Below are 57671 nucleotides of genomic sequence, written 5' to 3'. Positions count from 1 at the left end.
GAGTCGCGGTCTTGCCGGTGGGTGATGGGCTGGGGACGTTGACGAAGCGCGAGCGGCAGGTCGCCGAGCTGGTCGGGGAGGGGCTGACCAACCGGCAGGTGGCGCGGCAGCTGCGGATGGCGGAGAAGACCGTCGAGGGCCACCTGTCGCGGATCTTCGCGAAGCTGGAGGTGCGGTCCCGCGCCGGGGTGGCGCGGGTCCTCGCCTCGGTTGACCGGTGATCTACCGGTGGTTCGCGCGGACGTTGCGCTCGGCGAGCTCGACCGTCTGCGTGATCCTCTTCTGCCTGGTCTCCGGCTTCTTCGCGGTCGCGATCCACTCCAGGATCAGCCGCTTCGACGACGGCGGGAAGCGGTCGAAGTTCGAGCTCGCGGTGTTGTTGTTTGCGAGCAGGTCGCGTAGTTCCGCAGGCATGGTCGCGTCGACCTCCCAGGTGCCCTTCGCCTTGGCCAGGTCGATCGTGGCCTGACCGGCGTCGGTCATCAGCCCCTGCTCGGTCATCCGCCGCGCGCGTTCCCGGTTCACCGCGCTCCAGCTGCTGCGCGGGGTGCGCGGCGTGAACCGGAGCTGCGAGCTGTGCTCGTCGCGCTTCCGGTGGAGCCCGTCGATCCAGCCGAAGCACAGCGCGTGCTCGATGGCCTCGTGGTAGCGCGGGCTGGGCGTCGGGCTGTCGGCGTGGTGGATGATCAGCCAGATCTCCTCTGCCTCCTGGCCGTTCTGCTCCAGCCACGTTCGCCATTCGTCCGTTGTGCGTGCGTGGAACGTGATCACTTCCGGCCTCCGAGCACGTCGAGGTAGTGCTGGTTGAACATGACGCCGAGCACGTTGCCGAACGGGTCGACCACGGACGCGGTGGTGAAACCGGGCCCGCGCTCGGTCGGCTCGTCGTGGACGGTCGCACCGAGCCCGATCAGCCGGTCGAACTCGGCCTGGACGTCGTCGACGGCCCAGTAGACGACCGCGCCGCCCGTCGTGCCGGTGGGGTGCGGGCAGAACCGGTTGTCGAGGATGCCGAACTCGTGCTGGTAGTCGCCGACCCGGAACTCGACGTACGCGGGGGTGCCTTCGACGGGCCGCTGGAAGTAGGGCTCGGCGCCGAACACCTGCGTGTACCAGGCGACCGCGGCCGGGACGTCGTCGGCGAAGAAGGTGACGGTGGTGAGTCCTCGCAACATCGTGGGCTCCTCTGCTCTGTTGTTGTCTCCATCCTCCGGCCTAAAGTGCTCATCAACTGAGCACTTTTACGGAGAAACTTCCTGACATGCGCGCAGACCGTCTAGTCGCCGCCCTCCTGCTGATGCAGGCGCGCGGCCGGGTGACCGCCGCCGAGCTGGCGGACGAGCTGGAGGTGTCCGTCGCGACGGCCCGCCGCGACCTGGAGGCGCTGTCCGCGGCGGGCATCCCGGTGTACCCGCAGCCTGGGCGCGGCGGCGGGTGGTCGCTGGTCGGCGGTGCCCGGACCGACCTGAGCGGGTTGTCTTCCACCGAGGCGCAGGCGTTGTTCCTGCTGGTCGGCCCGGCCGCGGCCGTGCCCGGTGAGGCCAAGGCGGCTCTGCGCAAACTCGTGCGCGCTCTGCCGCAGACGCTGCGCGCGGACGCCGAGGCCGCCGCGGGCGCCACGATGATCGACCCGACCCGGTGGGGCGAACGCGATCGCCGGCGCCCCGAGATGGTCGACCTGCTGCAGGACGCGGTGATCCGCAGGCGCCAGGTCGAACTCGTCTACACCAGCGGCGCACGCGAACAGTCCACGCGGCTCGTCGACCCGTGGGGGCTCGTCGACAAGGACGACATCTGGTACCTGATCGCCGGGACCGCGCGCGGGCAGCGCACCTTTCGCGTGGACCGGATCGTGTCCGCCTCGGTTACTTCTGGGACGTTCTCGCGGCCGTCGTCTTTCGCGTTGAACGAGGCTTGGGAGACGGTTGTCGGCGAGGTCGAGGAGCGGCGGTCGCGGACGTGGGCTGTTGTGCTGCTGGATGCGCGGTTCGAGCGGGTGCTGCGTGATCAGTTCGGGCGGCATTGCTCTACTGAGGAGTCGCTGGCTGATGGGCGGGTGCGGGTGCGGGTCGGCGCGCCTACGCCGTTGGACATCGCGCGGCACCTCGCCGGGTGGGGTGGGATGGTCGAGGTGGTGGAGCCTGCCGCGGTTCAGGCGCAGTTGGGGCGGATCGGTGCTGAGCTTTCGGCGCGGTACGCGGAGTGAAGGCCGCGCGTCAGGGCTCGTGCCTGTGGACAACTGGCTCGTGAAGGCCCGAAATTGTCGGTGCTCGCTGGGAAAATGGAATCAGGGTGCCCCTGGGCGGGGACCCTTGCGTGAGCACGCCAGTCAGTCGGGACGACCGGACCCCGGTGCCAAGCCACCCAAGAATTCGGTACGAGTGACGCCGACGGAGGAGGCATCACTCGTGGTCCGGGCGAAGCCCGGCAACCCCGCACACCACAGTGAGCAGGGAAAGAGCCACAACGGCAACCAGGGTCCCGAGAAAGCAAGGCCAAGCCCAGCCACCGCCCGCCAACCACGGGCCCAACGCGACCAGAAAAACGAAAGATGACCGCCGGATCGGGACCCCGGCGCGAAGCCACCCAAGAATTCGGTACGAGTGACGCCGACGGAGGAGGCATCACTCGTGGTCCGAGCGAAGCCCGGCAACCCCGCACCCTCAGTCGGGCCGGAGCGCCCGCCGCAGCCGCGTCTCGGCAACCGGCTGCCTGGGGTCGCAAGCGGGCAGCACGCGGACCAGCCGCTCGAGCACCTCAGCATCCTCACCGGTCTGAGCCAACGACCACAACGCATCCACATCGCCACGGGTGAGCGCAGCACGCCGAACCCCGACGGCCAACTCCTCCCGCTCAGCCAGCACGACCGGCGCCTCGGACGCGGGCAGCAGCGGCCCCCGGTAAGCAAAGGCAGCGACGAGCGGGTCACCGGAACGGAGAGCGGACCGCACGGTCAGGAAGTCCGCACGCACGTCAGCCCCGAGCCGGTAGGGCTTGGTGAGCAGCACGTCACCGAGCTGAGCCCGCAGCCGGTGCAGCTCGGCGCGCACGGTCACCGGGTTGCCGCGCTCGCCGTAGAGCAGCAGCGCCAGCTGGTCGGCGGTCAGCCCGGACGGGTGCAACGCCAGCGCGGTCAACACCTCGGCATGCCGCAAGGTCAACGACAGCGGCCGACCGTCCACAGCAGCCGCAACGCCACCCAGGAAGCGCAGTGACACCACCGGCAACCCGCGCGCGGCCAGCCGCAGCAGGTAGCCGGACTCCAACGGCTCCAGCACGCCGCACGGCGCCAGCACGTCCACCCGGCTACCGATGTCCACAGTGGACGCCAGAACGCGCCCGGTCGGGCTGAGCAGAGCGCCTGGCGCGCCGCGCAACGCCGTCAGGTGGTGCATGTTCGCCGAGCGCAGACGTTCGTCGGCGGCCGCGAGCCGCGCGAACAGGAGGCCTTCCGCCAGCTGTGCGGAGGCCGACACCAGGCCGACCACGGCGGGGTGCAGTGCGGTGACCGGTCCGCTCACGTCGACGACGCCGATGATGCGGCCGGTGTCCGGGTCGCGCACGGGGCTCGCCGCGCACGTCCAGCCGTGGTAGGTCCGCACCAGGTGCTCGGCGGAGTGCACGGTGACCGGGCGGCCGGTGGCCAAGGCGGTGCCCATGGCGTTCGTGCCGATGGCGTCCTCGCTCCACCGCGAGCCCTCGGTGAGGTGCACGCGTTCGGCGCGGCCGCGGATCGGGGCGGCTCCCTCGCACCACAGGATGTGGCCGTCCGCGTCGGTGACGATCATGATGTGGGACGCCTCGTCGGCGATGCTGACCAGCGTCGAGCGCAGCGTGGGCATGGTCGCGGCGAGCGGGTGGGTTTCGCGGCGGAACGCGACCTCGTCCGGTGCGAACACGACCGGCGCCTCGTGGCCGTCGGGGTTGACGCGGGCGGCGAGCGAGCGTCGCCACGACTCGACGATCAGCGGGCGTGCGCCCGGCGTGCCGTCGACCACCGCCTCGCGCGGATCCATCTGGACAGGGTGACCGCATCTCGTTGCTTTGGCAACTAGTGCCGTGACCGCCAGCCTTCGCCGCGTCTTCGACGCTCAGCAGGGCGCCTCGCGGCACCGGCCCCACGCCCACAGCCAAACAGGATGAGGACGCGGGGCCGGCACCGCGACGCACCCGTCTGACGGCCGAATACGGGGCGAAGGCTGACGGCCACGGCACTAGTCCGATCGCGTGCAACGTCGGTGAAACCCGCAGGTATCTACGTTGCGGTCCATCCAAAGCGGGAGGTTAGACATGGCGAAGTACGCGGCGCCCGGACAGCCCGGCAGCCTGGTGACGTACCGCGATCGGTACGACCACTTCATCGGCGGCGACTACGTCCGACCGGCCAAGGGCGAGTACTTCGCCAACCCGACCCCGGTCACCGGCGAGGTGTTCACCGAGGTCGCGCGCGGCACGGCGGAGGACGTCGAGCGGGCGCTGGACGCGGCGCACGGCGCGTCCGCGGCGTGGGGGCGGACGCCGGTCGCGCAGCGCGCGAACGTGCTGAACGAGATCGCGGACCGCATCGAGGACAACCTCGAGCTGCTGGCCGTCGCGGAGACGTGGGAGAACGGCAAGCCGATCCGCGAGACGCTCGCCGCCGACCTGCCGCTCGCGGTCGACCACTTCCGCTACTTCGCGGGCGTGATCCGGGCGCAGGAGGGCGGCATCTCGCAGATCAGCGACGACCTCGTCGCCTACCACTTCCAGGAGCCGCTGGGCGTGGTCGCCCAGATCATCCCGTGGAACTTCCCGCTGCTCATGGCGACGTGGAAGCTCGCGCCGGCGCTGGCCGCAGGCAACGCGGTCGTGCTCAAGCCCGCCGAGCAGACGCCCGCGTCGATCCACGTGCTGATGGAGCTCATCGCGGACCTGCTGCCGCCCGGCGTGGTCAACGTCGTGAACGGCTTCGGCGTGGAGGCGGGCAAGCCGCTGGCGTCGAGCAGCCGGGTCGCGAAGGTCGCGTTCACCGGTGAGACGACCACCGGCAGACTGATCATGCAGTACGCCAGCGAGAACATCATCCCGGTGACGCTGGAGCTGGGCGGCAAGAGCCCGAACGTCTTCTTCAGCGACGTCGCCGCGCACCAGGACGCCTTCTACGACAAGGCGTTGGAGGGCTTCACGATGTTCGCTCTCAACCAGGGCGAGGTGTGCACGTGCCCGTCCCGCGCGTTGATCCAGAGCGGCATCTACGACCGCTTCCTGAGCGACGCGACCGAGCGCACCAAGGCGATCCGGCAGGGTCATCCGCTCGACACCGACACGATGATCGGCGCGCAGGCCAGCAACGACCAGCTGGAGAAGATCCTGGCGTACATCGACATCGGCAAGCGGGAAGGTGCCCGCCTCGTCACCGGTGGCGAACGCGCCGACCTCGGCGGCGAGTTGTCCGGCGGCTACTACGTCACGCCGACGATCTTCGAGGGCGACAACAAGATGCGGATCTTCCAGGAGGAGATCTTCGGGCCGGTCGTGTCGGTGACCAGGTTCGACTCGTACGACGACGCCATGAAGATCGCGAACGACACGCTCTACGGGCTCGGCGCCGGCGTGTGGTCGAGGGACGGTGGCGTGGCGTACCGGGCGGGCCGCGACATCCAGGCCGGGCGGGTGTGGGTGAACAACTACCACGCCTATCCCGCGCACGCCGCGTTCGGCGGGTACAAGAACTCCGGCATCGGGCGCGAGAACCACCGCATGATGCTCGACCACTACCAGCAGACGAAGAACCTGCTCGTCAGCTACGGGCAGGACGCGCAGGGCTTCTTCTGATGGAGCGGGTCGCACTGACGGACGAGGCGGCGGACCTGATCCGCCGCCTCGTCGCCGACCACGGACCGCTGATGTTCCACCAGTCCGGCGGCTGCTGCGACGGCAGCGCGCCGATGTGCTTCCCCGCAGGGGAGTTCCGCACCGGAGCGTCCGACGTCCACCTCGGGGACCTGGTCGTCGACGACCTCGCGGTGCCGGTGTGGATGTCGGCGGCGCAGTTCGAGTACTGGCGGCACACGCACCTGACGATCGACGTGGTGCTGGGGCGGGGGAGCGGGTTCTCCCTGGAGGCACCGCTGGGTGTGCGGTTCCTCGTGCGGTCGCGGCTGCTCTAGTGCGGTGATCACTAACCCTTGCCGTGCCATTTCGTGTCCAGGCCCCCTGGGCGCGGAATTGCCGGTGAGGATTGTGGTCACCGCACTGGGTCCGCTGGCCGGAATCCCGGTGCGGGTGCCCGGCCGTTCTCGGCTGTAGTGGTGGGATGCGCGTTCTGTTCACCGCACTGCCCATCCGGTCCCACGTCGTACCCGCACTGGTGCCCGCGGCGCTGGCGTTGCAACGCGCTGGGCACAGGGTCGTTCTCGCCACCGGGCCCGCGGTGGCCGACGAGGTGTCGCGGCTCGGGCTGCCGGTGCTGGTGCTGCCCGACGTGCCGTCGCCGGGAGACATGTCGGCCATGGGGTGGCGGCCCGAGGTGACGGGGCAGCTGCCTCTCCCGCTCTTCGTCGGTGCGTTCACCGGCGGGTTCGCGGACGCCCTGCTGCACGTGGCTCGTGCCTGGCAGCCGGACCTGATCGTGCGGGAGAACAACGAGTACGGCGGCCAGCTCGTGGCCGAGGCCCTTGGCGTGCCGCACGGCGTGCTCGACATCGCGCCGTTGCTCACGCCGCTGATACCGGACTTGGCGGCGCAGCTGGATGTGCTGCGCTCCGGGGCGGCTTCCGCGCCGGTGTTCACGGCCGGGTTGCTGCCCGAGCGGTGGTATCCGCCGGAGCTGCGCACCCCCGCGCACCACTACTTCCGCGTGGGGGTTCCTCCGGCCGGTGGGTCCGACGTGCCGCTGGTGCTGGCCTCGTTCGGATCGAACGTGCACGCCATGCTGGCTACGTCGTCCCGCCTGCTGCACATCACTGTCGAGGCGTTGGGGTCGTTGCCCGTGCGCGCGGTGGTCGTGGTGGGCGACGTCGCTTCGTGGGACGGCCCGCGTCCGTCCACTGTGGAGCTCGTTGCCACTGTGCCGCAACAGGAGTTGCTGGGAGCTTGTTCGGTGTTCGTGACCCATGCCGGGTACAGCGGGGTGCGCGAGTCGCTGTCGGCCGGTGTGCCGGTGGTGGCCGTTCCGCTGTTCGCCGACCAGCCGCCGAACGCGGATCGCGTGGCGGAGCTCGGGCTGGGGGTTCAGGTCGAGGTGGCCGGGCTGACGGCGGAGGCGCTCGCCGCTGCCGTCTCACGCGTACTCGCTGGCAAGTCCTTCCGTTGCGCCGCAACGGACTTCCGGCAGGACGTGCTGGACCTCCCGCCGCTGTCCGCGCTGGCGGAGGTCATCTGAGCTCGGTCGGCACGGCGAACACGTCGACCATCGCACCGTGCCGCAGCACGGTCACCGGCAGTGGGACGCCGATCGCCTCGGCGAGCATCTGCCGCTGGATGCCCTGCGCGTCGGTGACCTGCCTGCGTCCGACGGTGAGGACGAGGTCGTGCGCGTGCAGCCCGGCCCGGTCCGCGGGACCGCCGGGAATCACCTCGACGAGCCGCACCCCGGCGCGCTGACCGGTGCGGTCGGCGACCTGGTCCGGCAACGGCGCGGGCACGCCGACGATGCCGAGGTACGCCCAGCGCACCCGGCCCTCGGTGTGCAACGCCTCGATGATCTGCCGCGTCGTGCTGTTGACCGGCACCGCGAGCCCGACCCCGATCCCCGCGACGGCCGTGTTGATCCCGACGACCCGGCCGGCCGAGTCCGCGAGTGCGCCGCCGGAGTTGCCGGGGTTGAGCGCGGCGTCGGTCTGGATGACGTCCTCGATCATCCTGGTCGCCCGGCCCCGCCCGGCGGGCAACGCCCGGCCCAGCGCGCTGATGACACCCGCGGTGACCGTGCCCGCGAGCCCGAGCGGACTTCCGACGGCGACGACGAGCTGCCCGACGACGAGCTTGTCCGCGTCGCCGAGCTCGGCGGGGTCGGGTGTGGTCTGCGCTGCGAGCACGGCCAGGTCCGACAGCGGGTCCGAGCCCTTGACCTCGAACGACGCGTCCGAGCCGTCGGAGTACGTCAGCCTGCCGCTGCGCGCCTCGCCGACCACGTGCGCGTTCGTGAGGAGCAGTCCTGCTTCGAACACCACGGCCGACCCACCGCCCGTCAGCGTGCGCACGCTCGCCACGTGTGGCGTGACCGTGCGCGCCACCGTGCTGACGACACGCGAGTACGCGTCGAGCGGTTCCTCCGGCACATCAGTAGAAGGCCTAGGCCGACGGCGGTATTCCGGTCTTGAACTTGTCGAGCACCCGCCGCTCCCGCTTGGTCGGCCTGCCCGCTCCTCGGTCCCGCCGGGCCACCGGGATCGCGGCGTCGGGCGGCGGCTTGGGCGTCCGGTCGATGAAGCACGTCGCGGCGTCCGGCGCACCCACCCGCTTCTGGATGACCCGGACGACCTCGACGGTCTTCGTGGTGTCACCGACCCTGGCCCGCACCTGGTCGCCGGGCACCACCGTGGTGGCGGGCTTGGCAGGCCGGTCGTTGACGCGCACGTGCCCGCCCCGGCACGCCGCGGCGGCGTCCGAGCGGGTCTTGGTCAGCCGGACCGCCCACAGCCAGCGGTCCACACGGGTGGACTCCACCCCTACATCATGCACGGTGCCGTCCGGGCCACATCAACGGTCGTTGATGTGGCCCGGACGGGTTTCTCAGTTGATGCGGATCAGCCCTGCCTTGCCGCTGGACGCCAGGTAACGACCGTCCTCAGTGGACGTCACCTTGTACCCGAGCGACAGCAGCGCGGGCAGCGAGGTGATCACGCCGCGGCACACCGCGACACCGTTGGCGTCGGTCTTGCTGACGCACAACCGCTGCCCGTTGTTGGCGGTGAACGTCAGGTCCCGCCCCACCACCGGCTTGCCGGTGTCCGTGCGCGTCAGCGTCGCGGACAGCTCACCGATGTACACGTGCACTCCGAGGTCCGGCCCGATCCGCACGGTCGCGGTGGCAGGCCTGGCCGCGATGGCCGTCGGTGCCTTGATGACGGCTGTCGTCACCGCCGCCGCGTTGTTCTCCGCCACCGGGTCCGTTCCGTCGAACGTGACGGAGGCGCGGTCGGTCAGCGAAGGCGCCACGCCGGTGTCCGTGACCACGGTCGTCACGGTGGCGGTGCGCGTCTCGCCGGGAGCCAGCGCACCCGGCCACGTGCAGCCGAGATCGCCGGACGGGGTGAGCGCGCAGGTGCCGCCGTCGGACGCGGTCGCGCCGGTGAACGCGCCCTCGGCCGGGTCGGGCAGGTCGTCGGTGACGGCGACCTCGCCCGCCACCGACGGACCCGTGCTGCCGACGGTGATCGTGTACTTCACCGCGTCACCCGCGGTGCCGGACGGCCGGTCGGCCGTCTTGGTCACCGAGAGGTCGGCGATCGCGATCACCCGCGTCGACGCCGACGCGGTGTCGTTGGCGGGAACCAGGTCCGGGCCGTCGTGCCCGACCTTCGCCGACGACGTGATGTCGAGCGGCCCGCCGTTGTCACTGACGAGCGACGCGGGGACGTTGACGGTGACCGTGCGGGACACCGACTGCCCCGGCGCCAGCTCACCGAGCTGGCAGGTCACGGTGCCGCCCGCCGACGAGCACCCGGCGGACGCCGATGCGAACGTCACCTGCGACGGCAACGTCTGCGTCAGCACCGTCTTGTGCGCGGAGTTGATCGGCGCGTGGTTGGTGACCGAGAGCATGTAGGTGAGCTGCGTGCCCGCGCCGACCGGGTCGGGCGAGTCCGTCACACCGACGCTCAGGTCCGCGACGCTCATCGCGGCACGCACCTGCTTGGTGACGTAGTCGGCGTTCTCCTTCGTCGTCTCGTGGTCCGACGGAACGCCCGCGCTCGGCGGCAGCAGCGGGCCCTTGAACTTCAGGTTCGCCCAGTCGTGGTGACCGGTGAGCGCCTGACCGGGTGACGCGTTCGGACATCCCTGGTCACCGCTGATGCTCATCGCGTTGATGTCGGCCGAGATCCCGGTCTGCTCGATGGTTCCGTTGTCGTTCCAGTCGATGGGAGTGCCGCCCCTCGCACGCTTCCACGGCGTCGCGGAGTTGTTGTCGCCGTCCCAGAAGAACTCCTCGCCGTGCCCGGCGACGCCGATGCTCTCGTGCAGGTCGTTCTCGTTGAGCGTGAAGTCCTGGTTGCGGGAGTAGTCCAGCCGCAGCTTGTCCCGGTTGTCGACGAGGCCGTCCCCGTTCAGGTCGACGGTCGGGGCGGGCAGGAAGTCGTCCGGCAGACCGGTGGTCTGGTAGACGTAGCTCATCACCGAGCGGTAGTTCGGCTTGCAGTTGATGCCCTGGTCACCGCCGTGCCCGAGGCCGAGCGCGTGGCCGAGCTCGTGCGCGAAGGTGCCGGACTGCTCGCGGGTCGTGCCGACGCCGCCCGTCCACGAGCCGAGGCTCACCAGCACGTCCTTGCCGCTGTTCGAGCAGCAGAACCCGGAGCTCGTGTTGACCCCGGTCGCGGTGTTCGGCTGGTTGTGGTTCCACAGCGAGTAGTGGAAGTACGGCCGCAGCTTCGCGTCGAAGTTCGCGTTGCGGATCGCCTCGCCGGTCATCGGACCCGAGTCCCAGTCCACTCCGTCGGTCAACGGAAGCAGGTCGTCCCTGACCATGATCAGCTGCGCGCCGGTGCGCGTGTCGCCGCCGAGGTAGGGGCAGCGCGGTGCGTCCGCTCCCAGCTCGCCGTTGTCGAACATGGTGGTCAGCTCGGCGACCGCCGCGTCGGACGGGCGGTGGTTGTAGTCCGGGTTGCCGTCACCGTTGGCGTCCGGGCCGTTCATGAAGTCGACCTCGACCAGGATCGTGGGGCGGCAGGGGTTGCTGCCCAACGCGCGCAGGTCGCCGAACTGCGGGAAGTTGCCCGCCTTGTCGATGGCGACGCCGGACCGTTCGAGCCCGTCGTGCAGCCCGTCGCGGTCGAAGTCGGTGGTCTCGCCGAACGTCACGGTGAAGAAGATCGCCGCCGAGTCGTCGCCGCTGCCCGTGGCGTAGCCGATGTTCGGCCTCGGCACGTCACCGGAGAAGTCGCCGTTGCGCGGGTTGAGGTTGATGTCCAGGTTCGAGTCACCCGGCGCGATGTCGATCAGGTCGTCGCCGCTCGTGCTGTCGTGGTCCCACAGCTGGATGCGGATCGGCACCGTCGCGAGGTCGCGGTCGATGTTCGCCGACAGCTGCCAGTTCGGCTCGACATCGGTCCGGTCGTCGGGTGCCCGCGGGGACACCTGCTCGGAGCCGGGGAAGAAGACCTTGGCGTAGTAGTCGTTGCCGCAGCTGTCGCCGAGAACGCCGTCGTTGTCGTCGCAGTTCACCTCCCAGATGTTGTGGATCGTCACGGTCGCCTTGACCAGGACGACGGCGTGCGCGGGTGCTACCACGGCCAGAGCCGCGGCCAGAGCCGTGAGCAGGGACAACGCGAGCACGCGTCTCATGCCCCGTGTACTTGATCGTCGTTTCAACATGGCGGCGCCTCCGGTGCCGTTCGTGGTTCGGCAAACAAGAAGCGCGAACTGTCGCGACAGATACAGGTTCGTCGGGAAACGTCCTAGAATCCGTTCGTGCGTGGCCGCGTGATCGCAGAGCGTTATGAGCTCGAGGAACGGGTCGGCGCCGGGGGGATGGGCGTGGTGTGGCGCGCTCTTGATCGTGACCTCGGCAGGCCGGTCGCTCTCAAACAGTCGCACGCGGGGGACAACGGGCAGATCAGGCGGGAGGCGCGGATCGGTGCCGGCCTGCACCACCCGAACATCGTGACCGTGTTCGACGTGGTCGTCGACGCCGACGAGCGGTGGCTGGTGATGGAGTACCTGCCGTCGCGCAGCCTGTCCGAGGTCGTGGCGGCCGACGGGCCGGTGCACCCGCGGCTGGCCGCGCGGATCGGGGTGCAGCTCGCGAGCGCGCTGGCGGCCATGCACGCGAAGGGCATGGTGCACCGGGACGTCAAGCCGGGCAACGTGCTGGTGACCGACGACGGCACGGCGAAGCTCAGCGACCTCGGCATCGCCAGGTGGTCCGAGGTGACGCGCACCGGCGGCGGCGAGATCGCGGGCACGCCCGGCTACCTCGCGCCCGAGGTCGCCGACGGCCGGGAGGCGCTCGCCGCCGCAGACGTGTTCGCGCTCGGCGCCACCCTGTTCGCCGCGACCACCGGCGGCTCGCCGTGGGGCTCGTCAGGGCCTTCGGTCCAGTTCCGCCGGGCCCTCGCGTTCGAGCTGGAGCAGGTCGAGGGTGAGCTGGCGCCGGTGCTCGGCGAGCTGATGCGACGGCAGCCTGCCGCCCGGCCGGCGGCACAGCGCGCGGCCGAGCTGCTCGGCGAGATCATCGGCGAGACCCCGCCCGTGGCCGTGCGCCGCCGTTCGCGCCGGGGACTCGTGATCGGTGCGGCCGCCGCGGTCGCGCTGCTGGTCGCCGGCGCCGCGGTGTACGCCGTCGCGTCACGGCCGGACTACATCGGCGACGCGGCCACGATGGACCCGTGCGCGCTGCTCGACCCGGCCGCGCTCCGCCGCTACACCGAGCTCCCCGTGGAGATCGTCCGCGACCACGAGTTCTTCAACCGGTGCGACCTCTGGGTGCCGCTCGGCGCCGGCGAGAACGACGCGGTGCGGGTGGAGCTGAAGGTCCAGCAGCCGGCCCTGTTCGGTGAGCTGCCACCGAGGCCGGACGACGTCGAGACCAAGCGCTACCCGCTCGGCGACGGCAAGTGCTCGACCGACCTGCTCCTCCCGGACGGCAACTTCGTTCAGATCACGTCGAGCCACGTCGACGCCAAGCCCGTCGACCTGTGCGGGATGACGTCGGACGTGAGCAACGAGGCCCAGCGCGTGCTGATGAAGAACCACGAGATCCCGCGGCGCCAGCAGCCCTACCCATCGCAGTCCCTCGCGCACGTCGACGCCTGCGCCCTGCTGCGGGGTCCGGACATCTTCAAGGCCGTCGGCGCCGAGGTGCCCGCGTACCCGGAGATGGGTGGCTGGGGCTGCTCGTGGGACACCGGCAGGCGGGAGGTGACCATCGAGTTCATGCGGGAGCCGCCACTGGATCCGGCCCGCAACGGACGCCGGATCACCGCGGGGGACCGCGAGGCGTACGTCAAGGCGGGCATCGAGAACTGGCCGGACGCGTGTTCGGCGCGCATCGTGCACCGCCGGTACCAGGACACCCCGCCCATGATCGAGTCGCTGCGGGTGTACCTCGAGGAGGACAAGATCGCCGATCCGGGCACCCTGTGCGACGGTGCCGCCGCACTAGCGCAGGCGGTCGCGGGCAGGCTGCCCGCGCCCTAGCGTGTCGCCGTGGACATCACGTTGCGCCCGGCCGCTCCCGCCGACGACGAGTGGTGCTTCCAGCTGCACAAGGCCGCGCTGGGGGACGTCGTCGCCGCCACGTGGGGCTGGGACGACGACGTCCAGCGGGACCACCACGCGAAGTCGTTCCGCCCAGGCGCCTGGCAGATCATCGTCGTCGACGGGCAGGACGCAGGCGTGCTGATCGTCGAACGCCGTCCGGCCGAGGTGTGCCTCGCGCGCATCGAGATCCACCCCGGCCACCAGGGACGCGGCGTCGGCACCCGGCTCGTGGAGGACCTGCTCGCCGAGGCGCGACACCGCGACCAGCCGCTCGTGCTGGAGGTGATCGAGGCGAACCACCGCGCCCAGGCTCTCTACGAGCGGCTCGGATTCGTCGAGACCGGCAGGCGCGGCGTCAAGGTGCTCATGAGCGCAGGAAGGCCAGCAGCTCCGCGTTGAACGTCTCCGCGTGCGTGACGTTGAACCCGTGCGGCGCGTCCTGCACCAGCACCAGCTTGCTGTCCGGGATCGCCTCCGCGGTGCGCTTCCCGCTGACCTCGAACGGCACGATCGCGTCGGAGTCGCCGTGGATGACCAGCGTCGGGATGTCGAACGCCTTGAGGTCGTCGCGGAAGTCCGTGGTGGAGAAGGCGGTCGTGCAGTCGAGCGTGCCCTTCGGTGACGCCGCGGTGGCGATCGCGACGTTGTAGTGCCGTTGTGCGTCGCTGATCAGGTCCGTGCGGCCGCGCACGGAGAAGAAGTTCGTCAGGAACTGGTCGACGAACGCGACGCGGTCGGCGCGGAGGCCGTCGTGGAAACCGTTCACCGCGGCCTGGTCCAACCCGCCTTCGGGGTTGTCGTGCGCCTTGAACAGGTACGGCGGCACGGCGCCCGCGAAGACGGCGCGCCGCACCCGGTCCGTGCCGTAGCGGCCGACGTACCTGGCGACCTCGCCACCGCCCATCGAGAAGCCGGCGAGCGTGACGTCGGTCAGGTCGAGCTCCTGGAGCAGGGCGTGCAGGTCGGCGGCGAACGTGTCGTAGTCGTAGCCGCTCCACGGCTGGGACGAGGCACCGAAGCCGCGGCGGTCGTAGGTGATCACCCGGTAACCGTCGTCGACCAGTGCGGGCACCTGCTTCTCCCACGAGCGGCCGGACAGCGGCCAGCCGTGGATCAGCACGACGGGACGGCCGGAACCGAAGTCCTCGAAGTGAATCTCGACGGGGTACCCGTTCTCCTCGCCGACGGTGACGCGTGGCATGGCATGGGTCCTTTCCTCGATTCGTCCCCCTCAGCCATCCTCGTCCCGCCCCGCGGGGTGGACCATCACGCCGAGAGTTGAATCGACACCGCCGGTTGCGCCTTCCGTCGTTACCCGTCCGGGCCGCTGCCCATGCGCATCAGGGCGAGGCCGATGTCGGGGAGGATGTCGAACACGGCGTCCAGTCCGGTGATCGACATCGGTAGCAGAACCGGGCGGGCGCGTGCGACCAGGCACACCCTGAGTCCCGCCGCCAGCGCCGCGTCCCTGACGGTGACGAGGACGGTGAGGCCTGCCGCGCCGAGGAAGGTGACCGCGGTGAGATCGATGACCAGGTGCGGACCGCCGGACCGCACGTGTTCGAGGAGGCGATCGCGCAGCGGCCTGCCGGTGCACGTGTCCACCTCACCGCGCACCGCCAGCACGACCACATCTGGCTGGAGCGGGTGCGCCGTGACGATCGGGGCGGGTTGGGCGGCGGCCGCGCGTGCGGGATGGTTCGGCAACACGCGGTGGAGGATGGCGGTCATGGGGTCTTGTTCTCCTTGGTAGGGGCGGCGTGTTGTGCCGCTCAGAGTCGCTGGCAGTCCTATTCGGACTGATTGTGAACGCCTCTGGAGCGCGGTCGCTCCTGGACAGTCCACTCAGGACTCTTGTCGAATGGTTGACAGGCGCGTGGCGCTGACAGAAACCGTTCGCGAGAACATGACTACGGCCTCCTTGACGCGTCTGCGGATCTACGCGTGCGCCGCCAAGGTCCGGGGCGATGCCCGACCCACCACGATCCCCGTCCGCCGAACCTGCGCAGGCTCAACGGAGCAGTGCGACCGGGTAGTGCTCCCTCAATGTAGCCCTCCGCGGGGGTGCCGGACAGGGCTGATGCGAGACCGGTACCGCTGGGTCGGCACCCGGCGGTGAGCGTCGACGGCCGGGCTCGGGGCGCGGTGGCTCCAGATGTCGCGCAGAACGACCTGGATGATGCCCGCGGCGGGTATGGCGAGCAGTGCGCCGAGTACGCCGGCGAGCTCGGTCGCCAGCAGCAGCGCGACCAGCACGGTCAACGGGTTGAGCCGGACCGTCCGGGAGAAGATCACCGGCTGCAGCAGGTGGTTCTCCAGCTGCTGGTAGACCACGAAGAAGATGACCACGGTGATGGCCGCTGGCACGGAGTGGATGAGCGCGGCGACACTCGCGACCACCGCGCCGATGGTGGCGCCCACGAGCGGGATCAGGTCGGCGATGGCGACGAAGACCGCGATCAGCTCGGCGAACTGCACCCCGAAGATCTTCAGCACGATGTAGGTGAGCACACCGCAGATCGCGCTGATGAGCAGGTTGCCCGAGATGTAGCCGGTGATGGTCTTCGTGCACTCGCGGCCAACCCGGCGGATGCGGTCCGCGCGGCGGGGCGGGAACAGCGCGAGCGTCCCCTCGACCACCTTGGGGCCCTGCAACACCGCGAGGTAGGACAGCACGAAGATGGAGATGGTCGCGATGATCCCGGTGACCGCGCTGCGGAGCAGGTTCAGCGCGGGAGTGCCGAGTCCGGTCGCGAACTGCCGGATGCGCTCCTCGTTGTCGCGGGCGAACTCCAGCGCGTTGGTGCGGTCCAGCAGGGTGCCGACCGGGCCTCGGCCGCCGCGTGCGTCCGCGATCATCTCCGGCAGCCGCGTCGCCAGCTGCGTGCCCTGGTCGGCGAGGGGCACGGCGAAGAGCGTGAGCACGCCGCCGACCACCAGCACGACCGCGAGGAACACGACCAGCGTCGCCAGGGCACGGCGGCACCACCGGACGTGGTCCTCCAGCCAGTCCACCGCCGGGTAGAGCGCGACGGTGAAGACGACCGCGATGAGCATCCACACCAGCACGCGCTGGACGTGCATCACGAACACCACGGCCACGACCGTGGCCAGCGTCAGCCCGATGGCCGCCAGGATGGTCCGCACGGGGACCGCGTGAGAGCGTTTGCCCGACATCACGCCGGACCTCCCGTCCGGCCGTCGGACGACCGTTCTCAGGGAAAGCCGAGGACGGCGCCGGTTCTGCTTCCGGCGCACGAAATGCTCTCGGCACCATCGAAGTTACGCCGCCGGGCCGGGTGGCGCCTCTCTACGGACGCGACCGCGGCCGTTGGACCCTCGTCAGCTCGGCGACCTCCGGTGATCGCGCGATCACCTGTTGTGCGACGTCCGACAGGAACTGGTTGGTGTTGCGGGCGTAGTTCCGCATCAGCGTGAACGCGTCGGCGATCCCGATCTGCATGCGTTCGGTCAGAATGCCCTTCGCCTGCTCGATCATGATGCGGCTGTTGAGCGCGTTCTGGAGTTGTTCCGCGACCATCTCGCTGTGCCGCAGCGCGCGAACCTGCAGGATGCTGATCGTCGCGACGTTGGCGAAGGACTGCGCCAGCGCGATCGCGTCCGCGGGGATGACGCCGGGGGAGGTCCGGAAGAGGTTCAGCGCGCCGACGACCTGCTCGCGCAGCCGCATCGGCACCGCGTGGACGGCGGCGAACCCCTGTTCGCGCGCCGCGACCGTGAACGCCGGCCAGCGCTGCGGCTCCTCGGCCAGGTCAGCGCACCCCACGGGCTGGCCGGTGTTGAAGCAGTCCAGGCACGGTCCCTCCTCGGCCTGCAGCTGGAACAGCTCCAGCAGTCGTGCCTGCTCGGTGGACGCGGCCACCAGGTTCAGCGCTCCCCGCTGGTCGGCCAGCAGGATCCCGACCGCGTCGACGTCCATCAGCTCGACGCAGCGCTCGGTCAGGGTGTGCAGGAAGTCGATGGCGTCGAACCCCAGCACGAGCGTGTCCGCCAGGTCGACGAAGGTCTGAGCGATCCGCCGGTCCAACACGTGGCTCACCTCTACTTCTCATGGTTGGTATCCGGGGCGAATCTCAGTGTGCGCGCGACCACGTCCGTCGCCACATCCGAGAGGCGCCGACCGGTCAGGTAGGAGTGCGCGCGCAGCCGGAGGAACGCCTCACCGAGGTCTGCGCCCAGCTGCACCGACACCATGCCGGTCGCCTGGTGCACCACGCCCCAGCGTCGTTCCGGCTCGGTGCGCGACAGGTCGCCGCTGTCCGGCACCGTCGACGTCGCGGCCCGGTGGAGCAACAGCGTTGTCGCCGCGTCCGCGAACAGCAGTGCGTCCGCGAGCTCGTCCGGGGACAGAACTCCGTCGACGTCCCGGCAGATCTCCAGTGCGCCCAACGTGATTCCTCCCAGCGCCAGCGGGATCACGAACACCGCGGCCACACCCGCCGCGATCGCGGCGGACGCGAAAACGGGCCAGCGCCTGGCGTTCCAGTCGTCCGCCAGGTCGGCCGCGAACACCGGCCTGTTCTGCCGCAACGACTCCGAGACCGGTCCCTCGCCCACCATGACCTGGAGCTCGGCGAACTCGTCCCCGGCTGCTCCGACGACCTCGAGCGGCTGGGCCGTCCCGGCCAGGTACACCCCGACGCTGATCGCGTTCAGCCCGATCCGGCAGGCGAGGCAGACGTGACGGACACCGACGGGCTCGCGGTCGGCCCTGGCGGTCTCGTTGATCAGCTGCGCCACGTCCAAGTGCCGATTCGTGCCCATGTCGGTCACTCCTCGCCGCTGTGCTCTCGTGAACCGACCCTAGCCCCAGGCTTCACCGCTGTCCGGCGCGGCGACGTAGGCCGCGATTCGCGCGGTGAGTTCCCGTGCGCCCGCGTGGGAACGGTGTCGCTCCGCGTACCGGCCGAGCGGGCGGATGCGGTCGCGGACGCGCGCCGATGCCAGGCACTCGGCGGATGCCAGCGCGCGGAACCCGACGTCGACGCCGTGGTCGAGGTCCTGCTCGATCAGGTGGTCGATCGACAGCAGGATGAGGCTGAACGCGCGGCTGCGGGCCATGTCGTTGTCGTAGTGGTCGGTCGCGTCGACGAGCAGTGGAATCGCGGTCTTGGCGTGCCGCGGATCCGCGGTGCGGGCCAGATCCGTGTGGATGGCGCCGATCGCGGCCGACAGGTCCGTGTCGGTGAAGAACCTCGCCCAGTCGGGCACATGGGTGCGGTCGGCAGCCGCGAACAGGTCTTTGCCGCGCTCGATCTCGGCGTGCGCGAGTGCCGCGTCCCCGCGCTTGGCGTGGGTCCACGCCGAGTTCACGGTGAGGATGCTGGCCGCGATCTCGTTGCCCGGCAGGGTCGCGGCGAGCAGGCCGAGCTGGAAGTGGTCATCGGCTTCGCCGAGTTCCTCGTGGTGCAGACCCATGCGGCCGAGCCGGTAGCAGATGTTGGCGACCAGCCCGTCGTGGTGGCCGAGCCGGGCCAGTTCGAGCGCCTGGGTGAAGTGCGCGCGGGCGGGACCGGGCTGCCCGGCGTCGAAGCACACCCAGCCGGCGAGGTTGTGCAGGTCGGCCAGCGCGACGTGCAACTGCTGCCGCACCGATTCGGAGGCCGACGCCTCGAGCATCAGCTGCCCGGTCCGCAACCTGGTGCGAACGGCGTCGAGACAGGCGTCCCCGCCCAGCCGGTAGTCCAAGGCGCGCAAAGAGTGTGTGTCGGCCTCCAGTCGAACGACGTCGGAGACGCCGATCGATCTCGGTGGACGGTCAGCGGCGGAAAAGGAATCGGGGGCGGCCATGACGGCACTCCTGACAGCGGGACTGGAGAAGTGGCCGCCGGGGTCCGGGGCGAGCCGATGAGCACGTCGAGCTGGCTCGACTGCTGGTGACGTTAGCCGAGCCCCGCCAGTGACGGTGCCGCGAACAGGGTGTCAGTCGCCGCTGATGTTGAGCGGCTGGAGCGCCTTCGGCGCCGCCTGGTCGAGGTCGGCCACCCGGAGGCGGAACACCTGCAGTTCGATGCCGTAGTACTTGGTGGTCTCGCCGACCCAGTGCATGCCGTTGTTCCGGACGGTCGCCGCGGCGCGGCCGTTGCCGGGCCGGATGACGGCGAAGACCTCGTCGACGTTCTGGCTGAACGCCCAGCCGGCGATGGCGTGGGCGGTCTCGGTGGCGTAGCCGTTGCCCCAGACGTCGGGGCGCAGCTGCCAGCCGATCTCCAGGTCCTCGTCGCCGGGCGGCAGCGGGAGCAGGATCGCGCCGCCGATCACCTGGTCGTCGGTGTTCCGCTGGATCGCCCATCGGCCCGCCGGTGCCCGCAGCCGGGCGCATTCCGCGATCCACTGCTGCAGCCACAACCGCATGGCCGCCAGGTCCGGCACCCGGTCCATGTCGGGGCTGAGCCAGCGCGTCACCTCGGCTTGGCCGTAGACGTCCAGCGCGGCCTGTGCGTCGTCGATCCGCCATGGCCGCAGGGTCAGTCGCTCGGTGGTCAACACTCGGGCCGTGGGGGGCGACGTGCTCACATCGTGCTCCGTTTCCTCCAGGTCGTTTCGAAAAGGCTGATGTGTTCAGGCTACGCGCCAACTCAATATTTGCGTTGATTCAGGTGACGTCTGAGAATTGGCTGTGAGTATTTGCACGTGACATTTTCTGATACCTTTTCGGTCGATCATGCCTGAATGCGTGTAGGGTTCGAGCTCTCCAGGACACCTGCGCAAATGGGCGATCAAGCTGATTTCTCCGGCCTGTGCGGAAATCTTCTGCGCCCGTGTCCTGACGATCACGCGCGAACGATCGCCGGCCCGCCCTTCAGTCGACCCGAAAGGGCCCTGCTTCATGGTTCGCACTTACGGTTTTCTGAGCACGTATCCGCCCACGCACTGCGGGCTCGCCACCTTCACGGCCTCTCTCCTGCGCCACCTCACCGAGGTCACGCCGGGCAGCTGGGGCTGTGTCGTCCGCGTCCTCGAGGATGAGGACCGCGACACGGCCGTCGCCGCGGGATCGCCCGTGGTGCACCAGATGGCTCCCGGCGAGGTCGAGGCCGCGGCCGCGGCGCTCAACCGCTGCGACGTGGTCGTCGTGCAGCACGAGTACGGCATCTACGCCGGCCGGGACGGCGCCGACGTGCTCGGCGTGCTCGCCCGGCTCCGGGTCCCGGTGATCGTCGTCCTGCACACGGTGCTCACCGCGCCCACGCCCGGTCAGCGCCAGGTGCTCGAGGAAGTCGTCGGGTACGCCGACGCCGTGGTGACCATGTCCGAGGCCGCTCGGCGCCGGCTCGTGGCCGGTTACACCATCGGGCGACCCGATGAGGTCGTCGTGATCCCGCACGGTGCGCTTCCCGTCGAGCCGCCCGCCCACGGTCCGTCCACCGGCAGGCCGGTGATCCTGACGTGGGGCTTGCTGGGACGAGGTAAGGGCATCGAGTGGGGCATCTCGGCGCTGGGCGCGTTGCGCGACCTGAAGCCGCGCTACCTGGTGGCCGGCCAGACCCATCCCAAGGTGCTGGCGCACGAGGGCGAGATCTACCGCAGGAACCTGCGCAACCGCGCCGCCGCGTTCGGCGTCGGGAACATGGTCGAGTTCGACCCGACCTACCGGGAAGTCGGTGCGCTGGCGGAGCTGGTCGGCCAGGCCGACGTCGTGCTGCTGCCCTACGACTCGTCCGAACAGGTCACCTCCGGGGTGCTGATCGAGGCACTGGCCGCTCGGCGGCCGGTGGTCGCGACCGAGTTCCCCCACGCGGCAGAGCTGCTGGCGGACGGGGTGGGACTGCTGGTGCCGCACCGCGATCCGGCTGCCATCGCCGTGGCGCTGCGGCGCGTGCTGACCGAGCCGGGGCTCGCCGCCGCGATGGGGGACCGGGCGGCCAGGCTGGCACCCGGCCTCAGCTGGTCTGCCGTCGCGCACCACTACCGGGACCTGGCGGACAGCCTGCTGGCCGCGCCCGTCGCGGTCTCCACGTGACCGGCCCGAGCTTCGCCCACCTGGCGCGCCTGAGCGATGACACGGGTCTGCACGAGCACGCCCGCGGGCCGTTGCCGCGCCGTGAACACGGCTACTGCCTGGACGACGTCGCCCGCGGTCTGGTCGTGCTCTGCCGAGAGCCGGAACTGCCTGCCGACCTGGTCGTGCTGGTGGAGCGCTACCTCGCGTTCACCGCCCACGCGCAGGCGGGCGACGGGCGATTCCACAACCGGCTCGGTCCCGACCGGCGATGGCAGGACGAGCCGGGGCTCGGCGACTGGTGGGGACGCGCGCTGTGGGGCCTGGGCACCGCCGCGGCCCGATGCCCGGCGCCGTGGATCCGGACGGCCGCGCTCGCCTGTTTCGACACGAGCGCCCATCACCGGCCGCCGTCGGTGCGCTCGATGGCGTTCGCCGCGCTCGGCGCGGCCGAGGTGCTGACCGCTGCCCCCGACCACGCACTCGCGGCCAAGCTGCTCGGCGACGTCGCGGCGTACGTGGGCGAGCCGAGCCAGGTCCCGGACTGGCCGTGGCCGGAGCGGCGGCTCTTCTACGCCAACGCCGCGTTGCCCGAGGCGCTGATCGCCGCGGGCGACCTCCTCGCCGACCGCACGGTCCGCGACGACGGCCTGCGGTTGCTGACCTGGCTGCTGACGGTCGAGTCCCGCGACGGTCACCTCTCGCCGACCCCGGCCGGTGGCTGGCGCGTGGGTGAAGCCCGCCCCGCGTTCGGCCAGCAACCCATCGAGGTCGCGGCGCTCGCGGACGCCTGCGCCCGCGCCCACCGGGTGACCGGCGACCGGGAGTGGCTCATCGGCGTCCGCCGCGCGGTCGCGTGGTTCGGCGGCGACAACGACATCGGCGAGCCGCTGCACGACCCGGAGACCGGTGGCGGCCGCGACGGACTGGAGCGCGACGGGTGCAGCCGCAACCAGGGCGCCGAGTCGACGCTGGCGCTGATCTCCACGCTGCAGCACGGTCGCGCACTGCTGGGCAGCGCTGGATGAACGCCATCGTTCATCGCACCTCCCTGCGGTTGCGGCCGGACCCGCGCCGGGTGGTCACGAAGCTCTTCGTACCGGGCGAGGAACGGCCCGAGCACGAGTCGCGTTCCGCGGCGGTGATCCGGCGGGTGATGGCACTGGACGAGGAGACCGTGTGCGCGGCGCTGACCCGCACGGTCCACCTGTTCGCGGGACGGCACCGCGACGTCCGGGCGACCTTCGCCGACCACTTCGCGAGCGTCAGCCACCGCCTCGCCGTCGGCGCCGAGCTGACCGAGTCGCGCAGGCTGCTCATCGGCGCGTACTTCACGCACGAGTACGCCATCGAGGGTGCCGCGCTGTGCAACCCGTCGATGGTCGCGCATCCCGACCAGACCGGGGTGCCGCCGGGGCACCTGCGGTTCCTGCTGAGCGTGCGCGGCATCGGCGAGGGCCACCTGTCGTCGGTGGGCTTCCGCACCGGGATGCTCGCTCCCGGCGGCGTGCTCACCGTCGATCCACCCCCGGCCGTCGTCACCACCGGGGTGCGCAGTGACGTGGTGCACGAGAAGAGCCTCTTCCAGGGCAAGCTCGCCGAGTTCGGTCACGGCGACGAGGTCTCCGCCGTGCTGAACCGCTGGCTGCCCGAGCGGTTCACCACCGGTGAGCTGGACCGGCTGCTGGCCGACCTGCATCCGCAGCTGGTCGCCCGCCAGGAGGCCCACCGGACCATCGAGCTGATCCGGTGGATCGCGGCGTGCAACTACGCGTCGGAGTTCCCCGAGGACACCGTCGTCAGCGGGCGGGTGCTCTGGCCGACCGGCCCGTCCGAGCGGCAGGGCATGGAGGACGCCAGGTTCGTGCGCTTCACCGACGACGACGGCGATCAGACCTACTACGCCACCTACACCGCGTACGACGGTGTCGACGTCGCGCCACAGCTGTTGCAGACCAACGACTTCCGCACGTTCCAGGTCTCGCAGACGACCGGTTCGGCCGCGCGCAACAAGGGAATGGCCCTGTTCCCCAGGCGGATCGGTGGCCGGTTCGCGGCGCTGTCGCGCGGTGACGGGGAGAGCACGGCCGTGGTGACCTCCGACGACATCAGGACCTGGAACGGGGCGCGTCCCGTGGAGGTACCCGCGAGGGACTGGGACCTCGTCCAGGTCGGCAACTGCGGCTCACCGATCGAAACCCCCGAAGGCTGGCTCGTGCTGACCCACGGCGTCGGCCCGATGCGGGTCTACTCGATGGGCGCGATCCTGCTCGACCTCGAACACCCCGAGCGGGTGCTGGCCACCCTGTCCGAACCGCTGCTGCTGCCCGCCGCCACCGAACGCGACGGGTACGTGCCCAACGTCGTGTACTCCTGCGGCAGCCTGCTGCACGACGACACCCTGGTGATCCCCTACGGCGCGAGCGACTCGACCATCGCGCTGGCGACCGCGTCCGTGCGCGAGGTACTCGGCGCCATGGTCCGGATCGCGGCGTAGCGCTGCGGTTGGTGCGCGAGGGGGTTGCGCGAGCAGCACACAACCCGCGGCGAACGGTCTCGGCTGGTCACAGCGCTCATCGCGCCTCGCCGCAGGGACGGGCTGGTCGACAGCCGCACCCGCGGCTCGGCCGGTGCCGGCGCGGCCGTGCACGGTCGTGCTCACGCAGAGGTCCCCGCCAGGGGGTCCCCTGCTTTCATTCTCCCAGCGAGCACTGACAATTTCGGGCCCGAAGGCGCACTTGTCCACAAGTCACCGAACATCCGCGCGCGACGTCAAAGGCTCACGACACCCCGGTGCGCGATGACCGCCGGACCGGCGGCGGCCGTCCGGCGGTCACCCCACCAGTTCTACCGAGCGGCGAGCGGGACCGGTCCCGCTCGCCGCGACGACAACGCCGTCAGAGCGTGCGCTGCAGCCGGTCCGACAGCAGCCGCACGAACCGCGACGGGTCGGTCAGCTCGCCGCCTTCGGCCAGCAAAGCCATGCCGTACAACAGTTCCACGGTGTCGGACAGCTCGGTGTGGTCCGAGCGCGAGCCGAACGCCTCGTGCAGGCTCGTGACGAGCGGGTGCGTGGGGTTCAGCTCGAGGATGCGCTTGATCTGCGGCAGCTCCTGGCCCATCGCGCGGTACATCTTCTCGAGCGTCGGCGTCAGGTCGTGCTGGTCGCCGACGATGCACGCCGCGGACGTGGTGAGCCGCGAGGACAGCCGCACCTGCTTGACGTGCTCGCTCAGCGACGTCGTCATCCACGCCAGCAGGTCGGCGAAGTCCTTCTCGCGCTCGGACGTCGCGGACTTCTCCTCCTCGGTCTCCAGGTCCACCTGGCCCTTGGCGATCGACTGGAACTGCCTGCCCTCGAACTGCGGGACCGCCTCGACCCACATCTCGTCGATCGCGTCGGTCAGGATCAGGACCTCGAAACCCTTGGCGCGCAACGCCTCCAGGTGCGGCGAGTTCTCGATCGTGGCGCGTGAGTCGCCGGTCATGAAGTAGATGTGCTGCTGGTCGTCCTTCATGCGCTCGACGTACTGCTTGAGCGTCGTCAGGTCGTCCGGCGAGTTCGTCGACGCGAACGACGAGATGGCGAGGATCGACTCGCGGTTCTCGACGTCGCTGAGCAGGCCCTCCTTGACCGCACCGCCGAGCTCGCGCCAGAACGTCGCGTAGTTGTCGGGCTTCTCGGTCATCATCGTCTTGACCGTCGACAGGACCTTCTTGACCAGGCGGCGGCGCATCAGCTGGATCTGCCGGTCCTGCTGGAGGATCTCGCGCGACACGTTCAGCGACAGGTCCTGCGCGTCGACGACGCCCTTCACGAAGCGCAGGTACTCCGGCATCAGCGCTTCGCAGTCGTCCATGATGAAGACGCGCTTCACGTACAGCTGCACGCCGCGCTTGCGCTCGCGCATGAACAGGTCCATCGGCGCCTGTGACGGGATGAACAGCAGCGCCTGGTACTCGAACGTGCCCTCCGCCTGCATGCGGAACGTCTCGAGCGGGCTGTTCCAGTCGTGGCTGATGTGCCGGTAGAACTCGGCGTACTCCTCGTCGGTCACGTCGCTCGACGACCGCGCCCACAACGCCTTGCGCGAGTTGATCGTCTCCTCACCGAGCCGCACCGGCCAGGTGATGAAGTCCGAGTACCGCTTGACGATCTCGGTGATCTTGCCCTTGGCCGTGTAGTCGGGGAGCTGGTCATCGGCGTCGACGGGCTTCAGGTGCAGGGTGACCGAGGTGCCCTGCGGCGCGTCCGCGACCGCGTCGATCGTGTACGTGCTCTCGCCGCTCGACTCCCAGCGCACGCCTTCCGCCGCGTGCGGGTGCCGCGTCACGAGGGTGACCTTGTCGGCGACCATGAAGGTCGAGTAGAAGCCGATGCCGAACTGGCCGATCAGGTCCTGCTGCTGGTCGGACTCCTTCAGCTTGCGCAGGAACTCGGCCGTCCCCGACTTCGCGATCGTGCCGATCAGCTCGACGACCTCGTCGCGCGTCATGCCGATGCCGTTGTCGCGCACGGTGAGCGTGTGCTGCTCCTCGTCGGCCTCGATCGCGATGTGCAGGTCGGAGATATCCGCGGTCAGGTCCTTGTCGCGGAACGTCTCCAGGCGCAGCTTGTCCAACGCGTCGGAGGCGTTCGACACCAGCTCGCGCAGGAACGTGTCCTTGTTCGAGTAGATCGAATGGATCATCAGCTGCAACAGCTGACGGGCCTCGGACTGGAACTCGAGCGTCTCCACGTGCATCCCTCTCTGCCTACTCCTCGCAGCCGCGAATCGTACCGATCAGCGGATATCGTCTTGCGGGTGGAACCGACCCAGTGGCGCGGACGCCCCGGCAGGCTCGAGGTCTGGTACACGACGCTGACCGACCCGGCGTCCGGCACCGGCGTGTGGCTGCACCACGAACTGGTGGCGCCGGTGTCCGGCGACCCGTACACGCACGGCTGGGCGGCGGTGTTCCCGCCGGACGGCCCGCCCGTGCACAGCAGGTTCGGCCCGCACCCCTACACCGACGGCCTGTTCACGGCGGGCGACGTGCTGATGGCCCCGCACCGCCTGACCGGCCGCGCGGGCGACGTGACCTGGAACCTGCGCTGCTCACCCGGTGGCGAGCCGCTGTACACGTTCCCGAAGTGGGCCTGGCGCCACCACCTGCTGCCCGCCGCGCACATGGTGCCCGCGCCGACCTCGACGTTCTCCGGCACGCTGACCTGGGGTTCGTCGGTCCTGGACCTCGCGGCGGCACCGGGCGCGTCCGCCCGGATCTACGGCCACGGCAACGCGCGCCGCTGGGCGTGGCTGCACGCCGACCTGGGCGGCGGCGACGTGCTGGAGGTGGTGGCCGCGGTGTCGCAACGCCCGCTGTTCCGCCTGCTGCCACCGCTGACGTTCCTGCGGCTGCGCGTCGGCGGCCGTGAATACCCCCGCCGCGACCCGCTGCTGGCGTCGTTCGGCTACAAAGCCGATCTCACGTTCCCGACGTGGTCCGTGGCCGGCCGCGGCCTGCGCGTCGACGTGACCCTGCCCGAGCACCAGACGCTCGCGCTGAACTACACCAACCCCGACGGCACGACGGCCGTCTGCCGCAACTCGGAGCGCGCGAGCTGCGTGCTCACCGTCGGCGACCGCCGCTGGCAGCTGGACGGCACCGCGCACGCCGAGGTCGGCATCAGCTGACGAGCACGCCGGGGTTCAGCACGTGCGCCGGGTCCAGCGCCTTCTTGGCCGCCTTGAACGCCTCCGCGAACACGTCCGGCCGCTGCCGGTCGTACCAGGGCCGATGGTCGCGCCCGACGGCGTGGTGGTGCGTGATCGTGCCGCCGTTGCCGGCGATCGCCTCCGACACGCGGGCCTTGATCTCGTCCCACTCCCGCGTCCCACCCGGCGCGTAGACGCCGTAGTAGGGCGCGGGCCCGTCCGGGTAGACGTGCGTGAAGCGGCACGTGACCAGGCTCTTCGCTGCTTGCGTGATGGCCGCGTGCAGTTGCTCGAACCGGTCCCACGTGCACGCCGTCTCGAACGTCTCCGCGATCATCCCGTGCTGCACCATCGCGTCGCGCAGGTACGGCATCCGCAGGAACGACCGCCGCCACGTCCCGGCCGTCTCCTCGTCCGGCACGCCGCCGTGGTCCCGGCACAGCTCGACGGCCCGCTCCAGCCACACGTCAACGGGATGATCAGCCGATTCGAAGGCGAGCACCAGCACCGACTGCGTGCTGCCCGCGTTGAGGAACGCCTCGGCGGGATCGAGCAGCCGGCAGTTGGCCGGGAACAACCCGGACTGCGCGACCGCCCGCGTGGCCGCGACGGCCCGCCCCCAGTCGTCGAACCGCACGGACGTGCCCGCCCGCCAGCGCGGCGGCGCCTGCAGCCGCATCCACGCCTCGGTGATGACCCCGAGCGCGCCCTCCGAGCCGAGGAACATCCGGTCGGGCGACGGCCCCGCACCGGAGCCCGGGAGCCGCCGCGACTCGCTGATTCCCTTCGGTGTCACCACTCTCATCGACTCGGTCAGGTCGTCGATGTGCGTGTAGAGGGTCGCGAAGTGCCCGCCCGCGCGAGTCGCCAGCCAGCCGCCGAGCGTGGAGAACTCGAACGACTGCGGGAAGTGGCGCAGCGTCAGTCCGTGCGGCTTCAGCTGTTGTTCGAGGTGCGGCCCCAGCACACCGCCCTGGATCCGGGCCGCCCTGCTGACCGGGTCGACCTCGACCACCTGGTCGAGCGCCATGGTGTCCAGGGTGACGACGCCGTCGTAGTCGTTGGCGCAGCGAGGTTCCACGCCCGCCACCACGCTCGAGCCGCCGCCGTACGGGATGACCGCGTAGCCGTTGGTGGTGCACCAGTCGAGGACGTCCACCACGTCCTGCTCGGTGCGCGGGCGCGCGATCTGGTCCGGTACCGGGCCCACCTCTCCGGCCAGGTTCCTGGCCACGTCGCGGAACGCCTTGCCCCTGGCGTGGGCCAGCCGGTCCACCTGGTCGTCCGCGCAGAGCGCCGCCAGTGCGGGTGGTGGCTGGATTCGGCTCGCCGGGACTTCGAGCTCGCGCGGGTCCGGCGGTGCGCGGAAGGTCAGGTCCGCGGTGGGGAGCAGTCCTCGGACGCGCTTGACGAGGTTGTCGCGTTCCTCCTGCGTGACCGCGTCCTCGACGTAGCCCCAGCCCCACCACGACCGCATCCTGATCGTCATGCGACAGCACCCTAGTTCGCGGATAACGCCGGCGGGACCCGTCGCGATGGACCCGGTGCCGTGCACGACGCCGACGATCGGGGCGATCATGACCTTCGACCCGCACCACGTGATGGCACGCCTGGCCGTGCAGAGAACGATCTTCCACTCGGAGGCCGACTTCCAGCACGCGCTCGCCTGGCAGATCCAGTGTGAACATCCGGACGCTCGGGTCAGGTTGCACACGCGGCCAACGCGCGAGATTCGCCTGGATCTGCTGGTGCACCTCGACGGCGTGCGCATCGCCATCGAGCTCAAGCACCTCGCCGCGGCGTTCAGCGGCGTGGTCGCTGGCGAGAACTTCGAACTGCTGAACCAGGCGGCGCAGGACATCGCCCGGCACGACGTGATCAAGGACGTCGTGCGGCTGGAACGTCTGGTCGCCGACGGCCTGGCGGACGTGGGCTGGTCGGTGACGTTGTCCAACGACCACACCTTCTGGCGCCCCGCGCGCAAGGTCGACCCGATCGACGCCGCCTTCCGGCTGCACGAAGGGCGGCAGCTGTCGGGCACGCTCGGGTGGGCGGCCAACGCGGGCAAGGGCACCACGGTCAAGCGCGACGTGCCGCACGTGCTCGCCGGGCACTACCAGTGCAACTGGCGCGACTACTCGACGGTCATCGACTCGAGTGGGCGCCCGCGCGACTTCCGTTACCTCTGCTTCGCGGTGGCAGGCGTGCCGCGGGTTCCGGGCAGTCGCCTGGCCGAGACACCGGTCGTCGCCCCAGCTCCGCGGCTCACCGCTGTCACCGCACGGGACGAGATCCTCGAGGCGGCGCGGACGCTGGCGAATCGCAGTGCGGACAAGACGTTCAGCGTCCACGAGATCGTCGATCAGCTCAGGCGGCAGGGCAGCCGCTACGCCGAGAACACCGTGCGCACGCACGTCGTTTCACGCATGTGCGTCAACGCGCCGGACCACCACGCGACGGTCTTCGCCGACCTGGAGCGGGTGGGGGCGGGGCGCTACCGGCTCGTCTGAAGGCTCATCCGTCGCACCGCAGGCGGGCGTGGACGTGCACGTCATGCCACCCGTCGGCGTGCTGCAACGACTTGCGCTGCGTCCCCTCGAGAAGGAACGAAGCCCGCTCAGCCACCCGGCACGAAGCGAGGTTCGCGGTCGAGTGCAGGAGGGACAACCGGTTCAACTGCAAGGTGTCGAAGCACCACCGGCTCAGCAACCGGGCGGCCCGCCAGGCGATCCCGGCCCCACGAGCCGAGGGCAGCACCCAGTAGGACACCTGCGCGGACGCCTCGAACAGGGAGATGGTGCGCAGCCCGACCTGGCCGACGACGGCACCACCGGACGTGATCGCCCAGCTGGCGTCGGTCTCCGCGTCCCAGCGCACCGGCCACCCGAGTATCCACGCGAGCGACTCGTCGGTGTCGGCCATGGTGCGCACGTGCCACCGCTGGATGTCCGGGCACGAGAACGCCGAGAGCACGACCGGGGCGTCCGCGGTCGTCCACGGGCGCAACACCAGAGACGTACCGAGAACGGGCTGCGGCAGCGACCGCAGTGCACCGGAGGCAATGGCGGGAGAGACCAGCAACGGCATGTCAGTTACCGCCCAACCACGACTTGGCGTCCAGGGAAATCCGTGCGACGTAACGGTCGATGCCCGGCGCCGGGCCGTCGCACCCGCGTGAAACGGTGCCGGAGGGGCAGAAGTGGATGTCGTCCGAGTCGGCGTGCACGCGCGTCGTGCCGGACGGTTCGGTGCACGAGGGCGTCCCCAGTTCCGCGGGAGTGCAGGGCACGAAACGGGTGAACGCGTATCGGTCACCCGAAACGACAGTCGCGCCGGCGTCGGAGACACGATCGCCCGACAGCTCGGCGACGTAGGAGTAGATCTCGTTGAGCCTGCGGGGAATCTCGCGGTCCGGTGACGGTGCCTGCAACACCCACAGCATCGCGGGGCGGGGGATGCCCGCGGCGTCGGCGGCCGCGGAGATCTCGCGACGGGCGGACAGCGCGTTCCAGAAGTAGCGGTCGTAGAAGGCATCTGTGCCGCGCCGGGTGTCGTTCGCGCACGGCGACCAGAAGTCGTTGCCCCAGAACTGGAGCACGACGAGGTCGGGTCGCAGGGTGCGGATCGCGGTGTCCAGTTTGGCCGACGGTGGCAGCCACGTCGGGCTGTCGGCCAGGTAGTCGCAGATCGCGGTGCCGCCCAGCGTCAGGTCGTGGAACGTCGCGGGCGTCAGCGCGGCGGCCAGCGCGGGAGCGTTCTGGGCGCCGACGGAGTCGCCGATGTAGACGACGACGGGAGAAGGGCTGGTCAGCGTCGAGAGAGTCAACGCGACCGCGAGCACCAACCGCATGGCCGCACCGTAACAGTGCGACAGTGGACCCGTGCAGACATGGGACGGCGACGCGTACCAGCGCAGGTTCGACGAGCTCGCCAGGACGAAGGACGTGCACGGCGAGGCGGCGTTCGTGCGGGCCCACCAGCCCGAGAGCGTCCTCGACGCCGGGTGCGGCACCGGGCGGGTCGCCATCGAGCTGAAGCGGCACGGGATCGAGGTCGTGGGCGTCGACGTGGACGCGTCGATGCTGGCCACCGCGCGCAAGCGAGAACCCGGTGTCGAGTGGATCGAGTCAGACCTCGCCTGCCTCGACCTGAAGCGCACCTTCGACGTGGTGGTCATGGCGGGCAACGTCCCGCTGTTCACGCCGCCCGGCACGCAGGCGGCGCTGGTGAAGGGCGTTGCGAGGCACGTCGGGCGGTTGCTGGTCGCCGGGTTCAGCCTCGGCCGCGGCTACGGGATCGCCGAGTACGACGAGCACGCGGCCGCCGCCGGACTCACCCTCGTCGAGCGCTTCTCGACCTGGGACCGCGCGCCTTTCGGTGACGACCAGTACGCGGTTTCGGTGCACACCACCGGAACGCGGGATGGTGAGGGGAGCTTTGGGGGTTGAAGCTCCCCTCACCTGGTCTAGTTGCCGGCGAGCTGCCAGCCGCCGAACGGGGCGTCCGGGCCGACGGCCGTCTGCCTGCGCTCGTGCAGGCGGCAGTCGGCGCCGACGACGAACACGCGCACCAGGCCCATGGCGTCCAGCACCGGTGCGGGACCGACCTCGAAGTAGCCGCCCAGGTCCTCCCACGGACCGAACGCGCCGGTGGGCCCCTGCCGCACGACACTGAGTCCGTAGTCGTTGTTGCGCGCGAACGCGAGCACACGCGGAGTGGCGCCGCCGGACGTGACGGCGGTGACCGGGCCGGTGCCGCCCACGCCGCCGAGGTTCGTGACGGTCGTCTGCCACGAGCCGTTCGGCGACGACTCGGCCAGCGTGCCGACGGAGCCGTCGTTCGGCTTGCGGGTGAAGACGCGCACCTTGCCCGCGTCCAGCGCCACACCCGGCGTGTACGTGCAGTCGGCGCTGGTGGTCAGCGCCTGGTACAGCGTGGCGCCGCCGGGGTTCTGGTACCAGTGGAACGCCTTGCCGTTGCCGTCGGCGAAGACGTGCATGCGGCCGCCCGGCGCGGTGAACGCGACCGGCGGTGACATGGCCTTGCCGTTGCCGCCGGAGACCGTGTACCACCCGCTGAAACCCGTGCCCTGCTGGAACTTGTTGCCCAGCGTCCCGGCGCGGTTCACGACGAACAGCTCCAGCAGACCCGAGCTCACGCCGAAGCACGGCGTGCCGTACGCGGCGGTGTTGTTGTTGGGGTTGCCGAGTGACGTCCACGCACCGAAGCCGCCGCCGGGTGCCGTCTGCGTCGCCGTGCGGATCGCCGCGGTGTCGAGGTCGAGCACCGCGATCTGGATCTTGTTGTCGCCGCGCATCGCCAGCGCGACACCGGGTGCGAACGTGCCGGCGAGGAGGTTCGTCGGGCCGACCCACGCGCCGCCGTTGGGCTGGCGCCACCACATCAGCGCGTCACCGGCCACGACGAACGCGTGCAGCGTGCCGGAGGCGTCGAGCATCGCCCACGGCTGGGTCACCGGCCAGCGCTCGTAGTTGCGGGACAGGTTCGCGTTGAACGTGTCGCCGGTCAGCGGGTCGCGGTCGGCGTACTTGTTGTACGCGGTGGTCTTCGCCGTGCGCAGCGCGGACGGCACGTTCGCGGGCGCCTTCTGCGTGTTGTAGCAGCGGTACCGGGTGAGCAGCGCGAACGGCCTGCCGTCCGGGCCCTCGTAGGCCTTCATGGCCTTCTGCGCGAACTTCGCGGCGGCGATGTGGTCCCAGTGCTCCGGCAGCGAACCGCCGTAGCGCGCGTCGTCCGGGTACGGGTCCTGCGCGCGGATCGTCGTCGGCTGGAACTGGCGCAGCAGCCCCAGCAGCACGGCGTCCACATCGGCCTGCTTGTAGCGCTGCACCCGGCCGATCGGGCTGCCCTTCGGCAGGATCGTGTCGGTCGAGTAGCTCGTGCTGTTCCACAGGTTCGTCAGCGCGTCGAGGTGCAGGTCGTCACCCGCGTCCGGCAGGCCGAGGTAGATCAGCTGCACCTGGGGCGCACCGCTCAGGGTGTCGACGCCGACTATCTTGCCGGCCACGGTCATCGTGCCGCGGCTCCACGTGTTCGGCTTGCCCGCGAGTGACGCGTACGCCGCGCGCTGACCGGACTGCAGCTGCGCGGACAGCTCCTCGCGGCTCATGTCGTCCGTACCGTTGAACTCGTCCGCGGTCAGGATGATCGTCCGAACCGGACATCCCGAGAGGATCGCCGGCTGGATGTCCGGGTTGATGAACAGGAGGTCGTCATCCGAGTGCGCGACGATCTGCACGAAGCTCGCCCCGCTCGGCAACGCGTGCGCCGTCCCGGAACCGACGCCGATCGCCGTCGTCACCGCGGCGGTGGTGCCCGCTACGAGGACTGTTCGTCTGCTGACCTTGGGCATGTAGGAACCTCCCACCAATCTTTGACGGGGATTCGGTTGGCAATGAATCTTTGTTACGGAGCGCTCCAGTTCCGATGCCAAGTCGTCACTCGAATAGCCCAACTATCGCAATGGGTGAACGCGGTGAGTAACGTTGCGGCCCATGGGGAGTGAGGATCCGGGTTGGAGCGACTGGAGGCGTCCAGCGCCCACGCCGACCCAGCAGCGGAACGACGCGTGGCTCGCGCTCGCCGTCCTGTGCGGTGCGCTGGTGATGATCGTGCTCGTCAACAGCGTGGGCGCGTTCGCCTTCGGTGACGCACCCTCGCTCGCCGAGCAGTTCGCGTGGGGCGCGGGCGTGACGGCCCCGTTGGTGGTGCGGCGCAGGTACCCGCTCGTGGTGCTGTTCGTCGTCGGCGCGCTGTTCATCGCGGCGCAGGTGCGGCACGTCGGCGACAACTTCGTGCCGTCGATGGCGCTCTTCATCGCGATCTACACCGTCGGCGCGTGGGAGCAGCGGCGGATGGTCGCGCGCTGGGCGCGCATCGGCGTGGTCGTGGTGATGTTCGGCTGGCTCGGGTTCGGCCTGGTGCGGTTCCTGATCGGGCCGGAGCAGAAGTTCGAGAACGCGGCGGGCCCGCTCGACCCGGTGCTCGCGTCCGTCCTCTACGGCATCGGGTTCAACCTGTTGTACTTCCTGTCCGCCTACTTCATCGGCGACCTGGCGTGGCTGTCCGCGCGCAGGCAGGCCGAGCTGGAGGACCGCGCCGAGCAGCTGCGGCAGTCGCAGGAGCAGAACACCCGCGGCGCGATCGTCGCCGAACGCATGCGCATCGCGCGCGACCTGCACGACGTCGTCGCGCACCACGTGTCCGTCATGGGCATCCAGGCCGCCGCGGCACGCCGGGTGCTCGAGACCGACCCCGACCTGGCCCGCTCGGCGCTGCAGCTGGTCGAGCAGACCGCGCGCAGCTCCGTCGGCGAGCTGCGCGGGCTGCTCGGCGTGCTGCGGACGTCCGACGAGGGCGAGGGCGCGGACCGCCCGGCGCCCGGTCTCGACGAGTTGCCCGAGCTGGTGGACAACGCGCGGTCGGCGGGACTTGTAGTGGAGCACGGGACGTACGGCGAGCCGCGGCCCGTGCCCGCCGGCGTCGCTCTGTCCGCCTACCGGGTGGTGCAGGAGGCGCTGACGAACGTCGTGAAGCACGCCGAGGCGCGCACGGTCGACGTGCGCGTGCGGTTCCTCGACACCGCGCTGGAGGTCGAGGTCAGCGACGACGGCAGGGGCAGGGCGACCGACAACGGGGGAGGGTTCGGGCTGGTGGGCATGCGTGAGCGAGTAGCGGTGCACGGCGGTGAGTTCGAGGCGGGTCCGAGGCGTGGCACCGGTTATCTGGTGCGCGCGACGCTGCCGACGACGGTCCAGAAGGAGACGCGGTGACGCTGCGGGTGGTGCTCGCCGACGACCAGGACCTGGTGCGGGCGGGCTTCCGGGTGATACTCGGGACGGAGGACGGCATCGAGGTCGTCGGCGAGGCCGGTGACGGCGAGCAGGCCGTCGAGCTCGTCGAACGGCTGCGGCCGGACGTCGTGCTGATGGACGTGCAAATGCCGAGGGTCGACGGGCTGGAGGCGACCAGGCGCATCCTCCGCGCGCACGACGACGTCAAGGTCGTCATCCTCACGACGTTCGACCGCGAGGACTACCTCTTCGAGGCGCTGCGGGCCGGTGCGAGCGGCTTCCTGCTGAAGAACGCCTCGCCGGAGGACCTGATCGAGTCCGTCCGGATCGTCGCGCGCGGCGACGCGCTGCTGTCGCCGGAGGTCACCCGCCGGGTGATCGCGCGCTTCAACCAGCCCGCCGAGGTCGTGCCGCTGCGGCCGTCGGAGCTGACCGACCGCGAGTTCGAGGTGCTGGTCGAGCTCGCGCGCGGGTCGAGCAACGCGGAGATCGCGAAGGCGCTGCACCTGGGGGAGACGACGGTCAAGACGCACGTGTCGCGCGTGCTCAACAAGCTCGGCCTGCGCGACCGCACGCACGCCGTCGTGTTCGCCTACGAACGGGGCATCGTTCGGCCGCGCGGATGACCTCCGGGGTGGGTCTCGCGCAGGACGCGCTCGAAGGGGTTCCGGCATAGCGTTCTGCGCATGTTGACGGTGACATCGATCAGCCGGACCTTCGGCGAGAAGTGGGTTCTGGACGACGTCTCGTTCGACGTCCGGCCGGGGCGGATGACCGGGTTCCTCGGCGCGAACGGCGCCGGGAAGACGACCATGATGCGGATCATCCTGGGGGTGCTCGCCGCGCACCGCGGCACCGTGACGTGGCAGGGCGTGCCGGTCACCGCGTCCACGCGGCCGAGCTTCGGCTACATGCCGGAGGAACGCGGGCTCTACCCGAAGATGAAGGTGGCCGAGCAGATCACCTGGCTCGGGCGCCTGCACGGGATGGACCGCGCCACCGCGCAGCGCAACACGGACCTGCTGCTGTCCGAACTGGACCTGACCGAGCGCGCGGGCGACAAGCTGGAGGCGTTGTCGCTCGGCAACCAGCAGCGCGTGCAGATAGCCGCCGCGCTCGTGCACGAACCGGAGGTGCTGGTACTCGACGAGCCGTTCTCCGGGCTCGACCCGATCGCCGTCGACACGGTGCTGGACGTGCTGCGCAAGCGCGCCGCGAACGGCGTGCCGGTGCTGTTCTCCAGCCACCAGCTCGCGGTGGTCGAGCAGCTGTGCGACGACGTGGTGATCATCTCCGGCGGCGCGATCACGGCCAGCGGCACGCGTGACGAGCTGCGCGCCCAGTACGCCACACCGCGCTTCGAGCTGGTCGTCGAGTCCGACGCGGGCTGGGTGCGCGACGTGCCCGGCATCGAGGTCGTCGAGCTGGACGGCCCGCGCGTCGTGTTCGACCTGACCTCCGCGTCCGACCAGCAGGTGCTGCGCGCCGCACTCGACCGCGGCGCGGTCCGCAGCTTCACCCCGGTCGTCCCGACCCTCGGCGAGATCTTCAAGGAGGCTGCCTGATGTCCGAGTCGAGCAGCAACGCGTCGTTCGCAGCGGCGACCAGGCTGGTCGCCGAGCGCGAGATGAGCACTTTCCTGCGCAGCAAGGGTTTCTGGGTCGGCTTCGGGGTCACCGTGCTGGCGCTGTTCGCGATCGCCGTGCTGCCGTCGCTGCTCGCGGGCGGACCGCCGAAGGTCGCCGTCGTCGGCTCCGTGTCGCTGTCCGGCGCGGACCTCGACGTGCGGCAGGTCAACGACCTCGCGGCCGCCGAGCAGCTGGTGCGCTCGGACGAGGTCGAGGCGGCCATCGTGGCCGAGGGCACCGGTGTGCGCGTGATCGGGCTGACCAACCCGCCGTCCGACGTGATGTCCGCGCTGGCGACCGAGCCACCGGTGTCCCTGCTGGAGCCCGCCGACGTGAGTCCGGGCGTGCGCCAGCTCGTGATCACCGTGTTCGCGTTCGTGTTCCTCATGTTCGGCATGGGCGGCGCGGCGATCGCGCAGAGCACCGTCACCGAGAAGCAGACCCGGATCGTGGAGATCCTGGTGTCCACGATCCCCGTGCGCGCGCTGCTCGCGGGCAAGATCGCCGGGCACGCGGTGCTGACCATCGGCCAGGTGCTGGTGCTCGCACTGGCCGCACCGATCGCGCTGCGCATCGGCGGTCACGCCGACCTGCTCGGCGTGGTGCTGCCCGCGCTCGGCTGGTTCGTGCCGTTCCTGGTGCTCGGCTTCGTGCTGCTCGCCGCGGTGTGGGCGGTCGCGGGGTCGCTCGTGAGCAGGCAGGAGGACCTCGGGTCCAGCATGACCCTGGTCATGATGCTGGTGATGGGCCCGTACTTCGGCGTCATGTTCTTCTTCGACCAGCCCGTTGTCATGACCGTGTTGTCGTACGTGCCGTTCTCCGCGGCCGTCGCGATGCCCGTGCGGATCTTCGCCGGGGAGGCGCAGGTGTGGGAAGGGCTGTTGTCGCTCGGGCTGCTCGCCGGCTCCGTCGTCGTGATCGTGCTGCTCGCCAGCCGGCTCTACTCGGGGTCGTTGTTGCAGACCGGCGGCAAGGTCGCGTTGCGCAAGGCGTGGCAGCACGCCGAATCCTGAACTGGCCATTAACTGGCCTAATCCTGCCGATACGACTTCATCCGCAGATGTGATGTGATGTACTCGAAGTAGGTGCCGACGAACATGCAGTGAATTCACTCGAATGGTCGCTTGGAGCGAATTGACGAGGGTGGGTGACTTCTGGGATCTCCTGGACGACGTCGAGCCGGAGCTCGGCTCGTTGCCGGTCGCCGACCTGGTGCGACTGGTGGAGAACCCGAAGCAGGACAACGAGTTGGACGATCCGGTGTCGGTTGTCGAACGGGCGTTGGACCGCCCGCTGACGCTCGAGGAGCGGGGATTGGTGATGCTGAAGGTGTTGGCACCGCGAGATGTGGGGGCACCTTCCGAAGCACTCCGCTATTCCTTCGCCCGCGCCGCTGAACAGGAAGAACCCTGGGCAGCCGCGATCTCGGTCGGCGCACTGGGTGCGTGAGGATGAGCGACGCCGCCGCCGAGGAACCCGCTGCGCCCTGGTCACGATCCGTCGAGGTGCTGAATCACGTGACCGGGAGTCGCGTCGGTGCCGCTGTGCGGATATTGCGCGCGCAGATTCGCGCGTTCACCGCGAATTTCCCTGAATGGCGGCTCAACCGCGCGAACCGCGAGGAGTGGGTCGAGCGCACGGCTGTCCTGCTGGTGCTCGGCCTGGTCAGCGGACGGTGCGGGTGCGGTCACCACGCCCGGATCTGCCGGCCGCGGCAGACGCGGTGCGCGTGCTGCGTTCGCGGGCACGCGCTCAGGTCGTGGGTGCCCGGCGAGATGTCGCTCGGCGAGTTCGTCTCGATCGCCGTGCACGGCAGCCCCGAGCTGCGCGGTGCGGTGTGGGGGGACGTGTTCGGCCGCAGCATGCTCCGGCCCGTGCTCGACCGGGCAGGCCTGGAGCCGCTGGTCATCGCGGACGCCGAGGTGCGCCGGTGCGCGGCGTGCGGGCGGCGGTTCGAAGGAGCTGACACCTGCGGCGAGTGCGGGACGCCCGACGACCCGGCGGTCAACCGGCGCGAGGTCGCGCGGCACGTGCTGCTCTACCCGCGCGCCGGCGGGTACCGGAAGGTGCGGCGGGTGCTGTGCCACTCGTGCGGCGGGTACTTCGACACCGCGCGGGTCGACGCCGGTGAGGGATGTCCGCTGGAGGCCTGCGGCTCCAAGCTGCAGATGCGGTGCGGGACGCGCGGGTGCGGGCGGTGGCGTGCGGTCGACGAGCTGACCGTCCCTTGTGCCGGGTGCGATGAGCTGTTCTCCGTGCGATGCCACGAATGCGACGCGAGCCGCGTTGCAGGGGAGGACTGCGGGCACGGGTTGGGGGACGCCATCGACGAACGCCGGTTGCGGTTGTGCCGGACCCAGGAGGTGTGGGTGCGATGACGCGTCCGTTCGTCGCGGAGAGCCGCGGTCTGCTGTCCACCGCCCCGGTGCGGCTGCCCGGTCGTGAGCTCCGCACGTCCGACACCGCGTGGATCGACCTGCTCGGCCGCGCCGACTCGCTGATGGTGACGGTCTTCCCCCTCGACGACGGCCAGGACTTCGACGGCCTGTGGGTGGTGGCCGCGCAACCGGGTGGCCGTTGCCACTACGAACGTCTCGACCGCAACGGCCAGTGCGTCGTGCGCGGCCTGCGTCCCGGCAGCTGGGACGTCGGGCTGCTGGAAGCCGAACACGAGCCGCAGGTCGCGACGACCGCTCCGGCTCCTGAGTTCGGCACGCTGCTCGACGCGATCTCCGACGAGGACCCGATCGCCTGCTGCGAAGCACTCGACGCGCTGCGGGACGCGGCGCGCGGTGAGACGTGGTCGGCGATCGACATCGAGCCGGTCGTGGCGCAGCTCAGTGCCAACGGCGAGGCGATCGTGCGCAAAGCGGCTGCCGAGCTGTTGGGCGAGGTCGGCGGGCCGTCCGCGGCGCCACCGTTGCTGGCGGCCGTCGACGACCCGGTGTGGTTCGTGCAGCACGCGGCCGTCGTGAGCCTCGGACTGGTCGGCGCGGCGGAGATCTCCTCGACGCTGCAGGACGTTCGCGGTGACGCGGGTCGCGACCCGGCGGTGCGCGAGGCGGCCGAGGAGGTGCTGGCCCGCCTCGGCCAGGTCGTGCACAGCGGGTGGGAGGTGCACCGGCCGTCCGCGGACCCGGTGTTCGCCGACCCGCCCGCGCCGGTGCACCCCGCGCGGACGGCGGCGGCCGCGGCGCGGTTGCTGCACCGGATCGACCTGCCGGCCGGTGTCGTCGTCGAACAGGACGGCGTCGCGCTGCTGGTGAACCCGCACCCGTCCGATCGCGGCACGGTCGTGGTCGCGGTGCGGCCGGGTGACGAGGTGGCCGGGCTGATCGGCTCGCTGTGGTCGCTCGGGCCCGACGCGCACGTGCACTCGGGGCGCTTCGACGAGCTCGCCCAGCTCCGGCTGCCCGGTGTCGCCGCGACGATGGGGTACGACCTGCGGATCATGGGGGAGCGCAGCACCAGGAGCGTCCACGATCTCGTCGCTAGCTCCGCGCCCGTGACGGTGCGCAACGCCGCGGGTGACGCGGAACCGGCCACGCTGCTCGTGGTGTCCGATCAGGACGGTCGCACCGTCACGATCCGGCGCACCGGTGGGGACGTGGTCGTCGCCGAGGTCGACGGGCTGGGCATCACCGACCGCAGGATGGTGGCCAGGCTGCCGATCCGGACCGCCGCACACCACCTGCTGCTGGCTCCGTTGCGCTGGAACCACCGGACCGACCGCTGCGAGGCGCGGCTGCGGCTGCTCGACAGCGACGTCGTCGTCGGTGACTGCTGCCTGGAGGTCTGGGGACCAGGCGACCTCGAACCCGAGCTGGCCGACAACGTCACCGCGTCGGTCCCGCGCGCCGACCCCGACACCGCGGCGGTGTGGACGGCGCTGGCCGCGGAACCCGGACTGCACCCGCGCATCACCACGGCCATCCGCACGGCGCCGCGGGGGGACTGGTGAGCGAGCCGCACGCGGAAGCACTCCGCCTGCTCGAACGCGACGACCGCGAGCACGCGGTCGAGCTGCTCGTCGACGCGCACCGCACCGACCCAGCCGACTTCCGGGTCACCCACGCGCTGGCACTGATGACGTTGTGGCAGCTGGTGAACGGCGGCGAGGACGACTGGCGGCTGTGCATCGGGCTGTGGGCGAACCTGCTGGCGGACTCCGGTTTCTGGGCGTGGTTCACGACGGACGCCGCCCGCCGCTACCGCACGGAGGTGCCGTCGGCGGAGGTCGATGCCGTGCGCGACCGGCTGGAGCACTGGCTGCACGACACCGTGACGCGCGGCGCGAACAGCGGCACGGCCGCGCTGCTCGCACTGGAGGTGCGCGCGGCCCGGCTGGTCGCCGTGCGCGGCGGAATCCCCGCTGGGGCGACGAAGAAGAAGATCCCTTGTGGACCGTTGCTCATCGACCACCTCGAGCTGCACGACGAGTGCCGCGAGCTCGTCGCCCGGCTGAACGCCTCACGTGACGAGCGGAACCGGCGCACCGCCAAGTACTTCTCGCAGCTCGGTCCGGCGCGGATGCTGCTCGACCAGGGTGCGCCGCTGGCCGCGCTGACCAGCCTGGAGGACCTGCGGTGCGCGGACTGCCCCGCGTCCGGTGAGCCGCCCCGGCTGTGCCGCACCGGTTGCCCGGCGTTCGCGCGGCAGAACCCGGCGTACGCGCACGCGGTCGGTGGCCGCAAGAAGCTGCGCGCCGAGGCCGTCGCGATGACGGTCGAGGCGCACCTGAGCGTCGCGGAGACCGCGGTCACCGCGCCGGAACCGGATCTGCGCACCGCCGGTCAGCACTGGACGGCGGCCATCCGGCAGGGCGCGGACGAGCAGTTCCGCTGCCACGTCACGGACATCGTGCTCCCGCGGGCGCGGTTCTTCCTGCAGAAGCGGCGTTACGACGACGCGATCGACGTGCTCACCGCGGTACCGGTCGGTACGGCCGAGGCGGTGTTCGGCGCTGATTTCGGTGAGGTGACGCGCATGCTGAGCGAGCTGCTGGCGCAGCGCGGTGTCCAGCGCGCCGACCCGGACGCCCTGTCCGCGCTCGCGGACCTGCGCCGGGCGGCCGAGCTGAACCCGTTGTCCTGGTACGCGTGCCGCAATCTGGTCGTCCTGCTGCAGAACGCGGCGACGCAGAGCATCCCGGCCGATCCCGCCGACGCCGACTTCGGGCACGCACTCGTGCTGATGGACGAGGCGCGGACGGTGCTCCGCGCGTTCCCCCGCGCGGGCAAGGACACCGAGATCGGCGAGCTGATGGAGCAGCTGGCGAGCGCCATCGGCGGCATGCACAACGCGCAGGCGCTCAACGCGCACGAGCGGGGCGACCACGACCACGCGCTGGAGGTCATCGGCCGAGCGCTGACGGAACGGCCGGGTGACTCCACGATGCTGATGAGCCAGGCCATGATCAAGCAGGCGAAGGCGTTCCAGAACCGCGCACGGCAGGCGACCGCGCGCCTGCAGCCGCCGGTCGTCCGGCCGGCTGAGGTCCAACGCCCCGCGCCCCGGCCGAAGCAGAGCTGGTGGCGGAAGACCTGGGCGAAGATCAGGTACTGGGTGTTCGGGGCCGCCAGGTGAACGAGTACGAAGAGCTCCGCATCCGCGTCTCCGAGATCGGCCGCAACCGCTACCTCGTGCTGGCGAACGGCCCGTCGTCGGCGGCCGCGGTGACGCGCGTGCCACGCGACAACGGGTTCCGCGCGTCGTTCGAACGCCTGCTGGACGAGGAGTTCCGCCGCGTCGAACGCGCGGAGCTCTCGGTGCACCAACGGGTTCGCGAGCTGGGGGAGCGGCTGTTCGGCGTGCTGTTCCCCGAACCGGTCGCGGCGTGCCTGTTCGAGAGCGCGCGCCGGGCCGAGGAGCACCGCCGGTCGCTGCGGGTGCGGTTCGAGCTGCCGTCCGCGCTCGCGGACCTGCCGATCGAGGTGCTCTGCCCGCCGCTGCCGTACCGCAGGCTGGCAGGCGACACGCGGTTCTCGCTCACCAGGTCACTGCCCGGCGGCGGGTTGTCGCCCGGCCGGTTGCCGACGCCGTCGAGCAGGCCGTCGCGGTTCCGCGTGCTGGTCGTGGTCGCCGAGCCGCAGGACGGGTCGCTCGACCTCGGCGCGGAGGTGTCCGCGTTGCAGGAGACCATGTTGCGCGGCGCGCACCCGGCCGCGGTGGTGACCGAGGTGCTCGGCTGGGCGCCCGACCGCAAGCGGCGCACCAGGCCGACGCTCGCGAACCTGCGCGCCGCGCTGGCCAAGCACACCGAGATGCCCGCGGCGGTCGTCGTGCTCGGGCACGGCACCGGTGGCGACGGCACCCGCGGCGGCCGGGTGTTCCTGGAGAACAAGGACGGCTCGCCGGACCCGATCGCGGGCGACCGGCTCGCCGCCGAGCTCGCGGCCGCGCAGAACGTGCGCCTGGTCGTGCTGAACCTCTGCGCGGGCGCGGAAGGCGCACCGGCCGCACCCGCGGTCGCGGACGAGCTGATCGCCGGTGGTGTGCCCGCCGTGGTGGCGATGCAGGCGGACGTCAGCAACGTCGCCGCCGCGCGGTTCACGCCGTCGCTCTTCGCCGCGCTGGCCACGAACGGCTCGCTCGACGAGGCGGTCGCACAGGCCCGCAACGACATGGTCAACGTGCTCGACGACACCACGATGGAGTGGGCGACGCCGGTGCTGTCGCTGCACCAGCAGTGCCGCCACACGTGGCTGTTCAAGGCGGTCAAGGTCGTCAACCAGGGCGTCGTGCCGCACGACCCGCTCGCACGCGGCCACCAGGCGATGTCCGATGTGGACGATCCGACGGACGGGGTCGTCCGCCTGGAGTCGCTGGTCGAGGCGAGCCGGTTCGCGCGGCTGCGCGGTGACTGGAACCAGGTCGTCCGCTACGCCGACATGGGCCGCGACGACCACCCGGAGCCGTTGGAGTGGCTGGCCCAGGAGGGACGGCTGGAGCAGGTCGCCGACCGGTTCAAGATGATCGGCGAGCTGCTCGGGCGCAACGACGTCACCGCGGCGGAGTCGTTGCTCGACGGTGTGCAGCACGCGGTGCCGGAGCAGGTGTTCGACTGCGTGGCGACCGAGGTCGGGCTGGCGGCGAAGGCGGCCACCGCGCTGCGTGCCGCCGGGCAGGCCGCTGAGGCGTGCGCGTGGGAGTCGGTGATCGCGTACTGCGACGAGATCACCGCGGACCTGCCGGACGGCTACCGGGACGCGGTGGCGTTGCGCGAGCGGGCGCTCGACGAGCAGAACCTGGCCGTGCTGTTCGAGCGCGCGTCCGAGCACCGCGACGCCGGTGACTGGGCCGCCGCGGCGGCCGCGTTCGACGCGGTGCTGCACACCCGGCCGGACGGCTACCGCGACGCCGGGCCGTGGCGCGCCTACTGCCACGGCCGCGTCCGCGAGGCGGTGAAGGACGTGGCCGGCGCGATCGAGGCGTACGCGTCGGCCGGTGACGTCGCGGACGCGATCGGGCGCGAGGCGCTGTGCCGCGGGCACCAGGCCGACGGGACGTGGGCGGCCGCGGTGGAGTGCTACGAGACCGCCGCCGACCGCGGTGTGGACGCCGGGCTGGCGCTGCCGTACGCACGGGGCAGGGCCGCCGCCGATCGCGGTGACTTCGCCGACGCGGCGAAGATCTTCCACGAGCTGCCCGACCAGTACCGCGACGTGCGCGTGCACGTGCGGTTCGCTGACGGCAGGGTCGCGTTCGACGCCGGGCTGTGGCCGTCTGTGCTGGACGCGTTGCACCTGCTGCCACCGGGTTTCCAGCACGGCGAGGTGAGCCGCATGCGCGGGCTCGCCCGTGCCCGCATCGCCGAGGAACGAAGCGACTGGCAGGCCGTCGTCGAGGCGCTGCACGGACTCGACGATGACGACGAGATCGCGCTGCTGCGCGCCATCGCGCTCGGCCGCGCCGCCGACGCGCGCGACGACCACCGCGCGTTGGTCGACGCCTACCGCTCGATCCCGCCGCCCACCGAGGAGCTGGCTGGACTGTTCGGCTACGCGACGGGCCGGGTCGCCGAGAACGACGGCGACCTCCCGGCCGCGCTGGAGGCTTACGAACGGGTTCCGGACGGCGTCAAGGACGTCGTGTCGAGGCGGGACCTGGTGCGCGGCCGGATGGCGGAGGACGCGGGCGACTGGCCCGAGGCCGAGCGCTGGTTCGCCGGACTGCCCGCCGGTCTCGCCGAGTCCGGTCCGCGAGCCGGGTACGCGGTCGTTCGCGCGGCGCTCGACCGCGAGGACTGGGTCGCCGCCGCGACGGCAGCCGAGGCGCTCGGCGGGTTCCGCGACGCGAAAGCGCTTGCGCGGTACGCCGGAGCGCGCATCTCCGAGTCCACTGAGGACTGGGCGGCAGCCGTCGAGCTGTACACCGGCTGCCACCACGCGGACGCCGACGTCCGGCTCGGCTACGCGCGGGCGCGGGCGCTGGAGACCGGCGGCCGCTGGGACGAGGCGCTGGAGAGCTACGGGCAGCTGCCCGACGACCACGCCGACGTGCCCGCGCGACGCGCGCTGCTCACCGAGCTGATGGCGTCGTTCGGCTGGACGCGGCGCCTGCGCGAGGCCTCGCTGGTGCCGGACCCGAGCGCCGAGGTGGAGGAGGACTTCCCGTACCGGGTGCTCGCGCCGCTCGGCATCGGGCCGGACGCGTCCATGCCGGAGATCAAGGACGTCGAGATGCGGGCGATGCGGGAGAACGTGGCCGCCGCCATCGGTGTCGCGGCGACGTTCCGGTCGTGGGACAAGCGGCTCCCGGTCGACGCCGACCTCTACCCGATCCGCGACGCGGAGACGTTGCGCCGCGCGTTCGGCGCGTTGACCGAGGGCGAGCCGTCGAACCTGTTCGAGCGGCTGTGCGCGGCGGCGCCGAGCGACGCGCCGCTGCTGACGCTGCTGCACGTCGGACGTCACCAGGCGATCACCGCCTGGGAGGAGCTGCTGCGCGCGGACCCGGCGGACACCGTCACCGCGCACTGCCTCGCGATCGCACATCGGTGGGCGGCAAGGGATCTCGATCGCGCGGAGGCGTGGGAGCACGGCCGCCAGGCGTGGCAGCGGTGCATCGGGATGTGGGTCACGACGCTCGGCGACGAGGAGTACTGGGAGCGCTGGCGGCAGGGGCGCTCGCTGCGCTACCGCTTCATGGTGCCGGTGCTGGAGATCCGCGCGCTGCGCCGCCGGATGCTCGAGCACCTGACCGGCGAGCTGCACGCCGCGGCCGAGAAGCACGACCGGGACGGCCGTCCGGCGCTGGCCGCGCACTACCGCGCGCTCGGCCTCACGGTGCGGGTGGAGCGGCTGGGCAGGGACGTGCTCGCCGAGCTGGCGGAGCGGACGACGGTGGCCGGAGTGCTCGGCGGGCCTGCGTTCCAGCGCGTCGCCGGGCTGTCGGACGCACTGGCCAGGCTGGCCGCGGACCTGGTGCGGCGGGCCGATCGCACACCGTCCGAAGAGGACGGTGAGGCGGTGTCCGCCGAGCTGGTCACGCGGTTGTGCGCGGCGTTCTCCCGACTCGCGCCCGCGCGGGCATTGCTGGAGGACGGCCGTCCGGAGCGGGCGCTCGCGATGCTGCCGGAACGGCCCAAGGCGGGTTTCGCCGAGGCGAACCGGAGCTGCGGCTGCACCGGCGGCGAATGCGAGACGTGCCGGGCGTTCCTCGACACGGACCCCGCCTACACCTACCTCGGCGGCCGGGAGGCGCGGCTGTGGCAGGACTCCGCGCGCATCGCGGTGCGCTGCCACATCGACATCGCCCGCGCAGCGGTGGCGGGCGAAGAGGAGTCCGGTGTGGACACCGCCGTCCGGTCGCTGCGCACCGCTTTGCAGATGGCGGGAAGCGCCGGCCTCGCCGCGCGCGCCCGCCGGGAGATCGCCGAGTTCGTGGACGCGTCCGTGGAGGCGATGACCCCTCCGGGACCGGGCCGCGTGCAACGGCCGCAGCGCGCGGTCGAGCTGGTCGAACGGGTCCGCGAGATCCCCGGCCTGCGCACGGACGACCTGCTCCGGCGCGCGCACGCCGAGGCCCTGTACCGGCGGGCGCAGGCGATCATGCTGGAGGTCGTCGACCTCGCGTTCGACTTCTCGTTCGACTACGACCAGGCGATCGACGACCTGCGGCTGGCGATCGAGCTGAACCCGGCGACGATGATGGCGCGCGTCGGCCTCGCGCACACGCTGGTGCAGCGGTCGATGGACCGGCCGTGGGCGGGCGGGCACGCGGTGGCGCTCGCCGAGGCGCTGACCGTGCTGACCGGTGGCCTGCGCTCGGCGCCGGGCATGATCCAGTTGCTGGAGGCACTGGAGACCGCGGCCGACCAGGTGCGTTCGGTGATCTACGGAACGATGACGCCGGACGAGCTGATGCGGCTCGAACCGGGTGCGCACCGGCCGGACGAGGCCCGCTCGGTGACGGCGGTCCGGCTCGCGAAGAGCGCGCTCGCCGAGGCGGACCTGATGTCCGCGCTGCTGCTCGCGGTGGACGCCGTCGCCGCCGACCCCAAGGAGATCTTCGCCCAGCGCACGCTCACCGAGCTCGTGCGGCGCTGGGCCGCGAGCCAGTCCGATGGGAGCACACCGTGAAAGATCCACTCACCGCGTGGGACGGGCCGTTCCCGTACGACGTGTTCGCGGACATCGGCATCACGCCGGAGTCGTCGCACGCGGAGGTGCAGAACGCGTCGTTCAAGCTGCTGCGGGACAACAGGTTCACCCACGAGGCGCGGGTGGCGTGGGACGAGCTGAGGCTGCGCGACCGCAGGCTCTTCGTCGACCTGTTCGTGTTCCCGGGAGGTGACCGGTGACCGACGAGTACAGCAGGCTGGCGCGCGGGATGCTGGAGCGCCTCGAGCTGCGCGACGAGCTGGAAGAGCTGCTGCAGTCGCTGATACCGGTGCTCGACTCGTTCGACCGGATCGACGCGCACGCGCGCGGCGGGTGGTCGCCGGACAACCCGGCCGCGCTGCTCACGACCGTGGGGCGGCTCGGCAGCCAGCTCAGGGGCGCGCTGGGGGAGGCGGGGCTGGTGGTGTTCGGCGAACCGGGCGACACCGTCGACCTCAGCCGCTACGAAGTCGTTGGTGTCGCACGAGATTCTGACGCCGCGAAGGACACCGTCGTCGAGGTGGTGCGCCGGGGCTACCAGCGGGACGGCAGGGTCTTCCGGCCCGCCGAGGTGATCGTCGCGGGACAGGAAGAGGAGCCACGTCCATGAAGGCAATCGGCATCGACCTCGGGACCACCAACTCGGTGGCGGCCGTCCACTACCCGGACCGCAAGACGACAGAAGTCCTGCAGGTGGACGCGAAACCGCACACACCGTCCGTGGTCGGCGTGCGCACGCGCAAGAACGGCGACGAGTACGCCGTCGTCGGCGAGGACGCGGTGCACGGCGCGAAGGACTCGACCACGACGGTGTTCTCCGTCAAGCGGCTGATGGGCCGGACGGTCGGCGAGCCGCAGGTCGCCGAGGTGAGCAAGCGGTTCGACTACGAGATCGTCCCGGCGTCCGAGACGGACCCGACGGCCGCGATCCGGATGGGCAAGGAGGTCCGGACGCCCACCGAGATCTCCAGCCTGATCCTGCACAAGATCAAGCAGGACGTCGGCAGGGGACTCGGCACCGAGGTCACGCACGCGGTGATCACCGTGCCCGCCTACTTCGAGATCGCCCAGCGCGCGGCGACCAGGCAGGCGGCCGAGGCGGCGGGCCTGGTGGTGAAGCGGCTGATCGACGAGCCGACCGCGGCGGCGATCGCGTACGGCGTGCGCGAGGTGGGGACGACCGGCAAGCGCGTGCTGGTCTACGACCTGGGTGGCGGCACGTTCGACATCTCGCTGCTGCAGATGGTGCAGGACGGCGACGGCCGCAACCACCTCCAGGTCGCCGGTGCCGCCGGCGACAACTGGCTCGGCGGCGACGACTTCGACCACCTGATCGTCGACCACGTGCTCGACCAGATCCGCGCCGAGTACGGCGAGCCGATGCTGGACCAGAAGTTCCGCAGGCTGCTCAAGGAGAGCGCGGAGCAGGTGAAGCGCAGGCTGGGGCAGAGCGAGTTCGCCGAGGTGAACATCCCCGGCGCGTTCCGCACCTCGCCGGACGGGCCGCTGGTGGACGTGTTCTACGAGGTCACCAGGGAAGAGGTCAAGCGGCTCATCGCGCCGCTCGTGGCGCGGACCATGGCGCTGGTGGACAGCGTGCTCGCGGAGGGCAACTTCACGCCGGAGGACATCACCGACGTGCTGCTGGTCGGCGGGTCGACGCTCACCACGTCCGTCCGCGAGGCCGTCGTCAGCCGGTTCGGCGCGGACAAGGTGCGGATGGACAAGCCGATGGAGTGCGTCGCGCTCGGTGCGGCGATCCTCGCCGACGCGGTGAGCGGCCTCGAGTGCCCGTCGTGCGGGACCGTCAACGACGACGAGTCCGAGAACTGCTCGAAGTGCAAGAACTCCTTGCACGGCGCGATGTCCGCGTCCGGGCTGGTGATCTACGAGCAGACGACGATGGCGCTGGGCATCGCGGCCGTCGACGGCGACAACCCGGATGCGTTCGTCGAGATCATCCCGAAGGGCACGCAGTACCCGCTGACGAAGCCGATGACGAAGGTGTTCACCGCGGCGGGCCGTCAGGTGCGCGTGCCGGTGCACGAGGGCGTGCACAAGATCGCCAGCAAGAACCGCGTGCAGGGCGTCATCGAGGTCGAGCTGCCGGAGGGCCTCGAGCCCAACAGCGACGTCGAGGTGAGCTTCAACTACGACGGCGACCGCGTCGTCACCGTCGTGGTCCGCGTGCCGGGGACGACGTTCGTGCAGTCGGCGACGTTGCACCCGAAGGCGGTGGAGAACGGCTCGCCAGCACCTCAGGAGGAGTCAACGGAGGAGCTGGAGCGGGCCATCGACATCGTCGAGATGTTCGTCGCCAAGTACGACTCCTACATCGAGCCGTGGCACCGCGACCGGATCAAGTCGCGGCTGCACAACGCGAAGGACGCGTTCCGCAGGCAGGACGACAAGGAGCAGCGCCGCTACGCCGGCCTGCTCTACCGCGACCTGGACACGAGCGGCCTCGCGACCACGTTGTACTACGCGGACATCGTCGCCGAACGCGCCGAGCCCGCCGAGTGCGAGAACATCCGCCGCAAGGCGCAGGAGGTGCGGCAGGCGCACGAGCAGAAGAACGACGCGCGGCGCGCGTTGTCCGAGAAGGTGCTGGGTGAGCTGATCCAGCGGGAGCTGCGCAAGCAGAGCGGTGGCGCGCTGGCCGACCCCAGCGACCTGCTCCGGACGAAGAACCCTTCTGCTCGATGAACGCAGTCGCTGGTATCGACGTCGGCAGCCTCGGGCTGCGGGTCGCGTGGTCCGGTCAGGACGGCGCGCCGGTGGATCTCGCCGTGCCGTCGGACGAACCGTGGGTCGTCGCGCGGCTGAGGCCCGGCGCGGTCGACTTCGTCCCGGTCAAGCAGCAGCGCTCACCGGAGGCGGTGCGGCAGCTGGTCACCGCTCTGGTGTCGGTGCGGGAGCGCGTCGTCGCGGAGTCCGGAATGGACGTTCGCCGTGCCGTGCTGACCGTGCCCGCCCGGATGGACTCGCGGGACCGCGGCGCGCTGCGCGAGGCGGCGCGGTCGGCCGGGTTCCCGGAAGTGCACCTGATCAACGACTCGGTCGCGGCGGTGCTCGCCTCGGAGGGCTCGGGCGCGCGGACCGTGCTCGTGTACTCCATGGGGCACAGCGGTTTCGAGGTCGGCCTGGTCCGGGTCGCCAGGAGCCAGGTGCGGGTGCTCGGCCACATCGGCGCGGACACGCCGAGCGGCGACCACTTCGACCGGCAGCTGCTGACCGCGTGGCTGCAGGCGCTGCGCGGGTCCGAGTTAGCCGCGATCCAGCTGTGGGACGCCGACGAGTGGACGCGGCAGCGGTACGTTGCCGCGCGGGTGAAGGAACAGCTCGCCGCGGGCACGGAGGTGTCCGGCTGGCCGTCACCCGCCGACTTCCTCGCCTTGGTGGCCGACCTGGTAGGCAAGACGGCCGCGCGCGTCCGCGAAGTCCTCTCGGAGACGGACCTCCTGGTCCGCGACATCGACACGGTGCTGCTCGTCGGCGGGTCGACCGCCCTGTCCGCGGTACCCGCTGTGCTGCACGCGGAGGTCGGCCAGCCGGGAGTGCCGACATCGGCCTTCCACCTCGCGCGCGGAGCCGCGGTGTACGGGGCTCAGCTGGGTGACGCGCCTGCGGCCGTGCCGCAGGACTCGGAGTTCATCGACACCGAGCCGTCGCAGAGCGCGGCGGTGGCACTGCCCGTTCCGCGCACGGATCCGCTGTCCGCGGCCAGGAGCCTGTGGTCGGCGGGCAACGCGGCCGAGGCCCGCCGCGTGCTGACGGACCTGATCGACGAGGCCGTCCGCCTGCGCGCCGAGATAGACGCCGCCCCCGCGGTGAAGTCGAACAGCGCACACCGCACGCTGGAACGCGCCGGCCGCCTGCTGGAGAACGGCAGCCTGGCCAAGGCCGTGCAGGACTCCCACCTGGCGTGGCAGATGGCAGCGGACGACAACGACGTGTTCCGCCAGATGATCGACATCCACCTGCGCGCGGCCCGCGCTGCCGCCGGTCCCCAGGGCTATCCGGCAGCACGTGAATGGCTGAAGTGCGCGGAGAGCCACGCCCGGTTCAACGAGGAGGTCGTCACCGAGCTGTTCGAGCGCAACCTGGCTCAGGCCCGCTTCCTGCACTCACGCGGCCACCGCGCGGACGCCGCCGAGCTGCTGGAGGAGTGCCGCAAGTTCAAACCGGACGATCCTGGTGTGGTGGCGCTGGACGCGGAGATGGCGGTGTGACCGCGTTTCTCGCTCTGGTGAACGTGATGCCCGCGATGACGAGCGCCGCGCCCACGGCGGTGTGCCAGCCGAGTGGTTCGCCGAGGAAGGCGAAGCCGAAGAAGGTCGACCACAGCGGGAACGTGGCGCTGTGTCAGGCCGTGCGCCGCACATTGGTCACGCCGTGCATTTCACGTGGTGCGGCCTGCGGCTCGCTGAAGGTGCCGGTTTTGTCGGTGCCGGTGGCCAGGCTGGATTCGGGGGCGTCGCGATCTCGCCGCTGGAAGTGAGCAGACCCCCGAATGCAAGCGTACTCAGGGGTACCGACAAGTCTCGCGATCGTTTGCTCAGACGGCGTCTGGCACGCGACGGTTCTGGTCGCACCGCTTGAACAGGTAGTGGCACAGCGCCCACCCCTGCTGCGCGTAGTGCGTGACGACAGACCCGGTCAACAGGTCCCACCCCTCGCGGCAGACGGCGTTCAGGTCGTACCCGGTCATGATCACGAGCTCGAGCACGAGGTCGCCGCGGTCGTACGCCATGCGGGCATAGCCTGCGGGCGACTCGTAGAAGGCGCGTTGCGCGTCCTGGGCCTGCCTGGCCAGTTCTTCTTGCCGCCTGAGCTCGATCTCCTCAGCGCTCGGGTTGTACCGCTTGTGCCAATCCGCCCAGAACTCCTCGGAAGCCTTCTCGTGCGCCGCTTCCTCTTCGGCTGACCGCTTCTGAAACCACGCCACGTGGGCCTCCCGCGAACTCGCTGGTCTGCATGTCGTCGGAGACCGTCCATCCGCTACACCGGCGCGACGCCGATCAGCCCGTTGCGCGTCACGAGCCCGGCCAGCCGCTCCTCATCCCAGCCCTCAGTCCCACCGGGCCGCATGGGCAACACCATGTACCGAGTCTCGGCGTTGGCGTCCCACACCGCGATCTCCCCGTCAGGCGAGAACCCGAACGACTCGAGCACCCCACGAGGATCCCGAACCACCTGAGCCCGATAAGCCGGACTCTTGTACCAGGTGGGCGAGGGCCCCAGCAGCGCAATGGGATAGCAGGAGCACAGGGTGCAAACCACGACGTTGTGCACCGCAGGAGTGTTCTCCACGACGCAAAGCCGCTGCACCTGCAACCCGCCACCCATGGACAACCCGACGTCCGCCAACGCGGCCCCGGCATCGTCCAGCAACCGTGCCCGGAACTCGTCGGACACCCACGCCCGAGCGACGATCCGAGCCCCGTTCGCCGGAGAAGCCCGCGCGAGGAACGCCTCCAACGCCCGATCGAGCTCGACGGGATCGACCAGCCCGCGCGACTCGAGCAACGCCTCGACGTGCCGGACCCGAGCGGCGAGAGGAGAGCTGGAATGCGTCACGTCAGGTACTCCTCCCACATCGACAACGTCACCGAGTGCGACCCGGCGCCGAACAACTCGGAGGCGGAGAACCGCACGGTGTAGACGGGCTGCACCACCACAGCCCCCTGAGCTCGAGCGTCGGCCAGCGGCCACCTGCCCTCGACACCGACGACCGTGCCCGCACACCCGCGCGCATACGCGGGCAGCCGGGTGTGATGAGGAACCGCGGCAGCAGAGGTCCGCACCCGATCACCCACCTGGAACATGGTCCACCTCGTCAGCGCTCAACACGCCCTTGCGCACCAGCAGAGCGCACATGGCGTTGAACCAGTTCTCGTAGTAGGACGAGGTCAGGTAGCCGGGCAGCTGCTCGACCGCGTCGCGGAACTCGTCGAGGTTGTAGACGCCGCCCGCGACCAGGGCGCGGTTCATGGCGAACACGTGTGCTTCCCAGTCGGAGTGGAACGGCGGCTCGTCCGGCTCCTCCACGATCGGGCCGAAGCCGTCCGCTCCGCCGACGTCGTGCATTCGGCTCATGCCCCAGCTTCCCACACCCGCGGCTAGTGCGATTGGTCTATACCCATTGACACGCAACGCCATCGGGTTTCACGCTGAAGCCCCAGGCCGCCTCCCTGTGCAGGAGGTTTCGGCGTGCGCAAGAAACTACTCGCTCTGCTCGCGCTGCTCGTCGCACTCACCGGCCTGGTCGTCATCTCGGAGCGGCCCTCCAGTGCGGCTGGCCACGAGGACTGCAGACCGGACGGCCTGTACCGCACTCCGGGCGTGGACGTCCCGTACTGCACCGCCTACGACACGAACGGGCGGGAGCTGTTGGGCGCCAACCGTTCCCGGCGCGTCATCGGGTACTTCACCAGCTGGCGCACGGGCAAGAACGGGGCGCCCGCGTACCTGCCAAAGGACATCCCGTGGTCCAAGGTCACGCACCTCAACTACGCGTTCGCGCACATCGACGCGCAGAACCGGATCTCGGTCGGCACCGCGGGCCCGAACAACGAGTCGATCGGCATGGAGTGGCCGGGCGTGCCCGGCGCCGAGATGGACCCGAGCCTGTCCTACAAGGGTCACTTCAACCAGCTGACCAAGTTCAAGAAGCAGAACCCGAGCGTGAAGACGCTGATCTCGATCGGCGGCTGGGCCGAGACGGGCGGCGTGCTCAACCCGGACGGCACGCGCACGGCGACCGGCGGGTTCTACAAGATGGCGCAGAGCCAGGCGTCGATCAACACGTTCGCCGACTCGGTCGTGACGTTCCTGCGCACGTACGGCTTCAACGGCGCGGACATCGACTACGAGTACGCCACGTCGAACAACTACGCGGGCAACCCGGACGACTTCTGGATCTCCAACCCCAACCGCGGCAACCTGTGGCAGGGCTACGAGAACCTGATGCGCACGCTGCGCGACAAGCTCGACCGGGCTGGCGCGGCGGACGGCAAGCACTACCTGCTCACCGCGGCGGTGCCCGCGTCCGGGTGGCTGCTGCGCGGCCAGGAGGTCTACGGCGTCACCCGCTACCTCGACTACGTCAACGCCATGAGCTACGACCTGCACGGGTCGTGGAACCACTTCGTCGGCCCGAACGCCGCGCTGTACGACAACGGCCAGGACGCCGAGCTCGCGCACTGGCAGGTGTACACGACGCCGCAGTACGACGGGCAGGGCTACCTCAACACCGACTGGGCGTACCACTACTTCCGCGGCGCGATGCCCGCGGGCCGGATCAACATCGGCGTGCCGTTTTACACGCGCGGCTGGCAGGGCGTCACCGGTGGCACGAACGGGTTGTGGGGCCGCTCGGCCCTGCCCAACCAGTCGCAGTGCCCGCCGGGGACCGGCGGCACGGTGGGCTCGACGGTGCCGTGCGGCAACGGCGCCATCGGCATCGACAACCTGTGGCACGACTACACCGCGGGCGGGCTCGAGGTGCCGAGCGGCGTGAACCCCATGTGGCACGCCAAGAACCTGGAGAACAAGATCCAGGGCGACTACCTCACCGCGTACGGCCTCGACCCGGTCAACGACCCGACCGACCGGCTCACCGGCACCTACGCCCGCAACTACAACAGCACGATGGTCACGCCGTGGCTGTGGAACAACGACAAGAAGGTCTACCTGTCCACTGAGGACGACGTGTCCATCGCGGCGAAGGCGAAGTACGTGGCGGACAAGGGTCTCGGCGGCATCATGATCTGGGAGCTCGCCGGCGACTACGCGTTCAACAGCACCAAGGGCCAGTACTTCATGGGCGACACGCTGCTCACGAAGATCAACGACGGCCTGCGCGGCGCCGCGCCGTACGGCAACCTCAAGGCCGGTCGCACGATGCCGACGGCCACGCTCGACGTCAGCGTCGGCGTCTCCGGGTTCGCGCTGGGCGACAACAACTACCCGATCAACCCGAAGATGCGGATCACCAACAACTCCACCACCACGATCCCCGGCGGCACGCGCGTCGAGTTCGACTACGGCACCAGCGCGCCGGGCAGCATGACCGACCAGTCCGGCTTCGGGCTGGCCGTCACCGCCAAGGGCCACAGCGGCAGCAACTCCGGCGGCCTGCGCGGCGACTTCCAGCACGTGACCGTGACGCTGCCCAGCTGGCAGTCGCTCGCACCGGGCGCGAGCGTCGACATCGCGCTGAACTACTACATGCCGATCTCCACGCCGTCGAACTTCACGTTCACCTTCGGCGGCACGAGCTACCGGATCACCGCGGACCTGCCGCGCGGCAGCACCGGCACCCCGCCGACCTCGACGTCGACGTCCACCTCAACCACAACAACAACCACAACCACGACGACAACGACGACCACCACTCCTCCCAGTGGCGGCGCGTGGGCCCCGAACACGGCGTACGCGACCGGCGCGCGGGTGACCTACAACGGGCTCGCCTACCGCTGCAGGCAGGCCCACACGTCCCTGGTCGGCTGGGAACCCCCGAACGTCCCGGCACTCTGGGAACGCGTCTGAGTCAGATCTCCAGCCTGACGAGGGCGAACGTCGCGTTGCCCCACGTCTCGACGTCGATCGCGGGTGCGATGCCGTTCTCGTCAGGCTGGGGACCGGACGCGGGCAGCCCGTCGGAACGGTCCGCGACGCGCATCCGCACCGGCGTGGTGGCGACGTCGAGCTCGAGCCGGAAACCCTGCTCTGGCACGGCGTGCAGCCACAGGTCCCACACCTCACCGGGCGCGCCCGTCTTGGCCTGTTCGGCGGTGACGGCGTGTCCGTCGACGGCCCAGCGCAGCACGCCGCCGTCCGGGACGGAGATCGACATCTGCCGCGCGCCCCTGGGTGAGCGGATCTCCAGCGACACCCGCCGGTGGTGGCCGATCGGCTGTTCGGCCACCACCCGGACGACCGGTGCTGGCAGGTCCAGCACCGGGGCGGGAGCGTGCAGCAGCTCCCGCTTCCAGCCGGGGAAGTACTCGGGCAGCCGGGCGCTGACCGGGTGGTCGCCGAGCGCGTCGCGCGTCCACTCGGCCGGTTTCGCGTCGCTGCTCAGCCACAGCGCGGTTCCTTTGTCGGCGTCGAGCAGGTAGCTGAGCGTGGCGGGACGCGGTCGCGCCTCGCCCGGCAGCACCGCCCGGACGGCGAGTGCGGCGCCGGTGGCCGCGGCGGCCACCGCGAGCGATCTCCTGATCCCGCGCGGCAGTCTGCCGATCACGGGGGCCGCCTGTTCGCCCAGCAGCTGCAGGACGATCGCCGACGTGCCCGCCATGCGCGGCGTCAGGCCCTGGAACAGCAGGCGGGACAACGGAGCCAGCACGAGCGCGCCGCCGACCGGACCGCCGAGCAGCGGCCACACCGCGAGATAGCTGGCACCGGGAAGCATCTTGGCGAGCACGACGGACGCCACCGCCAGCGGCAGGCGCGTGGCGGCTCCACGCCTGCGGTGGGCACCGCCGAGGAGGCTGCCCGCGGCCGACAACGCGACGACGGCGCCGTAGACCTTGCCGGAGTCGTGGAAGTCGCCGCCGCGACGGAACTCCGGGCTGGCCTTGCCGAGCAGCCAGGTGAGGCCGGTCGCGCCGAGAGCACCGGCGGCGAGCCGTGCGGCGAGCGCGCCGATTCCCTTGAACTTCGGTCTGCTGGTCAGTGCGGTGCACACGGCCAGCGGTAGCGCGGCGGCCACCGGGTAGCGCACCATGGTTCCGTTGCCCACGGAGAAGAACACGTCGTTTCCACCGGTCCGCTGGCCGGGTTCGTCCAACGCCCTGACGAGGCCGAGCGCGAGGTCGCCGTGCTGCCGGAGCACGCGGCGGTCGACGTTGCCGATGTGGTCCAGCGGACCGTGGTAGTGCACGAACCCGCCGATGTGCGCGAAGTTGAGGCCGGGGACGCCGTGTTCCTTGCTGACCGCGAAGTCCGTGGAGTTGTACATGCGCTGGTAGACCTCGTCGAACAACGAGCTCGCCACCACCGGCAGCCGCGTGCCCGCCAGCTTCCTGATCAGCGGCCGGCTGCCCGGTGAGGTCTCGAACATCAGCACCGGCCCGCGGTCACCGCGCGCCTCGAAGTTCAGCACCACGTCGATCGTGCGCGCGAGCGGGTGCTCGGCGAAGAACGCCCGCGCGCCGAGCAGCCCGGCCTCCTCGCCGTCGGTGAGCACGACGAGCACGTCCCGGCGCGGCGGGTCCTCGGTCAGCACGCGGACCGCCTCGAGGATCGCGCACACCGGAACGCCCGCGTCGTTGGCGCCAGGTCCCTGCGCGACGGAGTCGTAGTGCGACATCAGGGCGACCGCCCCGCGTTCGGTGCCCTCGAGCCGCGCGACGATGTTGCGGACCCGGCCCGCGCCCAGGTACCTGGGCCCGTACGGGGTGGGCACGCTGTGCCCCATCCCGACGGTGTCCTGCACCTCGACGTCGAGGCCCATCGAGGTCAGCTGCTCGACCAAGTAGTCGCGCACCTCGTCGTGGGGGGCCCCGCCCCCCGGGGGGCGGGGGCGGGGGGAGGCCTGCACGGGCGCGGGCCCC

At 70.7% G+C, this 57671-nt stretch carries 51 protein-coding genes (1 of these 51 running past the window's edge); 27 read left to right on the top strand and 24 right to left on the bottom strand.

The window, feature by feature from the left end:
* On the top strand, positions 1-221 hold the final stretch of the coding sequence (locus tag FKR81_RS31920) for an AAA family ATPase (protein WP_186763288.1). Its footprint begins 2305 nt before the window's first position; the window shows 221 of its 2526 coding nt (coding positions 2306-2526); the start codon falls outside the window, past its left edge; the stop codon is at positions 219-221.
* 1 nt (position 222) lies between these two features.
* On the opposite strand, the gene FKR81_RS31915 is transcribed toward FKR81_RS31920, so the two are convergent.
* Together FKR81_RS31915 and FKR81_RS31910 are read right to left on the bottom strand one after the other, a co-directional pair.
* Positions 223-771 (bottom strand): YdeI/OmpD-associated family protein, encoded by a 549-nt coding sequence (locus tag FKR81_RS31915; protein WP_146357655.1) that lies wholly within the window; start codon positions 769-771, stop codon positions 223-225.
* Complete coding sequence (locus FKR81_RS31910) at positions 768-1175, bottom strand: VOC family protein (protein WP_146357653.1); 408 nt, start codon at positions 1173-1175, stop codon at positions 768-770. The genes FKR81_RS31915 and FKR81_RS31910 overlap by 4 nt, the downstream gene beginning before the upstream one ends.
* An 86-nt stretch (positions 1176-1261) precedes the next feature.
* Here FKR81_RS31910 and FKR81_RS31905 point away from each other — a divergent pair, with 86 nt between their 5' ends.
* On the top strand, positions 1262-2206 hold the full coding sequence (locus FKR81_RS31905; protein WP_146357651.1) for a helix-turn-helix transcriptional regulator: 945 nt from the start codon (positions 1262-1264) through the stop codon (positions 2204-2206).
* Between the two features lie 457 nt (positions 2207-2663).
* Here the strand turns inward: FKR81_RS31905 and FKR81_RS31900 are convergent, their stop codons facing one another.
* Entirely contained in the window at positions 2664-4016 is a 1353-nt protein-coding gene (locus FKR81_RS31900; protein ID WP_146357650.1) for a helix-turn-helix domain-containing protein, read from the bottom strand.
* 274 nt (positions 4017-4290) lie between these two features.
* Between FKR81_RS31900 and exaC the strand changes: the two genes are divergently transcribed.
* The 3 genes from exaC (at position 4291) to FKR81_RS31885 (ending at position 7363) form a co-directional block, all read left to right on the top strand.
* A complete protein-coding gene (gene exaC, locus FKR81_RS31895; protein WP_146357648.1) occupies positions 4291-5814 on the top strand; it encodes an acetaldehyde dehydrogenase ExaC in 1524 nt (507 codons plus the stop codon).
* Entirely contained in the window at positions 5814-6149 is a 336-nt protein-coding gene (locus FKR81_RS31890; protein ID WP_222598476.1) for a DUF779 domain-containing protein, read from the top strand. The genes exaC and FKR81_RS31890 overlap by 1 nt, the downstream gene beginning before the upstream one ends.
* A gap of 146 nt (positions 6150-6295) precedes the next feature.
* Positions 6296-7363, top strand: coding sequence for a glycosyltransferase (locus tag FKR81_RS31885; RefSeq protein ID WP_146357646.1), 1068 nt, complete (start codon positions 6296-6298; stop codon positions 7361-7363).
* Here FKR81_RS31885 and FKR81_RS31880 read toward each other — a convergent pair.
* From FKR81_RS31880 to FKR81_RS31870, 3 genes are all read right to left on the bottom strand, one after another.
* Entirely contained in the window at positions 7356-8261 is a 906-nt protein-coding gene (locus tag FKR81_RS31880) for a S1C family serine protease (protein ID WP_146357644.1), read from the bottom strand. The two genes, FKR81_RS31885 and FKR81_RS31880, sit on opposite strands and share 8 nt — an antisense overlap.
* Before the next feature lie 13 nt (positions 8262-8274).
* Positions 8275-8649 (bottom strand): RNA-binding S4 domain-containing protein, encoded by a 375-nt coding sequence (locus tag FKR81_RS31875; RefSeq protein WP_186763287.1) that lies wholly within the window; start codon positions 8647-8649, stop codon positions 8275-8277.
* 66 nt (positions 8650-8715) lie between these two features.
* Positions 8716-11484 carry a DUF11 domain-containing protein gene (locus tag FKR81_RS31870; RefSeq protein WP_186763286.1) on the bottom strand — a complete coding sequence of 923 codons (2769 nt, stop codon included), beginning with the start codon at positions 11482-11484 and terminating at the stop codon, positions 8716-8718.
* A gap of 126 nt (positions 11485-11610) precedes the next feature.
* Between FKR81_RS31870 and FKR81_RS31865 the strand changes: the two genes are divergently transcribed.
* Together FKR81_RS31865 and FKR81_RS31860 are read left to right on the top strand one after the other, a co-directional pair.
* Positions 11611-13338, top strand: coding sequence for a serine/threonine-protein kinase (locus FKR81_RS31865; RefSeq protein ID WP_146357640.1), 1728 nt, complete (start codon positions 11611-11613; stop codon positions 13336-13338).
* A 9-nt stretch (positions 13339-13347) separates the two neighbouring features.
* A complete protein-coding gene (locus tag FKR81_RS31860; protein WP_146357638.1) occupies positions 13348-13800 on the top strand; it encodes a GNAT family N-acetyltransferase in 453 nt (150 codons plus the stop codon).
* Here FKR81_RS31860 and FKR81_RS31855 read toward each other — a convergent pair.
* From FKR81_RS31855 to FKR81_RS31825, 7 genes are all read right to left on the bottom strand, one after another.
* The gene (locus tag FKR81_RS31855) at positions 13766-14602 is read right to left on the bottom strand and encodes an alpha/beta fold hydrolase (protein ID WP_146357636.1); all 837 of its coding nucleotides are present in this window, start codon (positions 14600-14602) and stop codon (positions 13766-13768) included. The two genes, FKR81_RS31860 and FKR81_RS31855, sit on opposite strands and share 35 nt — an antisense overlap.
* A gap of 110 nt (positions 14603-14712) precedes the next feature.
* Complete coding sequence (locus FKR81_RS31850) at positions 14713-15132, bottom strand: STAS domain-containing protein (protein ID WP_146357634.1); 420 nt, start codon at positions 15130-15132, stop codon at positions 14713-14715.
* Between the two features lie 312 nt (positions 15133-15444).
* Positions 15445-16548 (bottom strand): AI-2E family transporter, encoded by a 1104-nt coding sequence (locus FKR81_RS31845; protein WP_222598475.1) that lies wholly within the window; start codon positions 16546-16548, stop codon positions 15445-15447.
* A 163-nt stretch (positions 16549-16711) separates the two neighbouring features.
* Positions 16712-17461 carry a GAF and ANTAR domain-containing protein gene (locus FKR81_RS31840; protein ID WP_222598474.1) on the bottom strand — a complete coding sequence of 250 codons (750 nt, stop codon included), beginning with the start codon at positions 17459-17461 and terminating at the stop codon, positions 16712-16714.
* A gap of 2 nt (positions 17462-17463) precedes the next feature.
* On the bottom strand, positions 17464-18186 hold the full coding sequence (locus FKR81_RS31835) for a GAF and ANTAR domain-containing protein (protein ID WP_146357630.1): 723 nt from the start codon (positions 18184-18186) through the stop codon (positions 17464-17466).
* Between the two features lie 39 nt (positions 18187-18225).
* Entirely contained in the window at positions 18226-19110 is an 885-nt protein-coding gene (locus tag FKR81_RS31830; RefSeq protein ID WP_146357628.1) for a hypothetical protein, read from the bottom strand.
* 234 nt (positions 19111-19344) lie between these two features.
* On the bottom strand, positions 19345-19908 hold the full coding sequence (locus FKR81_RS31825; protein ID WP_235921877.1) for a GNAT family N-acetyltransferase: 564 nt from the start codon (positions 19906-19908) through the stop codon (positions 19345-19347).
* Between the two features lie 343 nt (positions 19909-20251).
* Between FKR81_RS31825 and FKR81_RS31820 the strand changes: the two genes are divergently transcribed.
* The 3 genes from FKR81_RS31820 to FKR81_RS31810 are packed head-to-tail and all read left to right on the top strand — an operon-like array spanning position 20252 to position 23861.
* Positions 20252-21385, top strand: a complete 1134-nt coding sequence (locus FKR81_RS31820; RefSeq protein ID WP_146357626.1) for a glycosyltransferase — start codon at positions 20252-20254, stop codon at positions 21383-21385.
* A complete protein-coding gene (locus FKR81_RS31815; protein ID WP_146357624.1) occupies positions 21382-22392 on the top strand; it encodes a glycosyltransferase in 1011 nt (336 codons plus the stop codon). Before FKR81_RS31820 ends, FKR81_RS31815 begins: the two co-directional genes overlap by 4 nt.
* Entirely contained in the window at positions 22389-23861 is a 1473-nt protein-coding gene (locus tag FKR81_RS31810) for a glycoside hydrolase family 130 protein (protein ID WP_146357622.1), read from the top strand. The genes FKR81_RS31815 and FKR81_RS31810 overlap by 4 nt, the downstream gene beginning before the upstream one ends.
* A 400-nt stretch (positions 23862-24261) precedes the next feature.
* Here the strand turns inward: FKR81_RS31810 and htpG are convergent, their stop codons facing one another.
* Positions 24262-26109 carry a molecular chaperone HtpG gene (htpG, locus tag FKR81_RS31805; RefSeq protein WP_146357620.1) on the bottom strand — a complete coding sequence of 616 codons (1848 nt, stop codon included), beginning with the start codon at positions 26107-26109 and terminating at the stop codon, positions 24262-24264.
* 60 nt (positions 26110-26169) lie between these two features.
* Between htpG and FKR81_RS31800 the strand changes: the two genes are divergently transcribed.
* Positions 26170-27042 carry a hypothetical protein gene (locus tag FKR81_RS31800; RefSeq protein WP_222598473.1) on the top strand — a complete coding sequence of 291 codons (873 nt, stop codon included), beginning with the start codon at positions 26170-26172 and terminating at the stop codon, positions 27040-27042.
* On the opposite strand, the gene FKR81_RS31795 is transcribed toward FKR81_RS31800, so the two are convergent.
* The gene (locus FKR81_RS31795) at positions 27035-28552 is read right to left on the bottom strand and encodes an FAD-binding oxidoreductase (RefSeq protein WP_222598472.1); all 1518 of its coding nucleotides are present in this window, start codon (positions 28550-28552) and stop codon (positions 27035-27037) included. The genes FKR81_RS31800 and FKR81_RS31795 overlap by 8 nt on opposite strands.
* On the opposite strand from FKR81_RS31795, the gene FKR81_RS31790 reads away from it, so the two are divergent.
* Positions 28551-29573: a DUF7669 domain-containing protein gene (locus tag FKR81_RS31790; RefSeq protein ID WP_146357617.1), complete on the top strand. Its 1023-nt coding sequence runs from the start codon at positions 28551-28553 to the stop codon at positions 29571-29573. The genes FKR81_RS31795 and FKR81_RS31790 overlap by 2 nt on opposite strands.
* A gap of 4 nt (positions 29574-29577) precedes the next feature.
* On the opposite strand, the gene FKR81_RS31785 is transcribed toward FKR81_RS31790, so the two are convergent.
* Complete coding sequence (locus FKR81_RS31785) at positions 29578-30150, bottom strand: GNAT family N-acetyltransferase (protein ID WP_146357615.1); 573 nt, start codon at positions 30148-30150, stop codon at positions 29578-29580.
* A 1-nt stretch (position 30151) separates the two neighbouring features.
* Positions 30152-30913 carry a hypothetical protein gene (locus FKR81_RS31780; protein ID WP_146357613.1) on the bottom strand — a complete coding sequence of 254 codons (762 nt, stop codon included), beginning with the start codon at positions 30911-30913 and terminating at the stop codon, positions 30152-30154.
* A 31-nt stretch (positions 30914-30944) separates the two neighbouring features.
* Here FKR81_RS31780 and FKR81_RS31775 point away from each other — a divergent pair, with 31 nt between their 5' ends.
* Positions 30945-31511, top strand: coding sequence for a class I SAM-dependent DNA methyltransferase (locus FKR81_RS31775; RefSeq protein ID WP_146357611.1), 567 nt, complete (start codon positions 30945-30947; stop codon positions 31509-31511).
* Positions 31512-31528: 17 nt separating this feature from the next.
* On the opposite strand, the gene FKR81_RS31770 is transcribed toward FKR81_RS31775, so the two are convergent.
* Positions 31529-33436, bottom strand: coding sequence for a PIG-L family deacetylase (locus tag FKR81_RS31770; RefSeq protein ID WP_146357609.1), 1908 nt, complete (start codon positions 33434-33436; stop codon positions 31529-31531).
* A gap of 142 nt (positions 33437-33578) precedes the next feature.
* Between FKR81_RS31770 and FKR81_RS31765 the strand changes: the two genes are divergently transcribed.
* The 13 genes from FKR81_RS31765 (at position 33579) to FKR81_RS31705 (ending at position 51341) form a co-directional block, all read left to right on the top strand.
* On the top strand, positions 33579-34856 hold the full coding sequence (locus tag FKR81_RS31765) for a sensor histidine kinase (protein ID WP_146357607.1): 1278 nt from the start codon (positions 33579-33581) through the stop codon (positions 34854-34856).
* The gene (locus tag FKR81_RS31760; RefSeq protein WP_146357605.1) at positions 34853-35503 is read left to right on the top strand and encodes a response regulator; all 651 of its coding nucleotides are present in this window, start codon (positions 34853-34855) and stop codon (positions 35501-35503) included. The genes FKR81_RS31765 and FKR81_RS31760 overlap by 4 nt, the downstream gene beginning before the upstream one ends.
* Positions 35504-35563: 60 nt before the next feature.
* The gene (locus FKR81_RS31755; RefSeq protein ID WP_146357603.1) at positions 35564-36442 is read left to right on the top strand and encodes an ABC transporter ATP-binding protein; all 879 of its coding nucleotides are present in this window, start codon (positions 35564-35566) and stop codon (positions 36440-36442) included.
* On the top strand, positions 36442-37518 hold the full coding sequence (locus tag FKR81_RS31750; protein ID WP_146357601.1) for an ABC transporter permease: 1077 nt from the start codon (positions 36442-36444) through the stop codon (positions 37516-37518). Before FKR81_RS31755 ends, FKR81_RS31750 begins: the two co-directional genes overlap by 1 nt.
* 130 nt (positions 37519-37648) lie before the next feature.
* Positions 37649-37954, top strand: coding sequence for a hypothetical protein (locus FKR81_RS31745; protein ID WP_222598471.1), 306 nt, complete (start codon positions 37649-37651; stop codon positions 37952-37954).
* Positions 37955-38022: 68 nt separating this feature from the next.
* Positions 38023-38883: a hypothetical protein gene (locus FKR81_RS31740; protein WP_186763285.1), complete on the top strand. Its 861-nt coding sequence runs from the start codon at positions 38023-38025 to the stop codon at positions 38881-38883.
* Positions 38880-40466 carry a HEAT repeat domain-containing protein gene (locus FKR81_RS31735; RefSeq protein ID WP_186763284.1) on the top strand — a complete coding sequence of 529 codons (1587 nt, stop codon included), beginning with the start codon at positions 38880-38882 and terminating at the stop codon, positions 40464-40466. Before FKR81_RS31740 ends, FKR81_RS31735 begins: the two co-directional genes overlap by 4 nt.
* Positions 40463-42091 carry a hypothetical protein gene (locus FKR81_RS31730; RefSeq protein ID WP_146357593.1) on the top strand — a complete coding sequence of 543 codons (1629 nt, stop codon included), beginning with the start codon at positions 40463-40465 and terminating at the stop codon, positions 42089-42091. Before FKR81_RS31735 ends, FKR81_RS31730 begins: the two co-directional genes overlap by 4 nt.
* Positions 42037-47088 carry a CHAT domain-containing protein gene (locus FKR81_RS31725; RefSeq protein WP_146357591.1) on the top strand — a complete coding sequence of 1684 codons (5052 nt, stop codon included), beginning with the start codon at positions 42037-42039 and terminating at the stop codon, positions 47086-47088. The genes FKR81_RS31730 and FKR81_RS31725 overlap by 55 nt, the downstream gene beginning before the upstream one ends.
* Positions 47085-47309, top strand: coding sequence for a hypothetical protein (locus FKR81_RS31720; RefSeq protein WP_146357589.1), 225 nt, complete (start codon positions 47085-47087; stop codon positions 47307-47309). The genes FKR81_RS31725 and FKR81_RS31720 overlap by 4 nt, the downstream gene beginning before the upstream one ends.
* Positions 47306-47719: a nucleotide exchange factor GrpE gene (locus tag FKR81_RS31715; protein ID WP_146357587.1), complete on the top strand. Its 414-nt coding sequence runs from the start codon at positions 47306-47308 to the stop codon at positions 47717-47719. Before FKR81_RS31720 ends, FKR81_RS31715 begins: the two co-directional genes overlap by 4 nt.
* Positions 47716-49815 (top strand): Hsp70 family protein, encoded by a 2100-nt coding sequence (locus FKR81_RS31710; RefSeq protein WP_146357585.1) that lies wholly within the window; start codon positions 47716-47718, stop codon positions 49813-49815. Before FKR81_RS31715 ends, FKR81_RS31710 begins: the two co-directional genes overlap by 4 nt.
* A complete protein-coding gene (locus tag FKR81_RS31705; RefSeq protein ID WP_146357583.1) occupies positions 49812-51341 on the top strand; it encodes an Hsp70 family protein in 1530 nt (509 codons plus the stop codon). The genes FKR81_RS31710 and FKR81_RS31705 overlap by 4 nt, the downstream gene beginning before the upstream one ends.
* Here FKR81_RS31705 and FKR81_RS46070 read toward each other — a convergent pair.
* The 5 genes from FKR81_RS46070 to FKR81_RS45850 form a co-directional block, all read right to left on the bottom strand.
* On the bottom strand, positions 51289-51456 hold the full coding sequence (locus FKR81_RS46070; protein WP_146357722.1) for a hypothetical protein: 168 nt from the start codon (positions 51454-51456) through the stop codon (positions 51289-51291). The genes FKR81_RS31705 and FKR81_RS46070 overlap by 53 nt on opposite strands.
* 211 nt (positions 51457-51667) lie before the next feature.
* Complete coding sequence (locus FKR81_RS31695) at positions 51668-52057, bottom strand: hypothetical protein (RefSeq protein ID WP_146357581.1); 390 nt, start codon at positions 52055-52057, stop codon at positions 51668-51670.
* A 53-nt stretch (positions 52058-52110) separates the two neighbouring features.
* Positions 52111-52689: a nitrile hydratase subunit alpha gene (locus tag FKR81_RS31690; protein ID WP_146357579.1), complete on the bottom strand. Its 579-nt coding sequence runs from the start codon at positions 52687-52689 to the stop codon at positions 52111-52113.
* Positions 52686-52928 carry an SH3-like domain-containing protein gene (locus FKR81_RS45855; protein WP_222598469.1) on the bottom strand — a complete coding sequence of 81 codons (243 nt, stop codon included), beginning with the start codon at positions 52926-52928 and terminating at the stop codon, positions 52686-52688. Before FKR81_RS45855 ends, FKR81_RS31690 begins: the two co-directional genes overlap by 4 nt.
* A complete protein-coding gene (locus tag FKR81_RS45850) occupies positions 52921-53208 on the bottom strand; it encodes an SH3-like domain-containing protein (protein ID WP_146357576.1) in 288 nt (95 codons plus the stop codon). The genes FKR81_RS45855 and FKR81_RS45850 overlap by 8 nt, the downstream gene beginning before the upstream one ends.
* A 114-nt stretch (positions 53209-53322) precedes the next feature.
* On the opposite strand from FKR81_RS45850, the gene FKR81_RS31675 reads away from it, so the two are divergent.
* A complete protein-coding gene (locus tag FKR81_RS31675) occupies positions 53323-55662 on the top strand; it encodes a chitinase C-terminal domain-containing protein (protein WP_146357574.1) in 2340 nt (779 codons plus the stop codon).
* A 1-nt stretch (position 55663) separates the two neighbouring features.
* On the opposite strand, the gene FKR81_RS31670 is transcribed toward FKR81_RS31675, so the two are convergent.
* Positions 55664-57604 (bottom strand): M28 family peptidase, encoded by a 1941-nt coding sequence (locus tag FKR81_RS31670; RefSeq protein WP_146357572.1) that lies wholly within the window; start codon positions 57602-57604, stop codon positions 55664-55666.
* Positions 57605-57671: the final 67 nt, after the last annotated feature.

Source organism: Lentzea tibetensis, from assembly GCF_007845675.1.
Lineage (GTDB): Bacteria > Actinomycetota > Actinomycetes > Mycobacteriales > Pseudonocardiaceae > Lentzea > Lentzea tibetensis.
Note: the sequence above shows the minus strand (reverse complement) of the source record. Positions and strands in the feature narration are given on the sequence as shown.

Excerpts from the sequence above, each read along its gene's own strand:
- FKR81_RS31710 (WP_146357585.1), top strand. The coding sequence starts at position 47,716 with ATGAAGGCAATCGGCATCGACCTCGGGACCACCAACTCGGTGGCGGCC.
- FKR81_RS31900 (WP_146357650.1), bottom strand. The coding sequence starts at position 4,016 with ATGGATCCGCGCGAGGCGGTGGTCGACGGCACGCCGGGCGCACGCCCG.
- FKR81_RS31750 (WP_146357601.1), top strand. The coding sequence starts at position 36,442 with ATGTCCGAGTCGAGCAGCAACGCGTCGTTCGCAGCGGCGACCAGGCTG.
- FKR81_RS31785 (WP_146357615.1), bottom strand. The coding sequence starts at position 30,150 with ATGCCGTTGCTGGTCTCTCCCGCCATTGCCTCCGGTGCACTGCGGTCG.
- FKR81_RS31790 (WP_146357617.1), top strand. The coding sequence starts at position 28,551 with ATGCGACAGCACCCTAGTTCGCGGATAACGCCGGCGGGACCCGTCGCG.
- htpG (WP_146357620.1), bottom strand. The coding sequence starts at position 26,109 with ATGCACGTGGAGACGCTCGAGTTCCAGTCCGAGGCCCGTCAGCTGTTG.
- FKR81_RS31755 (WP_146357603.1), top strand. The coding sequence starts at position 35,564 with ATGTTGACGGTGACATCGATCAGCCGGACCTTCGGCGAGAAGTGGGTT.
- FKR81_RS31850 (WP_146357634.1), bottom strand. The coding sequence starts at position 15,132 with ATGACCGCCATCCTCCACCGCGTGTTGCCGAACCATCCCGCACGCGCG.
- FKR81_RS31765 (WP_146357607.1), top strand. The coding sequence starts at position 33,579 with ATGGGGAGTGAGGATCCGGGTTGGAGCGACTGGAGGCGTCCAGCGCCC.
- FKR81_RS31910 (WP_146357653.1), bottom strand. The coding sequence starts at position 1,175 with ATGTTGCGAGGACTCACCACCGTCACCTTCTTCGCCGACGACGTCCCG.
- FKR81_RS31890 (WP_222598476.1), top strand. The coding sequence starts at position 5,814 with ATGGAGCGGGTCGCACTGACGGACGAGGCGGCGGACCTGATCCGCCGC.
- FKR81_RS31885 (WP_146357646.1), top strand. The coding sequence starts at position 6,296 with ATGCGCGTTCTGTTCACCGCACTGCCCATCCGGTCCCACGTCGTACCC.
- FKR81_RS31780 (WP_146357613.1), bottom strand. The coding sequence starts at position 30,913 with ATGCGGTTGGTGCTCGCGGTCGCGTTGACTCTCTCGACGCTGACCAGC.
- FKR81_RS31870 (WP_186763286.1), bottom strand. The coding sequence starts at position 11,484 with ATGAGACGCGTGCTCGCGTTGTCCCTGCTCACGGCTCTGGCCGCGGCT.
- FKR81_RS31810 (WP_146357622.1), top strand. The coding sequence starts at position 22,389 with ATGAACGCCATCGTTCATCGCACCTCCCTGCGGTTGCGGCCGGACCCG.
- FKR81_RS31770 (WP_146357609.1), bottom strand. The coding sequence starts at position 33,436 with ATGCCCAAGGTCAGCAGACGAACAGTCCTCGTAGCGGGCACCACCGCC.
- FKR81_RS45850 (WP_146357576.1), bottom strand. The coding sequence starts at position 53,208 with ATGAGCCGAATGCACGACGTCGGCGGAGCGGACGGCTTCGGCCCGATC.
- FKR81_RS31855 (WP_146357636.1), bottom strand. The coding sequence starts at position 14,602 with ATGCCACGCGTCACCGTCGGCGAGGAGAACGGGTACCCCGTCGAGATT.
- FKR81_RS31905 (WP_146357651.1), top strand. The coding sequence starts at position 1,262 with ATGCGCGCAGACCGTCTAGTCGCCGCCCTCCTGCTGATGCAGGCGCGC.
- FKR81_RS31705 (WP_146357583.1), top strand. The coding sequence starts at position 49,812 with ATGAACGCAGTCGCTGGTATCGACGTCGGCAGCCTCGGGCTGCGGGTC.
- FKR81_RS31835 (WP_146357630.1), bottom strand. The coding sequence starts at position 18,186 with ATGGGCACGAATCGGCACTTGGACGTGGCGCAGCTGATCAACGAGACC.
- FKR81_RS31795 (WP_222598472.1), bottom strand. The coding sequence starts at position 28,552 with ATGACGATCAGGATGCGGTCGTGGTGGGGCTGGGGCTACGTCGAGGAC.
- FKR81_RS31820 (WP_146357626.1), top strand. The coding sequence starts at position 20,252 with ATGGTTCGCACTTACGGTTTTCTGAGCACGTATCCGCCCACGCACTGC.
- exaC (WP_146357648.1), top strand. The coding sequence starts at position 4,291 with ATGGCGAAGTACGCGGCGCCCGGACAGCCCGGCAGCCTGGTGACGTAC.
- FKR81_RS31735 (WP_186763284.1), top strand. The coding sequence starts at position 38,880 with ATGACGCGTCCGTTCGTCGCGGAGAGCCGCGGTCTGCTGTCCACCGCC.